The following is a 57671-nucleotide window of genomic DNA, read 5'->3' as shown; positions in this document are numbered from 1 at the left end:
CTGCAACCTGGAACTGGATTTGAGCTCCCATCATTTTCCGGATTTTCCTCTGCCGGCCGGCGAAACCCTGGCCAGTGTCTTCAGCCGGGCCGCCCGCCAGGGCCTGGAAAAGCGGCTACGCGAAATCCGCCAGCGCGACGGGCTGACCCCCGAGCAGGAAGAGGTTTACCGCCAGCGGCTGGAGCATGAGATCGATGTTATCATCAAGATGGGCTTTCCCGGCTACTTTCTGATCGTGGCCGATTTCATCAACTGGGCCAAGGACCGCGATATCCCGGTGGGCCCGGGCCGGGGCAGCGGGGCCGGCAGCCTGGTGGCCTACGCACTGCGAATCACCGATATCGACCCCATCCCCTACGGCCTGATCTTCGAACGCTTTCTCAACATCGAACGCAAGTCGATGCCCGACTTCGACGTCGACTTCTGCCAGGAGCGACGGGGCGAGGTGATTGAGTATGTCCAGCAGAAGTACGGCGGTTCCGAGCACGTGGCCCAGATCGTCACCTACGGATCGATGAAGGCCCGGGCGGTGATCCGGGACGTGGGCCGGGCCCTGGGGATGAGCTATGGCGACGTGGACCGGATCGCCAAGCTGATCCCGGAAGAGTTGGGCATTACCCTGGACAAGGCCATCGAAAAGGAGCCGCGGCTCCAGGACCTGATGAAGCGGGAGCCGGCCGTGGCCGAACTGCTCACCGCCGCCCGGACCCTGGAGGGCCTCAATCGCCACACCTCGATCCACGCCGCCGGGGTGGTGATCTCGCCCAAGCCGATGGTGGAGTATCTCCCCCTCTGCCGCGGCCCCAAGGGCGAGGTGCTGACCCAGTATGACATGAAGTACACCGAGATGACCGGGCTGATCAAGTTCGACTTCCTCGGCTTGAAAACCCTGACCGTCATCGACCGGGCCCTCAAGCTGATCAAGGGTGATCTCGGCCAGGAGATCGACATCGCCGCCATTCCCATGGATGACCCCAAAACCTACGACCTGCTCTGCAAGGGAGACGCCCTGGGGGTTTTCCAGCTGGAAAGCTCGGGCATGCGCAGCCTGCTGATGAAGATGAAGCCGGAGGTCTTTTCCGACCTCATCGCCCTGGTCGCCCTTTATCGCCCCGGCCCCCTGGAATCGGGGATGGTGGACGACTTTGTCAACACCAAGCACGGCCGGATGGTCGCCAAGTATCCCCTGCCCCAGTTGGAGCCGATCCTCGAGGAAACTTACGGGGTTATCGTCTACCAGGAGCAGGTGATGAAGATCGCCAACGTCCTGGCCGGCTACTCGTTGGGGGATGCCGACAACCTGCGCCGGGCGATGGGCAAGAAAATCGCCGCGGTGATGGAAGCCGAAAAGGGCAAATTCCTGGCCGGCTGCGAAAAAAACCGGATCGACCCCAAGAAGGCCGAGCACATCTTCGACCTGATGGCCAAATTCGCCGGCTACGGCTTCAACAAGAGCCACAGCGCCGCCTACGCCCTGGTGGCCTACCAGACCGCCTGGCTCAAGGCCCACTATCCGGCCCAGTTCATGGCCGCCCTGCTCTCCTGCGACATGGGCAACACCGACAAGGTGGTGCGCTATATCAACGAGTGCAAGGAACATGAAATCGAGGTTTTGCCCCCCGATATCAACGAGTCGTTCCGCGATTTCACGGTTATCAACGACCGCATCCGCTTCGGCCTGGCGGCGGTGAAGAACGTCGGCGGCGCCGCCCTGGAGTCGATCCTCGAGGTCCGGGAAGCCGACGGCCCCTACAAGTCGCTGGAGGATTTCTGCCTGCGGGTGGATGGCCGCAAGGTCAACCGGCGGGTGGTGGAAAGCCTGATCAAGGCCGGGGCCTTCGACTCCCTGGGAGCCCGGCGCTCCCAGCTTTTCGCCATCCTCGATCAGGCCGTCGACCAGGCCCAGGCGGCCCAGCGCGATCGCTTGAGCGGCCAGATCTCCCTTTTTGCCGCGATGCCCAAGGCGGATGCGGAGCGGGCGGTGAGCATCGAGTTGCCGGAGCTGCCGGAATGGTCGGAAAAGGAAAAACTGGCCCTGGAAAAGGAAACCGTGGGTTTTTATCTCACCGGGCATCCCCTGGATAAACATCGACGCGAACTGGCGGCCCTGGTGGATACCGATCTCCACGGACTCAAGGAGTGGCCGGAAAACCAGCCGGCCCGGGTCGGCGGCCTGATCCGCCAATTCAAGCACCACCGGAGCAAGAGAGGGGCAGCGATGGCCTTCCTCACCCTGGAGGACACTGTGGATTCCACCGAGGTGGTGATTTTCCCCGAGGCCTTCGCCACCTGTTCCCACCTGCTGAGCGGCGACGAGCCCATCGTGATCCAGGGCAAGGTGCAGAAAGAGGAAAGCGGGGTCAAAATGATCGCCGAAACGGTGGACAGCCTGGCCGAAGCCCAGGTCAAATACACCGACCGGGTGGTAATCCGCCTGCGGGCCGACCGCCTGGACCGGCCCCGGATTGAAGCGGTCAAGCACGCGGTCCAACGCTTCCACGGCCCCTGCCGGGTGGCCCTAAACCTCCTGTTTCCCGACCGGGGCGAGGTGGAAATCACCGCCTCGGAGGATCTGACCGTACGCCCCTGCCGGGAATTCAGCGCCGAGGTTGAAAAGCAGTTGGGCTATGCCGCCCTGAGCTACCGCAAAAAGGCCACCGAGGACAACGGCAAGGGTCGCGCCAACGGCCAGCATGGGGGCCGGCCCAGCCGCCGCGGGATGGGCAGCGCCGGTTCTTAAAGCCGCCGGCCGCGGCCGGTGGCGGGATCTGCCGGCGGCCGGGGTCATCACACCAGGCTCCCGGGCCGGGCCCCACAGCAGGGGATGGCGTTATCCCTTCTCATCCCCCGCTAAATAGGGTATATAATAAGTTCTCCCAGCCAGTGATTTTTCCCTCTCCTCTTTTACCCAAGGTTACCATGACTAGCACCGACACCCCCCGTTTCGACCAGTTGCCGCTGGCCCCGGCCATCCAGCAGGTGGTTGACGAAATCGGCTTTGAAACTCCGACTCCGATCCAGCTCGAGAGCATCCCGCCCCTTTTGGCCGGGCGCGATCTGCTGGGCCAGGCCCAGACCGGCACCGGCAAAACCGCCGCTTTTGCCCTGCCCCTGCTCAGCCGTCTCAATGTCAGCCAAAAATTTCCCCAGCTCCTGGTACTTGCCCCGACCCGCGAACTGGCCCTGCAGGTCGCTGAGGCCATGCAGACCTTTGCCCGCCACCTCCCCGGCTTCCAGGTGCTGCCCCTTTACGGCGGCCAGAACATGGCCCTGCAACTGCGCCAGCTCCAGCGCGGGGTTCAGGCCGTGGTCGGCACCCCCGGCCGCATCCAGGATCACCTGCGCCGGGGCACCCTCAAACTGGACCGGCTGACCGCAGTGGTGGTGGACGAGGCCGACGAGATGCTGAAAATGGGGTTCATCGACGCTGTCGAGGATATCCTCAAGCACGCCCCGCCGGAGCGCCAGGTCGCGCTGTTCTCCGCCACCATGCCGCCGGAGGTGCTGCGGGTGGCCCGGCGCCAGCTGAAAAACCCGGTGGAAATCAAAATTAAAACCCCGACTTCCACCGTAGACACCATTGACCAGCGGTACTGGCAGGTCAAGGGCTTGCACAAGCTCGACGCCCTGACCCGGATTCTCGAGGCCGAGGAAATCGAAGCGATGCTGGTCTTCGTCCGCACCAAGCTGGCCACCGTGGAGCTGGCGGAAAAGCTGGAAGCCCGGGGTTTTGCCAGCGCCGCCCTCAACGGCGACATGACCCAGCAGATGCGGGAAAAAACCATCGAACAACTGAAGAGCGGGGCCCTCGATATCGTGGTGGCCACCGATGTCGCCGCCCGGGGCCTGGATGTCCAGCGGATCAGCCACGTGGTCAACTACGACGTGCCCTACGATACCGAGTCCTACGTGCACCGCATCGGCCGCACCGGCCGGGCCGGGCGCCTGGGCAAGGCGATCATTTTCATCGCTCCCCGGGAGCGGCGGCTGCTGGCGGCCATCGAGCAGGCCACCCGGCAAGCCATCGCCCCGATGCGGCTGCCCAGCCGCCAGGATATCACCGACCGGCGGATCACCTTATTCAAGGAACAGATCAGCGCAACCATGGCGGAGCAGGAACTGGAATTTTTCGAGGAGCTGGTCGACAATTTTCAGGAAGAATACGACGTCGCCCCCCGCCGGATCGCCGCGGCCCTGGCTTACCTGCACCAGAAGGAACGCCCCCTCCAGGCCGAAGAAGGACCGGAACCCGACACCCGGGAAGATATCTACGAGCCCCCCCGCCGGGAAGAACGGTGGTCCCGCCAGGAACCGGGTTTCACCCCGCCCCGGCGGCCGGAACGGGAGCACCCCAAGGCACGGGAAGGCCGGACGGAATGGCGGCGTTATCGCATCGAAGTGGGGCGCCAGCATGGCGTGGAGCCGGGCAATATCGTCGGGGCCATCACCAACGAAGCCAATCTCAACAGCCGGGATATCGGGGCGATCAAGATCTACGACAGCTTCAGCCTGGTCGACCTGCCCCCCGACCTGCCGCCGCCTTTGGTGGAGCACCTGGAAACGGTCTGGGTCTGCAGCCGCCAGTTGCAGCTCCGCCCGGACGGCGAAGCCCCCCCGCCCCGGCAAAGCCGGGCGGCCAAACCGGCCCGCCCCCGCACCGGGGTAAAGAGATATCCCCGTGGCAGCGCGGCCCGGGCCGGCACGGAGCGGCGCAAAGTCAGCGGCCCCCGCAAACGGTAGCAGCCGGCCCAAGAGCGGGTTTGGCCAAGGTTAACCGGCCGCCGTGCCGACTTGCGCCCATGGCGGCCGGTTAACTTTGGCCGGACGTCCCCTCAGTCGAGCTCTGTCAGCAACTTGCGCGGATCAGCCACCTTTTCCCCGCTGGCCATCAGGGCGGTAAGGCGATTGAAGTCGCCGCTGGCGCCCAGGAGAATGCAGCCCGCCACCCGGTTTTGGTCCAGGACGATCTTGCGGTAGGTTGCCGCCGTCTCCTCGACCACCGCCGCCAGCCTGCCTTCGGCGTCGATATTGCCGGCGGCCGCCAGATCGATGCCGGCCACCTTGAGCCTGGTGGCCAGGGTGGTCCCCTGGTAGAGACTTTCCCGCCCCGCCATATTGGCCCCGGCGATCCGGCCCTGCTGAAAGGCCGCGGGCCAGATGCCGGCGGGCGGCCCTTGCCACTGGGCGGCATCACCGGCGGCGTAAATCTCCGGCTCACTGGTCCGCATCCGCTCATCCACCTTGATCCCCAGATCACACTCAAGCCCCAAGGCGCGGGCCAGATCCAGCTCGGCCCGGACTCCGGCCGAAATAAGCACCAGGTCCGCGGCCAGCTCGCGCCCGTCGCCCAGAACCACCGTCAGGGCCGAGCCCTCGCCGCCACCGACAATTTCCCTGGTCCCCTGGCCCAGCACAAAACCGAAGCCCCGGGCCTGGAGCAGGCCCTGGAGCCGGGCCGCCCCCTTTTCATCCAGTTGGCGGGGCAGCAGGCGGGGCAGAAACTCGACCACGGTTACGGCCAGTCCCAGCTTGCCCAGGGCATGGCCGCTTTCCAGGCCCAGCAGGCCGCCACCGATCAGGACCGCCCGCCGCGCCCGGCGAGCATATTCCTTGATGGCCTTGGCGTCGGCCAGACTCCGCAGGGTAAAAACCCCGGCCTGGCCGGCCCCGGCTATGGGGGGCCGGAACGAACGGCTGCCGGTGGCCAGCAACAGGCGGTCATAGGCGAACTCGCGGCTGTCGGCGGTCCGGATAAGCCGCCGGGCCGGATCACCGCTCACCGCCCGGCAGCCGTAGACCACCTCGATCCCCCGCTCGGCGTACCAGGCCGGCGGACGCACCGTCAATTCCTCTTCCGCCAACTCACCGGCGATGAATTCATTGAGCCGGGTCCGCTGATAAAAGGGAAATTCCTCCGCCGCCAGCACGGTGATCCGGGCGGCGGCATCATGGCGCCGCACGGTTTCCGCCGCGGTTATGCCCGCCGCTCCGTTGCCGATCAGGAGATAATCCATATTGCTTATTCCTCGTCACCCTTGGCCGCAGCGGCCGGCATGCGCCGAACCAAGCCGCATTTAACCCGGCACCGGGGAAAAATATTTCAATCCCCTAGCAAAAAATGATAACATTTAGATTGTAAAACGATTCCGCCGGCAGGTTCCGGCCGGAACGCCGCCGAATCTCAAGGCCTCGGCCTTGCCGACCAGCTTAAATTCTTTGGGACCCAGCCGCCATGAAAATCATTAAATTTATCCTGCTGTTCACCGTTGCCCTGATGCTGCTGCTGATCGTCGGCCTGGTGGCGGCGGCCAACCTGATCGATCTCAATCGCCATAAGGACCGGATCGCGCAAATGGTTTACGACCGGACTGGCCGCGAACTCCAGCTAACCGGCGACCTGGACTGGGGCTTCTGGCCCAGCCTTTATCTCGCCGGCGGCCCCCTTACCCTGGGCAACGCCCCGGGCTTCGGCCCGGAACCATTCCTCAGCCTGGAAGATTTTCACCTGGCCGTGGCCACCCGGCCCCTTTGGCGCTCGGAGGTGATCATGGACACCGTCCAAGTGGCCGGCCTGCGCCTTAACCTGGCCCGCGACCAGGCTGGAGTCGGCAACTGGGAAGACCTGACCGGCCCCCCGGCCCCGGCTGAACCCCACCGCAAGCCTGAGAAACCGCCCGGGCCGCCCTTCGCCGCCCTGGCTCTGGGCGGGGTCAATATCACCGATACGGGCATCAGCTGGCAGGATGGGGTCAGCGGCCAGGAAGCCGAAATCCGGGATCTCAGCCTGCGCATCGGGGCACTCTCCTTCGGCGATCCCATTGAGCTGGAGCTTGACTTCGGCGCCACCAGCAAGCAGCCGCAAATGGATGTGGTTGCCGCCGTGCAGGGCACCATGGTTTACGATCTCAGGGCCGAGCGCTACGCCCTGCAGCCCCTGGAGGCCCGCGCCACCTTCAGCGGTCCCACCGTCCCCGGCGGCCAGGCCGAGCTGAACCTCCACACCCTGCTTGATTTCGACAGCCGCCAGGGTCGGGCCCAGCTTGACGAGTTCCGTCTCGAGGGGCTTGGGGCCCAGATTACCGCCCGGATGGAAATGCACGATCTCAACGAAGCGCTCCCCGGCTGCCGGGGGGAATTAACGGCGGAGATCGCCGACCTGGTCCGCCTGCTCAATATCTTTGAGCTGCCCCTGGGCCAACAACTGGCCGGCGTGCGCGAAAGAGCCGTTTCCCTGCAGACGGAATTCGCCATTGATCCCGGTCGGGGCCAGGCCCTGGTACCCCGGCTCGAGGCCCGGCTGCTGGGAACCACCATCAGCGGCAACCTGGAAGCCGCCAATATCCAGTCCGCCCAACCCGATGTGCAAGGCGCCATCAAGGCCGAGGGACCGGATCTACCCGCCCTGCTGGCCGTGGCCGCCCGCCTTCGTCCCGGAACCGACCGGGAGGCAGTTGACCGGGCCCTCACCGGCCTGCGCAACCGGGGCCTGCTGGCTGAGGTGGTTTTTGCCAGCGAAGGCCCGGATATCGTCATCCCCCATTTACGCCTCCAGGCCCTTAACAGCAGCCTGGCCAGCGACTGGCGCCTCAGCAACCTGCAGGCTGACAAGCCCAGCCTGCAGGGAAAATTCAGGCTCGAAGGCGGCGACCTGCCCATGCTGCTCCGGGTGGGGGCGGCCTTTGCCGGCCAGCCGGATGGTCCGGCCGGCCAGGAGACCGGCGTCCACCAGGAATTATGGGCCCTGGCCGACCGCGTCGCCACCGCCCGGCAAAATTCTTTCGAGCTGGCTGCAGCTCTCACTGCCGATCTGGCCCAAGGACAACTAAGGATAAGTGATTTTAGCGGCCGGGCCTTGGGTTTGGCGGCCACCGCCGAACTGGCGGCCCAGGACATTTTCATCAGCCCAGTTTTCACCCTGGACCTGGAACTGCCGCCTTTCAATGCCCGAGCCGTTATGCCCCTGCTCGATGTGGCCGTGCCGGAAACCGCCGACCATAACGCCCTGACCCGGATGGCCCTTAAGACCAGGATCAGCGGCAGCCCGGCCAAATTCACCATCGCCCCCCTGGATCTGCGCCTGGATGATAGCCTGATCCGGGGCCAAATGGTGGTCAACGATCTGGATAGCCTTGATCTGGCATTCAATCTCGAAATAGATCAAATCGATCTTGATCGCTACCTGCCCCCGGAAAGTGAAAAGCAGCCGGTCCCCCCCGACGCGGCACTCGCCGGGGCCGCCCTGCTGCCGGTGGAACTGCTGCGGGAGTTGCGGCTTGACGGCGACCTGCGAGCGGCAAAACTGAAAATTTCCGGTCTGCAACTGGAAAATTTCAGTCTGGGGATCAAGGCCAGGGATGGCCGCATCAGCCTGCAGCCTCTGGACGCCGCCCTTTACGGGGGCCGGATGAACGCCAAGGTCAGCCTGGACGCCGCCGGCGAACAGCCGACGATCAAGACCGAGAACAGCTTGAGCGGCATTCAGGCCGGCCCCCTGCTGCGGGACCTGACCGGCGACCGGGAACGGATTCGGGGCCGGGCCGATATCAGTTACAATCTGGAAACCGCCGGGGCCAAAATCGAGGCCCTGAAGGCCAACCTCAATGGGGAAACCCGGTTCAGTTTCAGCGACGGTGCGGTGGTCGGAGTCAATATCGGCCGCATGCTGCGCCAGACCAGCGCCCTGATCCAGGGGCGAACCCTGGCGGTTGAGGAGCGGGAAGCGGTTACCGATTTTACCGCCCTCACCGGCAGCGCCCAGATCAAGAACGGCCTGGTCAGCAACCGGGATCTGAACCTGATGTCGCCCCTACTGCGGGCCACCGGCGCGGGTACGGCCGATCTAGTCAGCGAGCAGGTCGACTATCTGCTGACCACCACGGTGGTAGCCACTCCCGAAGGGCAGGAAGGCCGGGAGCTCGCCCAATTGCGCGGGATCGCGGTTCCCATCAGAATCAGCGGCACTTTCGCGGAACTGAGCTACCGTCCCGACCTGAGCGGCGCCGGCCTGGAGCAACTCCAGCAGAACCTGCGCCAGCTTGAGCAACAGTTGCGCCAGGAGGGCCTGCGGGGTCTGGAAGGACTTTTCAACGGGCGACCGGCGGCCCCGGCTGATCCGGAAGCCGCCCCCGAAGAAGCGCCGGCTCCGCAGCCGGAAGAAAAACTGCAAGAAGAGCTGCGCCGGCTCTTCCGGTTTTAGGCCAAACTTCGGCAAGCCCGGGTTCCGGCCTGGTTCGCGTTACCGATCCGGGGCCTGCCGGTTGGCATCCAGAACCCGGCGGACCAGGCGGGCGATTTGCTCCATGCGGAAGGGCTTCATGATATAGCCCTGAATGCCCTGGCCGATTGCCTGCTCCTCGGTCATCCGGGGGCTGAAGCCGGTACAGATGATCAGGGGCAGATCGGGACGAATCTTCCGCAGGGCCCGCACCAGTTCATCGCCGCTCAGGCCGGGCATGGTCTGGTCGCTGATCACCAGATCAAAGGCCCGGGGCTGGCGGGCGAAAAGGTCCAGGGCCGCCCGGCTGTCGGTTCGCCCTACCACCTTATAGCCGAGATGGTTGAGCAATCTGGTCAAAAGATCGACGATCTTTTCCTCATCATCGACCACCAGAACGCGCTCATCACCCCGGGGCAAATCTTGGTTCTTCACCGCCGGGAGTGATCCCGGCTCAGCGGAGGGCCTCGCAGCCAACGGCAAATAAACCCGGAAAGTCGTGCCCCGGCCCGGCTCGCTGTGGACCGTGACCTGGCCGCCGTGGCTCTTGACGATGCCATGCACCAGAGCCAAGCCCAAGCCGGTCCCCTTGCCCTGCTCCTTGGTGGTGAAATAAGGCTCGAAAATCCTTTCCTGGATGGCCGCATCCATCCCGCTGCCGGTATCTTTGACCGTCAAGCAGGCATAGGCGCCCGCCAGCGGCAGTCCCTTGCCCTCCTCTTTCAGGGCGATTTCCACCCGGCGCAAACTCACTTCCAGCACCCCGCCCTTATCTTCCATGGCCTGGGCGGCGTTGGTGCAGAGATTGATAATAACCTGCTGGATCTGGGTAAGATCGACCAGAACCGGGCCACAGTCGGGATCCAGTTGCTGGCGGATTGCGATATTGGCGGGCAGGCTGGCCCGGAGCAGCTTGAGGTTTTCCCCGATAATGGGCTGCAGTTCCAAGACCCTGCGCTGCTGGTCCTCACGACGGCTGAAGGTCAGAATCTGCCGCACCAGATCCCGGGCCCGCATGACCGCCTTGAGAATTTCATCGATCTGCAGCTTTTCCTGTTCCGCCGGCGACATTTCCAGCTTGGCCAGCTCACAGTAGCCAATGATCGGAGTCAGGATATTGTTGAAATCGTGGGCAATGCCTCCGGCCAGGGTGCCCACGGCCTCCATTTTCTGGGCCTGGCGCAACTGGACGGCCATTTTTTCCCGCTGGGCGCTTTCCATCAGCAGGGCCTGGCGCATTTCGTTGATGGACTCCGCCACCCGACCGATTTCATCGTGCTTGGAGCCGCCAAAGGGCCGGTCGGGCAGGACCAGGGGGCGATCCAGGCGGCTGAAATTCAGGGAACGGGCGTAATCGGCCATGATTACCAGGGGCCGCCCGACCAGAAAATGAAAGATGAAGAAAATAAAAGCGGCAATAAAAAAGATTTGCATACCCTGGGTGGCCATGATGACCAGTACCCGGTCCCAGAGGCGGGAGTAAACTTCATCCAGACCCACCACGACATAAAGACTGCCCAGGGGGATTTCCCGGCCCCTGTGCTGGTATTGCAGAGGGAATTCACGGGCAAAGCTTCGCCCGCTGACCAGCTGGCCGACCCTGAGCGGCGGCTCCGCAGTCCGACGGATCTCCAGATAGCGCATGGCGGGCAATTCGAGAATGCCCAGCAACTGAACCTGGAGCATCCGCTCGTTGAATGACCAGATCCCCTCGCTGAGGCTGTTTAAATAACCCGTTTCGATCTCGCGCAGATTGCTCTCGATCGCCATAATTTCCCGGCGATATTCGACATAAAGCTGAATCCCGGTGGCAAGCACGAGCATCCCCGAGCTGAACAGTAGAATATAGGTGATCAGGCGCCGGCCAATACTTTGCCAACCGGGAACGGTAGGGGTGGTCATCAGGGCATATGCTCCTCGGGATTAAACTCTTCAAAGGCACCCAGGGCTTGGCGCCGAATGCGCTCGTAGCTGCCGTCCTCCTTCATCCGTCGCAGCTCTCGGTCAATCTCCGGCAACAGCTGCTGATGGCTTTCATGCAGATAAAGATACCAATTGCCGCTCAGCAGGGGGGGAGCCAGAATCTTGATCCCTTGGATTTCCAGGCGGTCAATGATCTCCTGACCCAAAAACCGGTCGATCAGGACAAGATCCAACCGATCATGATCCAGCATCCGAAAAAGCTGTTCGGTTTGATCCAGCTCGACCCGCCGGGGATGGAGGGCGGTCACGTCTTCGAGTATTTTCCAGCCCCGGAGAATCCCCAGTTCATAGGGCAGCAGGCTTGCCGCTCCGTCCACCACAAAATCAGGCCAGCGGCTGAAAACCACCATCTGGAAGTCCAGCACCGCTTCTCGACTGCGCCGCAGGTTGGGATAGTGGACTTCGAGGCCGGCGATGCGACAGACATCACCGTCATCGAGCCCGGCATTGGCGTTCCACAAGGCCCGCTCGCCGGGCAGCAGTTGAATTTCAAAGCTCAGGTCCAGGCGGCGGAACAGTTCGGCATAGAGCAGATCGAGAAAGCCGTCCTGCTCGGGCGTGGTGAGCGGGGCGGAAAAAGGGCTGTTGAGTACCAGATGGGGCCGGGGAACGGAGTTTGCGGACGTTGCCGGACCGGATGACGGCGGCGGAGCCCCGACAGCGGAAGCTGCCAGTGCCGCCAGGAGCAGCAACAAAGAAAGGAAAACAGCCTTGCCCACCCACCCCCCCCGAAATTTGCCTGAAAGCCGGGGACGTTCTTAAAAAGATAACTGGCCTGACAACTTATTTCGTCGGCCAATAAACCAAATGGCCAGTTAACTTTATAAGAACACCCCCTCAGCTCACTCCCTGACCCAGAGCCGGCGCCCGAGAGCCGCCACCTGTTCGGCGTAAAAGCAAAAAAGCATCCCCAGTACCACCGAGCCGGTGGTGATCCAGAACAGGACTAAATGTAAAGTATGATGGCGATGATAATAAAGATCAAGCACGAAAAGAATCAGGCCCAGATGGACCAGCGAGGAGCCCAGGCGGACCCAGTAGTTCTTGGTTTCGAAGTTGAGGACCGCGCTGCCCGCCAGGGCCAGAACCAGCACCACCGCCTGGAGGGCCAGGGAGGCGAAAAGCACCAGCAGCAGGCCGGCATGCAGCCCGGCCAGCAAGATGGTCAGCCCCGCCGCCAGCAACAAGCCGCCGGTAAAGCGATGCAGCCAAGCGGTGGGCAACAGCCGTTTGGGCACGCAAATCCCCAGCAGCAGGATCAGGGCCACGATGAAGGGCGCGACGATACCGTTCATCATGTTCTGGTAGGCCCACCGGGCGGTCGGCTCCAACTCGTGAATAGCCGCCATCTTGAAATAGAACATGGCCGAGACGCAGATCACCGAAATGATCCCCAGCACCACCGTGGTGGCTACGATCAGTTTGTAGTCGTATGAGCTCTTGCGTTCCGTCATCCTGCCACCTTGTTACAAAAATGAATGCTCGCCGGGGAAGATATAGGAGGCGACGAAGGTGAAAATCATCGCCAGAAAACAGAGCAGCCCCAAAGCGGCGGAAAAATACCACATCCCCTTGCGGTTGGCATAAAGCCGGGTGTGGAGATAGGTGCTGAAAATGGCCCAGAGCATGATGGAACTGCTGACCTTGGGATCCCACCACCAGTTCGGCCCCCAGGCTTTCAGGGCCCAGGGGTAACCGAGCAGCATCCCCAGGGTCAACAGAAAGTAGCCGAACTTGGCGTAATTATACCCCACCACCTCCACCGCCAACTCCCTCTTGAGCAGCATCAACAGTGAAACCGCGAAAAAAATGGTGATGCAGGCATAGGAAATGAAGAGCAGGGGCGGGTGCATCCACATGTAGGAGGCATTGTAGTAAAACTCCAGCCGCGGATAGAGCTGCATAAAGAGTCCCAGTTGCTCCCAGCCCGACCGTGAATCAAACCAGGGCGCTATTTCGGCCAGGAAGCGGGGCAGGGGGTTGCGGAAGGGATCGGCCAGGAAATAGAGCACCCCCAGCTGGATTGCCAGCAGCAGATAGAGAACGGCCCGGAAACGGCGATGTTCCAGGCGGCGGTGGACCAACAGGGCCATCAGGGCGAAGCAGAAAAACCAGAAATAGTAACGCTGGTATTCAATCCAGGGCGGAATGGCATAGCGGGGCGGAGCGGCGGGGTCATAGAGGGGCAAACCGTAGGTTGCCCCCTGGTTCATCGCCGCCAGCTGGCTGTTGAGCCAGGGGACCACCTGCTCCGGCAGTTCGAGGACGGCATGCTGATAGATCTGCCAGTGAAACCAACCGATCAGGCAAAAACCGAGCAGCAGCAAAGCGGCGCTGAAGCTCAGCAAATGGCCGGAAAAGCGGGGCCATAATGGTCGAGGGCCCAGGTTGACCAGGCCGCTGACCGCCAGCAAGGCGGCGCAGGCCAGCAACATGGGCATCAGCAGGGACCCGCCCCGGCTGAAAGTGGCGACGGCGACCATAAGATTGTCCATAACCCAACCTTTCCCCAACAAGCGGAGGAAACCGCCCCCGCGCCATAGTTAATCTCTTGAAGCCGGGCGAGATTATGACTCACTGCCGGCAATAATTGTGCTAGAATTGACCAAGCGGCAACCGGTATCCAGCCAAAGCTGGTTACTTCTCAAGTTGCGCCGCGGCCCCCGGCAAGCGAGCCTTATTGCCAAGCCGATAAAGGGAGCCGACCGCCAATGTCCGGTCAAGAGTAATCCATCGACTTTTTCATCGCAACCTAGTAGGAGCAAGAAATGAAAATAGGCATGATCGGCCTGGGACGAATGGGGATGAACATGGGACGCCGCCTCTTGGAGGGCGGCCACGAAGTGGTAGCTTACAACCGGACTCCGGCCAAAACCGAGGAGATCGCCCGCGAAGGGGCGACCCCAACCTACAGCCTGGCGGAACTCACCGCCAGGCTCGATCCGCCGAAGGTGGTCTGGCTGATGCTGCCCGCCGGCGAAACCGTGGACCAGCACCTGGCAGAACTGGCGGAGCTGCTGGGCCCCGGCGACATCGTGGTCGAAGGAGGCAACTCCTTTTTCAAGGATGACCTGCGCCGGGCGGCCAGCTTGCAGGAAAAGGGCATCCATTACCTGGACGCCGGGGTCAGCGGCGGCATCTGGGGCCTGAAGGTCGGCTACTGTACCATGATCGGCGGTGAAGAGAAGCCTTTCCGGCAAATCGAGCCCCTGCTCGAAACCCTGGCCCCCCCCGAGGGCTACATGCACTGCGGGCCCCACGGCGCCGGCCACTTCGTCAAAATGGTCCATAACGGCATCGAATACGCGATGATGCAGGCCTACGGCGAAGGTTTCGCCCTGCTGGAGGCCTCCCCGTATGGGCCGGGGCTGGATTATGCCGCCGTGGCCAAGCTCTGGAACCGGGGCAGCGTGATCCGCTCCTGGCTGCTTGAACTGCTGGAGCCGGCCTTTGCCAGCGACCCGCGCCTGACCACGATCACCGGCCATGTCGACGACTCCGGCGAAGGCCGCTGGACCGTGCAGCAGGCGGTGGAATACGGGGTGGCCGCCCCAACCATCGCCATCTCCCTGTTCCAGCGCTTCCAATCCCGCAATCCCGACGCCTTCGAAAACCGGGTGCTGGCGGCCCTGCGGCGGGAGTTCGGCGGTCATCCGGTTAAAAAAGCCGACCAGCAATAGCTAAACGGACCCACCATGAGCCAGGACCACCAAAACAACGAACGACGGCAACAAGACCGGGGCGCCTGTTTCCTGTTCGGCGGCCAGTCCCTGCCGGCTTTTTCCCTGGTTATCTTTGGGGGCTCGGGGGACCTCACCGCCCGCAAACTGGTGCCCGCCCTTTACAATCTTTTTCGCCACCACTGCCTGCCGGGGCGCTTCAACATTGTCGGCTGCGGCCGCAGTGTCATGACCCACGCGGAGTTTCGCCGCAGCCTGGCGGAATTCGACCGTGAAACCCGGGGCGCGACGGCAGAGGCCGACGAGTCCTGGGAGCACTTTGCCGCCAGCATCTTCTACCAGGAGCTGAGCTACGATGACCCTCAAGCCTACCAGCGCCTGGCCGAACTGCTCAACCAGCTCGACCGGGAGCGCCACACCGCTCCCAACCGGATCTTTTACCTGGCCGTGCCCCCCGCCCTTTATCCGGTGATCGCCACCCAGTTGGGCCCGGCCGGACTGGCGGCCCAGACCGCCACCAACTGGGCCCGGATCGTGGTGGAAAAACCCTTTGGCCACGACCTGCCTTCCGCCACCGCCCTCGATAAAACCCTCCATGCCGGTTTCCGGGAAGAGCAGATTTTCCGGATCGACCACTACCTGGCCAAGGAAACGGTTCAGAATATCCTGATGCTGCGCTTCGCCAACGCCATTTTCGAGCCCATCTGGAACCGCGGCTTTATCGATTACGTGGGGATCATCAGCGCCGAAAAACTTGGCGTCGAGCACCGGGCCGGCTTTTACGAACAGGCCGGGGTGCTGCGGGACATGTTCCAGAACCATATGCTGCAACTGCTGGCCCTGACCGCCATGGAGCCGCCTTCCCGCTTCGAGGCGGCCCAGGTCCAGGATGAGAAAGTCAAGGTCTTCCGGGCCCTGAAACCCCTGAACCAGGCCAACCTGGGCGAAAACCTGGTCCTGGGCCAGTACGGCCCCGGCACCGTCGATGGCCGGGAGGTCCCGGGCTACCGCCGGGAAACGGGGGTGGCCACAGATTCGCTTACCCCGACTTTTGCCGCCATGAAGGTGGGGATCGACAACTGGCGCTGGCGGGGGGTTCCCTTCTACCTGGTTTCGGGCAAGAGGATGCCGGCCAAGGAAACCCGGATTATCATCCAGTTCAAGGAAGTGCCCCATTCCATGTTCCGGCGCGAACTGGCGGACAGCATCCTGGCCAACCGCCTGATTCTGGGCATCTATCCCGAGGAAAAAATCTCCCTCAACTTCCAGGCCAAGTCCCCCGGCACCAAGGAGTACCTCCATCCCGCGACCATGAGTTTCAACTACGAGCGGCGCCAGGGGAGCCCGGGCCAGCACTACGACGCCTATGAAATGGTGCTGCTCGACTGCATCATCGGCGACCACATGCTGTTCTGGCGCCAGGACGGGGTGGAGTTGAGCTGGTCCTTCCTCACCCCGATTCTGCAGGAGTGTGAAAGCTGTCCCGAAACCGTGCGCAAGCTGCTGCAAACCTACCCGGCCGGCACCCCCGGCCCCGAGGCCGCCCATCCCTGGATGAAGCTATTGGGCAAGTAGGGAAATAGGCCTGGAGGCTGGAACGGGGTGAAGAACAAAGAACCAGCCCCCCTTTGTTGTTTTTGCAACCCCAAAGCCCGCTGTACCACCAAATTTACCCCGGACACCCCCGGTTGTTCATGGATATCGCCGGATGAAGCCGGCCAAAGAAAAACCCGCCATCCGTTGCCGGATGCGGGTTTGTTGGATCTTCTCGGGCTGCCCTGAATTGCTATGTGGTGCCGAAGGCGAGACTCGAACTCGCACGGGTTGCCCCACTACCCCCTCAAGATAGCGTGTCTACCAGTTCCACCACTTCGGCTTTTTTACTGCTCCTGCCCGGGGAAGGTCCGGGGTACACCCTCACCGGCTCCCGGCAGGGGAATGGTCATCGGCTCGTCGGTTTGCGGCGCCGGTTCCTCAATGGCCGCCGGGGTCCGAACCCTTTCCATCACCGAGCCGTCGCCGGCCCGGCTGGAGTACCAGGCCAGGGATACCGAGGTGGCCATGAAAACCACGGCGGCGGCGGTGGTAATCTTGTTCATCATCGGCAACGGTCCTTCGGTGCCGAAAACCGTCTGGCTGGAGCCACCAAAGGTGGCGCCGATGGATGCTCCCTTGCCGTGCTGGAGGAGCACAATCACCACCAGGAAGAGGCAGACCAGCACATGGATGACGATCAAAATGGTTTGCATTATAAACTGTCTCTACTCTTAACTTCCTCAGATACTGCAAAAAAACGCTCGATAATGGCCCAGTTGGGACGCAAGCCGTTCCGGCGATTATAGCAGCGCTATATCGCCGGGTCTTGGTTGGCGCCAGGTTCTGGCATCCTGAGCGTTTACGACAATAAAAACAGCGCCCATCCGCAAGATCAGGCGAAGCGGATAACGCGCTCGAAAGATTCGGCCGACAATGATGCGCCGCCGACCAGGGCGCCGTCAATATCCGCCTGAGCCATGAGTTCATCAACGTTGGCGGGATTAACGCTGCCACCATACAGTATTCTGATACCTGCGGCAATATTTTTCTCATAGAGAGCGGCCAGCAGGCGGCGGACAAAGACATGGGCCTCCTGGGCCTGGTCGGTGCCGGCGGTCTTGCCGGTGCCGATGGCCCAGACCGGCTCATAGGCGATAACCAGCCGGGCCGGATCGCTGAGACTGACCTGATCCAGGCCCTCCCGGACTTGTTGATCCAGCACCTCCATGGTTTTGGCCGAATCACGTTCGGCCAGGGTCTCGCCGATACAGAGGATGGGGATCAGGCCCTGCCGCAGGGCGCCGCGCAGCCGCCGGTTGATCATCCGGTTGTCTTCATGGAAAATATGGCGCCGCTCGGAATGGCCGACAATCACCATCCGGCACCCCAACTCCCGCAGCATCAGGGGCGAAATTTCCCCGGTAAAGGCCCCCTTCTCCTCCCAGCAGACGTTCTGGCCGGCCAGGATCAGGCGTTCGCCGGCCACCTCCCGCACTGCCGCCAAAGCGGTATAGGGCGGGGCGATCATCACTTCCCGGTCGGGGCAGGCTGCGGCCACTCCGGCCACCGCCGCCGCCAGAGCCCGGGCCTCGGCCAGGCTGAGGTGCATTTTCCAGTTGCCGGCAATCAGGGGGGTTCGCATATCAGCTCCAGATTATCCAGATTCAGGGTCCCGGGTGCCAGGACCAGCTTCAGCCCTTTGCCGAGCCCGGCCGCAGGCGCTTGGCCGGAGACGACCCCAAGTCGTCGACCTGCCGCCCAAACTTCGTTCTGGCCCCGTATTAAACCAGGGCCTCGACGCCGGGCAACTGCTTGCCTTCCATCAGCATCAGGAAGGCGCCGCCACCGGTGGAGACATAGGAAATACTGTCGAATTCTCCGGCCCGGTGGATGGCCACGTCGGTATCACCGCCGCCGACGATGGTCAGGGCGTGGGAACGGGCCACCGCCTGGACCATGGCCATGGTCCCGCGGGAAAAAGCGTCGATTTCAAACACTCCCATGGGGCCGTTCCAGATGATGGTCCGGGCGTCTTCCAGGGCCTCGTTGAAGAGCAGGGTACTGGCCGGACCGATATCCAGGGCCATCCACTGGGCCGGAATCTCCTGGCAGGTGACCCGCTTGGTTTCGGCTTTGGCATCCGCTTCCGGCGCCACGATGCAGTCCACCGGCAGGTAAAACTTGACCCCCTTTTCCCGGGCCTTGACCACCAGTTCGGCGGCGGTGGTCAGCAAATCCTCCTCGACCCGGGAGCGCCCGACGTCGATCCCCTGGCTTTTGAGAAAGGTGTTGGCCATGGCCCCGCCGATGATCATTTTATCCACCCGGTCCATGAGGTTGGTCAGGGCCCCGAGCTTGCTGGACACCTTGGCCCCGCCGATGATGGCCACCAGCGGCCGGGTGGGATCGCTCACCGAACGGTGGAAATAATCCATCTCCTTCTGGAGCAGAAAACCGGCGGCCCGCTCCTTCATAAACCGGGGAATTCCGACCACCGAGGCGTGGGCGCGATGGGCGACGGCAAAGGCGTCGTTGATGTAAACCTCGGCCAGGGCGGCCAACCGGCGGGAAAACTTCTCGTCGTTGGCCTGCTCCTCCGGATGAAAGCGCAGGTTTTCCAGCAGCAAAACATCGCCGGGCTTCAGGGCCGCGGCCAGGCCCTCCACTTCCGGTCCGATGCAGTCGGGGGCCAGTTTGACCTCCTTGGCGATCAGCCGGGAGAGACGCTTGGCCGCCGGAGCGAGGCTGAATTCCGGCTTGCGCTGGCCCTTGGGCCGGCCCAGGTGGGAACAGATGATGATGGCGGCGTTTTCATCCAGGGCATAATTCAGGGTGGGCAAAACCGAGCGAATCCGGATGTCGTCGGTGATATTGCCCTGTTCGTCCAAGGGAACGTTGAAATCCACCCGGATGAGCACCTTCTTGCCGCGAATATCGAGATCCTTGATGTTTTTCACCCACCCTCCTTGACCGGTTCCTGACCTGAACTTTTTGATTTTGCCAAGCCGCCGCCGGCGGAGATAGCTGGCAGGGCCGCTCACCAATGCCGCTTATCCGCGAATGCCCGGCCCATCCAAAGCGGCCGGCCTCTCGCTCACGGCCAACAGGGGGCGGATTTAATCAGACCGGCCCGGCGGTGCTTCTGTTATGCCATTGTTAACCATGACGACCGCATCGTCAAGGGGATCGCGATAATAGCCGGGGCGGCGGGCCAAGGCCTGAAAGCCGCTCTGTTCATAGAGGGCCAGGACCGGGCGGTTGGCGGCCCGGACCTCGAGAAAACAAGTCCGCGCCCCCCGCCGGGCCAACTCCCGCAAGGCCAGGGCCAGCAAATGGCGCCCCACTCCCCGGCGCCGGTGAGCGGCCAATACCGCCAGGCGAAAAATTTCCGCCTCGTCCAGCACCAGGCGGCCGCAAACATAAGCGATCACCGGTCCGGCAGCCCTTTCCCGGCCGACAAAATGCCAACCCGTCGATTCAGCCAGTTGCCCCGCCAACTGAACGGCTGTCCAGGCCCCCGGATTTTCCGCCTCCAGGGCCGCCACCGCCGGCAGGTCGGCCAAAGTCATCGGGGCAACATGCAGTTCCATCCGTCCCGTCCCCAGCCCACCGGTTTCTCAGACAAATTCCGCCACCAGCAAAAATGGCAAACGTGCGGCAGCATTGCAGGTTGCCAGCGACGGGCGCTGACCAGATGCGGTGCTGCCGGACGTTTAGCGGCAAGGAAGGGTGCTGGCGCCGCAGCCCAATGAATTTTTGTGAAATTCGGGATCGGGCGGCACCGGATACTTGCCGTCGAAGCAGGCTTTGCAGAAATAATCCGCCGGAGCCCCGGTGGCCTCCACCAGACCATCAAGACTCAGGTAATAGAGGGTGTCCAGGTCGAGATACTGGCGGATTTCCTCCACGGTTTTCTTGTTGGCAATCAGCTCGCCGCCGGAGGGAAAGTCGATCCCGTAATAGCAGGGATTCCGGGTGGGCGGACAACTGATGACCATATGGATTTCCTTGACCCCGACCCCGCGCAGGGAACGCACCCGGCTGCGGGCCGTGGTGCCCCGGATGATCGAGTCTTCCATGATGATCACCCGCTTGTTTTCAAGAAAGCTGCGGACCGGGTTCAATTTGACCCGGACCGAAAAATCGCGCATCGACTGGGTGGGCTGAATAAAGGTCCGGCCAATGTAGTGGTTGCGGATCACCCCCATCTCGAAGGGAATTCCCGAGGCCTGGGAATAGCCGACGGCGGCGTAATTGCCCGAATCGGGAAAGGGCATTACCAGATCGGCGTCCAGCGGGCATTCCCGGGCGAGAATCTCGCCCATCCGCTTGCGGCTCTGATAGACATTGATCCCGAAGATATCGCTGTCCGGCCGGGCGAAGTAGACATGCTCGAAGATGCAGAAACTGCGGGGCTGATCCTGGCCCAGGGAGAGGGAGCGCAGGCCGTTTTCGTCGATTATCAGCACCTCGCCCGGCTCGACGTCGCGGATGTAATGGGCCTCCACCAGGTCCAGGGCGCAGGTTTCGGAGGCCACGATATAGGCTCCGTTGTTGAGCTTGCCCAGGCAGAGGGGCCGGAAGCCGCCGGGATCACGCACCGCCACCAGCTTGTCCTTGGTCATCAGCAGGATGGAATAGGCGCCCTTGATCTGGCGAAAGGCTTCGACGATGGAGTGTTCGAGATCCTGATCGCGGCAGCGCGCCATCAGGTGAACCACCACCTCGCTGTCCATGGTGGACTGGAAGACCGAGCCCTGTTCTTCCAACTCGTTGCGCAGGGAGCGAATATTGACGAGATTGCCGTTGTGGGCCACGGCCATGGTGGCGCCTCGGTGGGTGGCGACAAAGGGCTGGGCGTTGACGATATTGGAAGCGCCGGTGGTGGAATAGCGGACATGGCCCACCGCCAGCCGCCCCTCCAACTGGCTCAGGTCTTCCTCGCTGAAAACCTCGGGAACCAGCCCCATGCCCTTGTGCTGACGGATCTGCTCGCCGTCGGAAACCACGATGCCGGCGCTCTCCTGCCCCCTATGCTGAAGGGAGTAAAGGCCGAAATAAGTTATTTTAGCCGCGTAGGGGTGGCCAAAGATCCCGCAGACTCCACATTCGTCCTTGGGACGGAAATCGGCGGGCGAGGTGACGAGCGGCAGCCCTGCGGAGTCGCCGGATCCGGCGACCGCAGGACAACCGGGGCAAGAAGCGGAACAATTCGGGAGCATGATGGGTTTATCCCTGTAGCTATGGGGCAAAGGAGGCGCCGGATTTTCGGTGCGCAACCGGATTGGGCGACAACCCGGCGACCTTGCCCTACGGCCTTGACGGCCTGGTGCAAAAAGAGGCAATTATAACAGTTTAACCGTCCCCGGCAAAGATTTTTTTAACCGCCGCCAACGGAAGAGCATGCCTGGGGAGGCTACAGTGTAATACTGTAAGCAGTCATGGAAGTTTGCACAAGCAGGTCCGCTGTTTAAAGCGGAGGGGCAGGTTTATTCGCCCGCAGGTTTCTGGCGGCCCTGGTGATCGAGACCGCGAAAATAATTGACCCAGGAGGAGGTGTTGTTGAGCGACCAGTCGCGGGGCGGCACCAGTCCCTGCCCCGGTTCGTCCTGGCTCCCGGCTCCCTTGAGCCGGTGGTAAGTCCGCACGTAAAGGCAGCGCCGCCGGCCGGGATAAACCTCGCACCACCCGTCGCGACTGCCGCCGCAGGGTCCGTTGAGGATGTACTTGGCGCAGGCGGTTTGGGGGCAGATATAGGCCAGTTCGGCCAAGGTGCAGTCACCGCAGTTCTGGCAACCAAAAGTGAGAAATTTGAGCAAATGTTCGATGTGGACCAGGGTCCAGCCCAGACTGGTGTCGTCCCAGGCCAGACAGAGCCCCTTTAAAGGCCGATAGAGAAGGCCGCCGGGGACAAAACCGGCGTCGTGGGCCAGCTGAGCCAGAGAGTAAGCCAGTTTTTCCCTGGGCGGGGCCGTCAGCGGCGCCTCTTCGGCCAGGTTCAGACCGGTCTGGGGATCCCGGCGGAAAAGATGACAGGAATCCTCGGGCCAGAAAGAGAGTTCCGGCAGCAAGGCCTGCCAGTCCGGAGCCAGTTCTTCGGCCCGGTCCAGCACCAGGCCGATGTCGTCGTAGGAAAGCCCCGGCCCGCCGATATGGGCCCCGGCGTAACCCAGACCCTTGAGGACCGCCAGCAGGGCGGCTGCCCTTAGCAGGCGGGCTTTCTTGCCCTTGTCCGGCGCCCGGGCCTCGCGCCGGATGGCGGCGTAAAGTTCCTCGGTGATCACGCAGCCGGGAATTTCGCCCCGATACATCAGCTCGGCCACCCGCAGGTTGGGAATGAAGACATTGCCCAGGACCGGCACCTGGCCCAGGTTTTGCCGCTGCAGGTAAAGCAGGACTTCGTGAAACTTGCGGGCATCATAACCGATCTGGGTGATGACGAAATCGGCCCCGGCGGCCAGCTTGCGCCGCAGTTTGACGTACTGCATCACCAGTTCCGCCTCGCTGTGCTTGAAGGGCGACAGGGCCACGCCCTTGACGAAGCTGGTGGCATGACCCGGCCGACCAGATGACAAAGCCTCTCCGCCCTCCGCCCCGCCGCCGGGGCCCGCGCCCCGGTTGAGGCCGCTGATCAGGTCCAGGGCCTGGACACTGTCGAGGTCGAAAACCGGCTTGGCCAGCCCGCGGTAGCCCGGCTTGGGGTAATCGCCGGTAATCACCAGCAGGTCGCTGATCCCCAGGCGATCCCAGGCGAAAAGCTGGCTCTCGATCTGGTTGCGGTTCTTGTCCTTGCAGGAGAGATGAACGATAACGTCCAGGCCGAGCTTGCGGATTTCCACCCCCAGCACTTCCGGAGAAAGGGCGACCTGGCCGCCGGCATTCTCGGTGATGCTTACCGCCGTCAAACGGCCATCGGCCACGGCCCGGCGGGCCACCTCGAGGGCCCGGCCGTGGCCGCCGCCCCGCCCGCTCCGGCCGGGAACCAGTTCCAGGGTAAGGGTAAAATGGTCAGGGTCGCTAAGCGTGCGCAAAAAATGAGAGGATGGGGGCTGAACCATCTTACCTGGTCACCAAGGCTAATAAGCGGCGGGTTTTACGAGCCGTATGCGGATCATCAGCAAAGAGGCGGCGGGAGGGGAAAGGCGGCCTTGAACAAAAATTTAGTCCAGCCAGTTGCGCCGTTCCCGAAAAAATTCGGCAACGACCACGGCGCCGCCGGCCACCAGGGCGGCGGTAAAGACCAGGACCGGCAGCCAGTGCCCGCGACCACGGACAGGCGGCAACTCGGGCAGATCACGCTTGCAGCAACGGCAGACCAGGGCCTGACGCTGGATCTTTTCCCGGCAATATGGACATATTCGCGAGGCCATGCTGCCAATCTAAATCGACGGCTCCGCCTTGTCAAGCCGGAGTATGGCATCAAGCTCCCGCCGCCATCATTTCCCTTGTCATTATCCCGGTCAGTCGTTACAATTCCTTTAAAATCAGCCGGTCTCGTGACAAAGAAAAAGGGCTCGAACAAATCTTATAAAAACAGCATATGCTGCGGGGCGACCCGGCGGATCGTCAGCGCCCGGACCGGCCAGGGATGGTTTTTGCAGATTCGCCTGGCCGGGCAGCCGCCCAGCGTGCTTAAATCAACCAGCTTTTACAATATCAGTCGACGGATAATCACCGCAAAAAATCGCAAAGGAGAATGATTATGGCCAGTGAAAACGTCTTACAAACTTCCGATGCCGAATTCGACAACCAGGTACTGAAAAGCGCCGAGCCGGTGCTCGTCGATTTCTGGGCCCCCTGGTGTGGTCCCTGCAAGGCCATTGGTCCGGTAATCGAGGGGCTGGCCAACGAATTCGCCGGCAAGGTCAAGGTCGCCAAAATGAACGTCGATGACAACCCCGCCACCCCCGGCAAGTACGGGATCCGGGCAATTCCCACCCTGATTCTCTTCAAAAACGGCGAGGTGGTGGACCAGATCACCGGCGCGGTCGGCAAACCCCAATTGGTTGCTCTGATCAACAAGGCTCTGTAACAATATGCGTCTCGCTCCCCGTCAATCCAAGGGGCCGGTCCGGCTGGTCGTTGTCCTGCTGCTTCTGGCCCTGGCAACGGCCGCCGGCGGTTGCGCCACCGTAAAGCGCACCTTCGGCTTGGGCGACGGGGATCCCGGCCCCCAGAGCCCCGAATACCTGGCCATGGACGGCATGGAGGCGCTCAATCGCGGCAACTATCGCCAGGCCCTGAAGATTTTCCAGGAAATCAAGGACCGCCACCCCTTCAGTTCCGTGGGGCCCCTGGCCGAGCTGAAGGCGGCGGACGCCACCTACTACCTGCGCCGCTACCAGGAAGCCCATTTTCTCTACCAGGAATTTGAAAACAACCATCCCACCAACGAGGCCATTCCCTATGTCCTTTTCCAGATGGGGATGTGCCACTACCAGCAGATCGACACCATCGACCGCGACCCGGCCCACGCGCTGAACGCCATTGCCGCTTTCAACCGCCTGAACCGGGCCTTCCCCGCCTCGCCCTATCAGGCCGAGGCCCAGGCCCGGGTGCTGGCGGCCCGGGACTTCCTGGCCCGTCACGAGATGTTTGTCGCCGCTTTCTACCTCAAGACCAAGGAGTACGATCAGGCCGAACGACGCCTGGATTATCTCCTGGAAACCTACCCGGAAAGCGAAATCATCCCCCGGGCCGAGGAGTTGCTGGCCGCCATCCAGGACGGCAATCCCCCGACCCGCCGCTGGCGGGACTGGTTGCCCAATGTTTCCATCGGCAGCTGGCGAGGATTTTTCGACGCCGTTTCCCCGATGCCGGGCGGGGTCAGCGAAGGCGGCCCCGCCAACTGATAACGGGCGCTTGCCAATCGGCCAACGTCACGGCAAAATCCTTCTTCACCAGGCCTAAACATTGAGCAGTTTCGCCGGCATGGGCCTGCGAACCGGCGTCCTGGAGTCCAGCCGGGCAATAACCATTTTCCGCCGCGAAAATGGCTGGAAAACCAGGATTTAAAGGCATCAACAGGCAGGGTGGGTCGCGGCAGGAGGTGGTGCCGGGGCAGGTTTACGAGCGATCGTAACGTTCCTGTTCGCTGTAGATGCAGCCGCAGTAAGGTTGGCGATAGAGTTCCAGCCGGCGGGAAAGATCGATCCCCTCTTGCCAGCCCACCCGGAAATCCCGGTAATGGAAGCCGACCCCCTCGCGCCGGGCCGCGGCTTCCCCCACTTCCCGAATCGTCTCATGGAGCTGGTAGCGGCTGTAAAGGAGGGTGGAGCTGAAGGCATCCAGCCCCAGTTCCCGGGTGCGGCGGGCCGCGGCATTGAGGCGCAGCTCGTAACAGATCCGGCAGCGCTGCTCCCGCTGTTCTTCGTGGAAAACCACCCGGCGCAGATAGTCCCGCAGGCCGTAGCGGCGCTCGTAAGCCACCGCCAGATTCTCGCGCTCAGCCAGTTGCTCCAAGGCCTCCAAGCGCCGCTGAAACTCCCGGTAGGGATGAATGTTGGGATTGAAAAACCACCCCTGGATTTCGACCCCTTCGGCCCGCAAAACCTCGAGGGGGTAGCAGGCGCAGGGGCCGCAACAGATGTGGAGCAACAGTTTCATTTTTGGGGGCCGATCCGATAGAGCCGGGGATCGATGGCGTATTTCTTGATCTTATAATTAATGATCCGCAAACTGGTTTCCAGGAGGGCGGCGGCCCGGGTCTGGTTGCCGTCGGTTTTCTTCAGGGCATCGATGATCAGCTCGCGCTCAAAGCTTTCCACCGCCGCGGTGAAGGAACTGGGACTGACCTCCCGCAGGGAATCGGCACTCTGCAGGGTCGGAGGCAGGTGGTAGCTCTTGATGGTGTCCTCGTCGCAGATCAGCACCGCCCGTTCCAGGCAGTTCTGCAGCTCCCGGACATTGCCCGGCCAGTGGTACTGGGTCAGCAGGTCGATGGCCGGGGTGGAAATCCGCCGGATCTGCTTGTCGTTTTCGGCGGCGAATTTTTCCAGAAAGAACTCGGCCAGCAGCAGGATGTCGGTGCGCCGCTCCCGCAAGGGGGGCAGGTAAATGGGGAAGACATTGAGCCGGTAGTAGAGATCCTCGCGGAAACTCCCCTCGGCCACCGCCTTTTCCAGATCCTTGTTGGTGGCGGTGATCAGGCGGACGTCGCATTTCAGCGGGCGGGCGCCGCCGAGCCGCTGAAATTCCCGGTCCTGGACCACGCTGAGCAGCTTGACCTGCACGGCAGTACTCAGCTCCCCGATTTCATCAAGAAAGAGGGTGCCCCCCTCGGCCAGTTCGAAACGGCCCTTGCGGGTTTCGTGGGCCCCGGTGAAGGCCCCCCGTTCGTGGCCGAAAAGCTCGCTTTCCAGCAGGGTCTCCGGCAGGGCCGAGCAGTTGACGGTGACAAAGGGGCCCTGGGCCCGTTTGCTGTTGTGATGAACCGCCTTGGCCACCATGCTCTTGCCGGTGCCCGATTCGCCCCGCAGCAGGACGGTGGCGTTGCTGGCCGCCACCCGGTGGATCATCTCCAGCACCTCCTGCATCCGGCTGGAATTGCTGAGGATGCTGCTGACCCGGTATTTCCCGGAAAGTTCGCGGCGCAACCGGCTGTTTTCCTGCTCGAGGCGCTGCTGTTCCCGGTTGACCGACTGGACCCGCTTGACGGTCTGGGCGATCAGGCCGCTGAGGATGGTTAGAAAACGCAGATCCTGATCGAATTCGGCCCCCTCCCGGTACTCGCGGTCGACACTGAGGGTGCCGATGGTATCGGGCCCCCGGCGAATGGGCACGCAGAGAAAAGAAAGTGATTCCGCTTTTTTGGCCCGGGCGCTGGTCCGGTCGAGGAAGAGCGGCTCCTTGCTGATCTGGGGCACGACGATGGGGGCCCCGGAGGCCACCACCCGACCGGTGATCCCTTCGCCGATCCGGTAGGTGCCGCGCTTGCGGGCCTCCACCGTGATCCCGTGGGCCACCTCGGTTTCAATCTGGCCGGTCAGGGGATTGATGATGGTCACCGCCCCGTTGTTGAGGCCTTTCCGCTCGGAAAGAATGGCCAGGATCTTGGCCAGGCAGACCCGGAGGTCGGCCGCCGAGGCTAACTCCCGGGTGATTTCGTAAAGGCAGGCCAGATCGGCATACTCCCCGGGCAGGGGGTCGAAGCCGGAGTTTTTTGCCGTCGCTAAAGCGTCCATAGCCTCACATCAAGTAGTGATAAAGGACCAGCGCCCTCAAACCGCGATTGCCTGGCTCCGGCTAACCGTAAAAATCGGCAACCACCGGGGGCTGGCAGCCCAGCGGTTCCGGCCGAATCCGCCCCGCCCCAGAACTGGGCCGCCGGATCTGGACTCGGCGGCTCGCCAAGCCGGCCACCTGGCCATTATAACAAAATTGTGCAAAATTACTGTAAAAAGTCTGCTCGCAATTCCGAAAAAGCTTCGCCGGTCGGTGGATTACGGTATTATAGGACTGGCTCGAGCCTGAACCAGGGAAAGGTGGTGACCGCCCAGCGCCGCCACCTCTCCCCCAGCTAACCGGAACCACTGTCAAAATCGCCATCATGCCCAAGCTGCTGCCCGCCAGGTTGACCCTGCCGCTGCTGGTCATCCTTTACAAGCCCCTTTGCCGCCTCTGGCCCTGGCTGGACAAAGACGCCTACGTCCGCCGTACGGTGGAGGTCGGCAACCGCTTTTACGCCCCCCGTTTCCGCCGGATCCCCTTTGCTGAGCGCCTGCTTTTTCTGCCCTACTGCCTGCGGCCCGCCGACTGTCCCACCGAGATCGACCCCGACCAGGGCCTGGCCTGTCCGTCGGACTGTGCCAACTCCTGCCGGCTGCGGGAAATGCGCGACCTGGCCCTGGAGTTGGGCTATCGCAAAGCCTTTATCGTGGTCAGCGGCAAGCTGCACAAAACAGCAGGGGTGCTGCGCAGCCGCAACTTCCTGGTCCGCCGGATTCAGGAGCACCAGCCCAAAGGGGTGATCGGCTGTCTCTGCACCCGCGATTTGCGGGAAAAATACCTGCGCCTGGACAACATCGCCGCCGACGGTACCCTGGGCCGGCACGGCACCCCGGTCATCCCCCAGGTCTGCCTGCTGCAAAACTGCCGCTGCCGCGGCAGCCAAGTTGACTGGCAAAAACTCGAGCTCCTGATTCGCAGCCACGAATAAAGTGTAAAGGCTCAGCAGCACCGCATCTTGCGGCGATCGGCCCGGCTTGCGTACTTGAGGTACGCGGCGCCGAACCGCTTGCCCCAACCTGCGGCACTGCTGAGCCTTTACGGCCCGTACAAATAATAATCCAAGCAACGCGCCTGAAGATGCGCTGCTGTAATATTGCGGCCGGTATAACTAAAGCTTAGCGAAATACCTGGCTGGCTAACCAAAATCACTCAACGGGTAAACGGCCGGCAGGGCAGTAGATTCGGGCAAGCGGACCGGCGCCGCGGTGTCAGAGGACAGAGAGCAGAAAGCAGAAGACAGAAGAGTTGAAGATTGAGAGCCTTCTCGGTTTTTTCTGTCCTCTGTCCTCTGTCCCCTGTCCTCTGGTATGCCGATCGCCCGTGCGGGTACAATCTTCACAGACACCGGCCGGCAACGTGACGGTTAACGGAAAGCAACGAGCTACAAGCGGGGACAGTCGGCGCATGCCGCCGGCCAGATGCGGGGCTGTACTATTGCGGCCGGTATAACTAAAGCTTAGCGAAACATAACTCCTGCTGGCCAACCAAGATCACTCAACGGGTAAACGGCCGGCAAGGCCGCATCTTCGGGCAAGCGGACCGGCGCCGCGTACCTCAAGTACGCAAGCCGGGCCGATCGCCCGAAGATGCGACCTTGCCGGCCGTTTACCCAGTGCTTTGCATGGCGGCGGCAATCCCGTTGACGCTGAGGAACAGGGCGTCGCGCAAAGCCTCGCGTTCCTCCCCTTCCGACTCATGGCAGCGGCGCAGCAGTTCCACCTGCAACAGACTAAGCACGTCAGTATAGGGATTGCGCAGCATGATCGAGCGCTGAATATCCGGGCTGCCGCTGAGCAAATCCTCGTCGCCGCTCATCTGCAGCAGGGCCTGGCGGCCCGCGGCGAAATCCCGGCTGATCAGCTCGTGAAACTTACCTCTTTCTCCATCCTCGGCCAGGGCGGCGTATTCGGCGGCGATTTCCAGCCGGGTCCGGGCCATCTCCCGGCGGGCGTTATCGATCAGCATGCGGAAAAACGACCACTCATGGTACATCCGGCCCAGGGTCTCCCGGGTGGCTGCCTCCCCGCTCAATTCCGCCAGGGCCGCCCCGATTCCGTACCAGCCCGGCACAATGTAGCGGGTCTGGATCCAGGCGAAAACCCAGGGGATGGCTCGGAGGTTGTCGAGGTCGACATCGCCGGCGGCCTGGCGGGAAACCGGCCGCGAGGCGATGGGCAGCCGGCTGATCTGCTCGATGGGAGTAATCCGGGTATACCAGGACCAGAAATCGGGATCCCGCACCAGGCTTCGGTAAGCCTCCATGCTGCGGGCCGCGATCCGGGCCATCAAGGCGGCAAATTCGCCCCGGGCCGCCCCGCCTGAGCCGGTCGGGAAAATACCGGCGTCCAGGTCGGCCGCCTCGCTCCCCGCCGAGCCGGCGGAACCGAGCAGGGCCCGGCCGGTGGTCTGCATCATGGCGTTGACGATTTGTTCCAGGTGGCGATGGGCGAGATCGGCAAAGGCGTAGCGGAAGGAGATCACCTCTCCCTGCTCGGTGAAGCGGATCCGGCCGTTGTGGACCACCTCGGGCATGGCGGCGATGGCCTGGCTGGCCCGACCGCCGCCCCGGCCCACCGTGCCGCCGCGGCCGTGGAAAAGGCGCAGATCGATGCCATATTGGCGACAAATCCGGCCCAGCCGCTCCTGGGCCTGGTGCAGGGCCCAGTTGGCCATCCAGTAGCCACCGTCCTTGTTGCTGTCCGAGTAGCCGAGCATTACTTCCTGAAAATCGTCCCGGGCCGCCAGGTGCCAGCGGTAAACGGGGTTTTGCAGCATGGCGGCCACCAGTTCCTCGGCCAGCTCCAGATCCTCGATGGTTTCAAAGAGGGGAACCAGGTTGAGGCTGCTGCTCACCTTGCCGTCGCGCTGGTGCCAGATGCCGGCCTCCTTGGCCAGCAGCAGAACTTCCAGCATGTCGCTGACCGCATGGGTCATGCTGATGATGTAACCCCCCACCGCCGCCGGATCGCTCTGCTGCATTTCCCCCACCAGGCTTAAGGTCGCCAGCAGTTCCCGGGTTTCGGGGGGCAGATCGCAACCCCGGGGCAACAGGGGCCGGGGATTGGCCAGTTCGGCCTGGAGCAGGGCCAAACGATCGACTTCGGCCAGAGCGCTGTAGTTCTGCTCGACCCCGGCCAGCCGCAGCAGCACCGTCACCGCTTCCTCGTGGACCCGGCTGTGCTGGCGAAAATCCAGGGCCACCAGGTGAAAACCGAAGGTCCGAACCCGGACCAGCAGCCGGCCCAGGCGGCCATAACGGACCAGGCGGGCGAAGCCGCTGGCCCGCAGACTGGCCGCCAGCAGGTTGAGGTCGGCCAGCAAGGCCTGGCAATCATAGCCGCTTGCCGCTTCGGGACCGGTCCGTACCCCGACCTGCTTGAGTACTTTTTCCAGGCGGGCCATGATATAGGTTATTTTCAACCGGTAGGGCTCGTTCTGGTAATGACGCCGCCGCTGTTCGTCGATGCTCAAGGTCCGGGCATCCTCCTCCAGCGACTGGCGCAGGGCCTCGGGAGGCGGAGCCTGGCGGCCGGAAAGGCTCAATTCGCGGCGCAATTCGCAGAGTTCGTCCAGGTAGAGGCGCAGCACCACCCGCCGCTGGTAAAGATAGGTCCGGCGGCTGACTTCGGCGGTGACAAAGGGGTTGCCGTCCCGGTCGCTGCCGATCCAGGAGCGAAAGCGCAGCAGCACCGGCAGGGTGTCTGGACTGGCGCCGTAGTGACGCCAGAGGGCGGCCTGGAGATCGCGGTAGATCCGGGGCACCGTGGTCCAGATGGCGTTGCGGACGAAATAGAGGCCGCTTTCGACCTCGTCGTCCACGGTGGGCCGGGTCTGGCGGATATCATCGGTGGCCAGCAGCAGGCCGATCTGGTTTGAGATCTCGGCCAGCAGTTCTTCCCGCTCCTCGAAGGTGGTCTTTTCGCGCCGCAAACGGCCCAGCAGGGCGGCGACCCGTTTCTGCTTGTAGAGGATGCTGCGGCGGCGGGCCTCGGTGGGATGGGCGGTCAGGGTGGGCTGAATATCGAGACGGCCAAGCACTTCCATAACCTGGTCCAGGCTGCAGCCCCTTTCCTTGAGGGCGCGCACCGCTTCGTCGATGGTTTCCCGCGGGACCTCCCCCTCTTTCCGCTGCAGGGGCGCCTCGGCGCCTTCGCGGGCACAGGCGGCCTCCCGGTAAACCCGGGTGATTTCCATCTGCTCCACCTTGTTGACCAGGTGAAAAAAGGCGGTGTAGGCATGGAGCAGGTGGACGATTTCGCGGCAATCAAGATCGGCGATGCGGTTGGCGGCCTGGCTTCTTAACTCGGGCCGGTTCTCAACGATGGCCCGCTTGCAGAGCAGGCGCAGTTCCTCGACCTGCTCCAGCACCGCCTCGCCCCGCAATTCCAGAATGGTCCGGCCCAGCAGACGCCCCAAAAGCCCGACCTGGCCGGACAGAGAGGCCGCATCGGCCGGCTCCCAGCCTGCCAGGGTTGAGATAAAAACTCCATTTTCCATGATCTTTGCCATCCTTGTGATTGGGTTGATTCAGCAGCAAAGTACCACCGCGCCAAAACCAGCCACGGTTACTTGCGGCCGGCGCAGGGGCCGGGCCTTGGTTTCCGCCACCAGATCGGCGGGCGGGGCGGCGGCGGTATCGATCAGTTTCCGCCAGCGCCGCCCCGAGGGCGGAGGGGGCACGGTGAAAACCCGGGCTGCGGGCGCCGAATTGAGCATCACAAAAAAATCCGGTTCCCCCTCGCCGCCATGCAGCTGAAAGGCCAGCACCCGGGCCTCGGCCGACCAGTCCTGGCGACCGGGGACCAGGGCCTGCCAGGTTATCTCGGCCTGTCCCGGCGGCGGCTCGGCGGCAAAAAAACTCTCGCGGCGGAAAAGGCGGTACTTCTTGCGCAGGGCGATCAGGCCCCGGAAAAAATTGACCAGATCGGGGTTTCGTTCGGCCAGTTCCCAGTCCAGCCAGGAAATTTCATTGTCCTGGCAGTAGGCGTTGTTGTTGCCCTGCTGACTGCGGCCGAATTCATCCCCGGCCAGCAGCATCGGCACCCCCTGGGAAAGCAGGAGGATCACCGCCGCGGTGCGCACCCGGCGCCGGCGCAGGGCGACGACTGCGGGATCGTCGCTGGGCCCTTCCACCCCGCTGTTCCAGGCGATATTGTGGTTATCCCCGTCGCGGTTGTCCTCGCCGTTGGCCTGGTTATGCTTGCGGGAATAGCTGACCAGGTCGGCCAGGGTGAAGCCGTCGTGGCTGGTGATGAAGTTGATGGAATTGCCGGGCTGGCGCCCGTTGTGGCCGTAAAGGTCGGAACTGCCGGCGATCCGGGTGGCCAGGGGGGCGACACTGTTTTGCTGGCCGCAGAGAAAGCGGCGGACATCGTCGCGGAAGCGGCCGTTGAGCTCGGCCCAGCGGTGGTGGGAGGAAAAGCTGCCCACCTGGTAAAGTCCGGCGGCGTCCCAGGCCTCGGCGATGATCTTGGTATGGGCCAGAATCGGGTCCTCGGCGATCTTTTCCACCATCGGCGGGTCGGCCAGGACCTCTCCTTCGGGCCCCCGGCCGAGGATCGAGGCGAGATCGAAGCGAAAGCCGTCCACGTGCATCTCCATCACCCAGTAGCGCAGGCAGTCCATAATGACATGGCGCACCCAGGGATGGTTGCAGTTGACCGTGTTGCCGCAGCCGGAAAAGTTGAGGTATTCCCGGGTAACCGGGTCGAGCAGGTAATAGATCACGTTGTCGATCCCGCGGAAGCTGATGGCCGGGCCGTCGGCCCCGCCCTCGGCGGTGTGGTTGTAAACCACATCGAGAATAACCTCGATCCCGGCGGCGTGCAGGGCCTTGACCAGTTCCTTGAACTCCCGCACCTGGTTGCCGTTGCGGCCGTTGACCGCGTAGGCCGCCTTGGGGGCGAAAAAGGCCAGCGGCGAATAGCCCCAGAAGTTTTTCAGCCGCTCCCCGGTGGCGGGATTGATCCGGGTATTCTCGAGTTCGTTGAATTCAGCCACCGGCAGCAGCTCCACCGCCGTAATCCCCAGTTTCTTGAGGTAGGGAATTTTTTCGATCACTCCCCGGTAGGTGCCGGGGTTTCCCACTCCGGAGGAAGGATGGCAGGTATAGCCCCGCAGGTGCAGCTCATAAATAATGCTCTCTTCCAGGGGGATATTGAGGGGCCGGTCCCCTTCCCAGTCGAAATCGTCCTCGATGTAAAGGCAGCGGCGCTGGAAACTGGCCAAAGGATCGGGCCGGCGCCCCCGGCGGCGGTAAGCCACCCCCCAGTCCGAGCCGCCGCTGAGGGCCTTGGCGTAGGGGTCGAGCATAATCCGGTCGGGCTGGTAAAAATGGCCGGAACCGGAGGGATCGCAGGGCCCCTGCAACCGATAGCCGTAGCGCAGGCGGGGATCGAAATCCTTGATCAGGACATGCCAGACCTCGCCGGTCCGGTTGCGGTAAGGGTCGAGTTCCAGCTCGAATACCGGCTCCTCCTCCTTGGTCCGGAAGAAAACCAGGGAAACGGCCTCGGCATGGCGGGAGAAAAGGGCGAAATTATACCCCTGGGGCGTCCGGCTGACCCCCATGGGCAACGGTGAACCGCAGGCGGTGGTGAAATTTACTTTTTTGCGCGGCATGGTTGTAATTCCAGCTTGAGTTGGCAAATCAACATCTTGGTATACTACTTAAAGCAAAGCAGTTCGGGAAACACAAAATAACGGCGGCCTTAATCGCCCCCATTCTGTTGACCGCACCACCAGCTTTTTTTACCGGCTTGTTAATCACTCTGCTACAATAACCGGAAGATCGGCAAAACCAAACCCCGCTCAACCACGCCGGGCCCGGCGTAAGCAGACCGACCAGACCAAAGGAGCGAACCATGGGTGACAAGGGCGGCAAGAAAAACAAGGACAAGAGCAAGAAACAACAGGCCAAGAAAGACGACCAAAAGGCCCAAAAAAACAAAGACAAGCAACCCAAAAAGGTCGTCTAGCAGGACGGCCGGATTTGCACGGCTCGACTGGCTCAGCGGTTTTGCTCAACCGGCGAAGGAATTGGAAAATGGTTCGGCGTTAAGCGCCTGAACTTGATCGTTACCGTACCGGTTATTTATCGCTGACTGCGGCAATCACCGGCAATCCCCTCCAGGATAATAGAATCTCTGCCAAGTTGGAAGCATGGTTAACGCCCGCCATCCCGCCTCAACCAGCATCTGCCGGGAACCAGGCTGGCCCCGGGCGGCAGGCTATCGTCCGGTGGCTTGGCTGGTTTTTTTGCTGCTCACCTCCCCCTTGGCGGGCCTCTTCCCGGCACCAGCTGTCGCGGCGGTAACCGAGCAGCGGGATGAGTGGATAAATACCATAGCCGGGTCGCCGTTAGCCGCACCGCTTCATGTGGAGTCCTCCGAGTCGCGCAATGCCGTCCAGGGCAGCGTGCATGCCAGCTTGCCCTATTCCTTCGAGACGCTGGCGACCGAATTGCATTCTGTTGCCGCCTGGTGCGAAATCTCCTTCCTGCACCTGAACATCAAAGCCTGCGTGTATGACGGCGATCCCGCCGCTGACTCCTCGATCATGCAGCTCTACGTGGGCCGAAAACGCTACCAGCTTCCCGAGACCGCGGATGTCGTCGAACTGCGCCTCCAGGCGGCCAAGCTGGCTGAGGACCATCTGGCCCTGGAAATCTTTGGTGATCGCGGTCCTCACGGTTCTCGCGATTTCCGCCTCCATCTTCAAATCATTCCCTATAGCGCAGACGAAAGCCTGATTCATCTGCGCTACTCGCTGCGCTTCGGCTTGCCCGCCCGCATCGCCATGCGGATCTACTTCGCCACCGGGGGGCGGAACCGGGTGGGCTTTACCGTTGAGGATTACGACCATGACGGCGAGCCGGTCCATGTGGGCGGCCTGCGGGGAGTGATCGAGCGTAACGTTATGCGATTCTACCTGGCCTTGCAGGCTCATCTGGAAACCCGGGAGATCCCCGGAGATGAGCAGCTCCAGGCCAGACTGCGGCGCTGGTTCGAGTTGACCGAGCGTTACCCGCGTCAACTCCACGAGCTGGACCGGGAAAGCTACCTCAAATACAAGCAACGGGAGTACGCCAATCAGGAGGCCTTACAGAAAGACCCGGTCTCTTTGATACCTGCCAAGCAGGAGCCCGGCGTAGAATAAAGTATCAATGGGTTCTCCCAGTGCCTTCGATCTGCTCCCGATCAACCCCGGGCCCGACCGGCGGATTCTCGCATCTGCCCCATCTTATCCAACTTCGGCTACCGCCAGCCGCCTTTCCCGGGCTAAGTACCGGGCCACATCACCCGCCGGGGGCCTGCTGAGCCGACCATTGTTATTTCAGCGCGCTCATCCCGGATGCTGAGCCTGCAAGCTTCTAAGGGCCTGAAGCGAACCGCCAGAGAAGCAGACCGCCGGTTCAAAAAGAAGGATCGGCCTCTCCCGGAAGGGGTTTGAAAAAAATCTATTCCGGGGAAGAGGTTCGGCCTGGCAATGTGATAAAATGTTTTTTCATAAACCGACCATCCGCCCTTCCCTTGCGATAAAGGCCATGAATGGCGGCACCCTCGAGAGCGGTTGGCTTGAGGATATCAATTTCAGCTCGGCTGATGATCGATTTCCCGGCCTGGCTTTGGCTTTATCGGGAAAAGGGTCAACCGGAGCTGTGCAACTTCACCCAAGAGGGCAAGCTATGAGTAAGACCGGGCAAAACACAATGCAAGCCGTCGCCATGGACCGGTTCGGCGGCGTTGAGACCCTCTCTCTCCGCACGCTGCCCGTGCCCGAGATCGGGCCGGACGAGGTTCTGATCCGCGTAGAGTCGGCCGGCGTGGGGGTTTGGGATCCCTTCGAGCGCGAGGGCGGCTTTGCCAGGATGTTCGGAGTCGAACCGAAGTTTCCCTACGTACTCGGCTCCGATGGAGCGGGCACGATTGCCGCTGTGGGCTCCGAGGTCCGCGGGTTCAGAGAGGGAGACCGCGTTTACGCCTCCAGTTTTCTCAATCCCCCTTGGGGATTCTACGCCGAGTTTGCGGCAGTCAAGGTCTCCGCTTCCGCCATGCCCTGGCCAGCCGCCGTCTCGCTCATTCCCGGGAACCTGACGACCGAGCAGGCGGGAGCGCTGCCGGTTTGCGCGATCACCGCCCTGCGCGGGCTGGACAGTACCTTGGGCCTGCAGCAGGGCGAAGCGGTGATGATCTTCGGGGCCGGCGGCGGCATCGGGCATCTCGCCGTGCAATTGGCCAAGCGGATGGGCGCCCGGGTTTTCGCGGTGGCCTCAGGGGATGACGGCGTGGCCCTGGCCAAGCGCCTCGGAGCCGATGCGGCGGTCAACGGACGCCGGGATGACGTGGTGGCCGCCGCCCGGGAATTTGCCCCCGGCGGCCTTGATGCCGCGCTGCTTACCGCGGGTGGCGAAACGACCCAGCATGCCCTGGCGGCAATCCGCACCGGTGGCCGCCTTGCCTATCCCCATGGCGTCGAGCCCGAACCCCAGGGTCGTGCGGGGATAGTCGTCAAGAGTTACGACGGCATGCCCGACCCGGAGTTGATCGCGAAACTCAACCGGTTGATCGAGTCCGGTCCGTTCGAGGTTCACATCGCCAGAGTATTCCCCTTGGGCGAAGCCGCTGCCGCTCATCGCGCCCTCGCCACTCACTACCTCGGCAAACTCGCTCTAAGGCCGGCCACCGGGGGGCAACGGTGAGCGGGAACCGGGGCCGGCCCTTGTTGCGCGCAAACGCCGGCAGAACAATTCCTGGCCAAGGAACTGGCTGGGCCAAGCAACGGGAGCAGAGATATGGGTGAATTCAGGATGTGCCCAAGCTGCAGCTATCAGCGGGGTTTTCATGTCTATTTTCGCGAGCCTGAGGGGGGCGGAGTGGTGGTGGGCCTGATCTGTCCCAACTGCGGGCAGTCCTATGACCTGGCCTGGCGGCCAGGGGATCTGGTCGCCCCGCTAACCATCCAGCCCGGCGAGGTCTTCCCCGCCAAATGAAAAGCGCCGGGGAATAAGTGACCAGATGAACTGACTGTTTTTCGCAGCAACCGGGAGAAAACCATGCCCGCACCCAAGTATGCGCCGGGGCGCAACATTGCCATTAAAGTTCCTCCACATGAATTCGACCAAACCGTTGCCTTCTATCGTGATGTCCTGGGGTTCCCCGAGTTGGAGGATCCAGCTTCCGGCAGCACCGAATCCGTGCGGTTCCGGTTTGGCGACAAGGTTCTGTGGATCGATCGAGCGCCCGCCATGAGTCAGGCAGAAATCTGGCTGGAGATCGAAACCGCTGATATCACGGCGGCCGCGGCCCACCTGGGGCAAAACCAGATAGTCCGTTGCGACGCCATCGAGCCCTTGCCCGCTTCGTTCAAGGGATTCTGGCTGACCAGTCCCGCCAACATCGTGCATTTGCTTTCGGCAGCAAAGCTTACTTGACAGGAGGTCCGTTATGAACAAAGTGGTGCATTTCGAATTACCCTCGGAGGATCGGGAACGAGCCAAGCAATTCTACCAGTCGGTATTCGGATGGCGGGTGGAAGACATGCCGTTTCAGGACGACGTGTACACCTTCGCCATTACCACCCCGGTCGACGACCAGTTTATGTATACGGAAAAAGGCGGGATCAACGGTGGCATCTTTCGAAAGGAAGGAGCCCTGCAAAACCCGGTCGTGACCATCGAAGTCCCCTCCATAGATCAGCATATCAAGCTGATCGAGGCCGCCGGCGGCCAGCTCGTCGCCCCCAAGGGCGAGGTCCCGGCCATGGGCTACTATGCTTACTTCCGCGACCCGGAGGGAAACATCATGGGTTTATGGGAAAATATGAAGAAATCTTAAGCACGGCAAGCCCGGACGGGAGAGGGACAGATCATGATCACCATGCAGCCCATCGGAATCATCCATACACCCTTCAGGCAACTGGCGGAGATGCCGATCCAGCCCGCCGGAGCGGTCGGAGTGCAAGGCACCGTCGAGATTTTTGAGCCGTTTTGGGCCGGCCTGAAAGACCTCGACGGATTCTCGCATATAATATTGCTCTACCTGTTCCATGGCAGCCAGGGATTCAGCCTGGAAGTCGTCCCCTTCCTGGACACCCAGCCTCGCGGCCTTTTTGCCACCCGGGCCCCGCGCCGACCCAACCCCATCGGCCTCTCGACCGTCCGGCTCGACCGGATTGAGAACGGCAACCTCCAAGTCCGCAATGTGGACATCCTGGATAAAACCCCATTGCTCGACATCAAGCCCTACGTGCCTGAATTCGACGCTCAGACCGAGGTTCGCAGCGGCTGGCTGGAACAAGCCCGGAAAACCGTAGCCCGCCGGAAGTCGGACAACCGCTTCGGATCAAGCCAGGAATCATAAAAAGGATCAGGCCAGGGGCAGGAAGATGTTCTTCAGGCCGGTAGTGATGAACTCCACGGCGATGGCCGCCAGGATCAGGCCCATGATCCGGGTAATGATGTTGATCCCGGTTTTGCCCAGCTTTCTGGCAATAAAGGGGGCGGCCAGCAGGCAAAGAAAGATGGAGAGGCCGATGATGAGAATGCCCGCGCTGGTAATCAGATAGGCCATGGGCTCCTTGGCCTTGTCGGCATAAACGATTACCGCGCTGATGGCCCCCGGCCCCGAGAGCAGAGGAATAGCCAGCGGCACCACGGCGATGGTCTCGCGATCGGCGGTTTCCTCGGCCTCATCGCTGGTATGGGCGACGCGGCTGGTCCTGGCCTGGAGCATGGAGAGGGCCATGAGCAGCAGGAGGATGCCGCCGCCGACCTGGAAGGAGTCGATGGAGATCCCGAAAAAACGGAGGATCAACTCGCCGCTGAGCAGGGTAACCAGCAGAATGGCCACCACGGCAACGGACGTTAACAGGATGATCCTGGCCCGCTCTTGCGGCCGGTAGCCGTGGGTGAGGCTGATGTAGATGGGAAGAGCGCCAATGGGATTGACAATGGCCAGCAGGGAGATGATAAACTTGAGGTTGTCGGAAAAATCGAGCATGGCGCTGAACCCCGGACGGCATGAGTGGGCGGGCTGATCCGGCAACGAAACCGGGAACCGTTTGCCCCATTGTATAGGGAAAGGCCGCCCAGTACAAACCCCGCCTGTCCGCTGACCATTGCGGGCCAGGGCCCGACAACCTCTGACAAGGACAAGGAGACCTGAGCAGATGAAAATATCCGACTGGCTGGACCAGCAGGAGGCGGCCAAGGTTGATGTATCGCAAATCGAATTGCCCCGAGATCTGGCTTTTGAGCAAGATCCCGATGAAACCATTTATTTCCAGGAAATCAAGCCTTGCAGCATGGTCTGTAAAAAAAACCACCCCTTTGCCACGGTCGAACGCTTCGACCACTGGTATCGGGCCCGGGGCCAGGACAAGAAGGCGGGGATTCATTCCAGCAAAATGAGGTGGCAGCTTTTTACCAGGAACAAAGATCTTGCCCTTAAGACGGCCAAGGCCCGCATTGAATAATACCAGGGCAAGCAGGCCAAAAGGCGGGAGGGGTGATATGGCGGAAAAGCGCGTGGTGCTGGTGACCGGCGCCGCCCGGGGCATCGGTTTCGGCATCACCGAACGACTGGTGCGGGATGGCTGGCAGGTGGTCGGGGCGGATATCGACGCCCGGGTGGGTCGAGCCGCCACGGCCCGGCTGGGCACGGCGGCAGACTTCATCAAACTTGACGTCAGCGATGAAGCCGACGTGACGGCGGCCATCGAAGCAATCCGGATAACCCATGGCCGGCTCGACGCCCTGGTCAACAATGCCGGGCTGCGTAACCCGGCAAGCGGCCCGGTGGAGGAATTAAGCCTGGAGGCCTGGCACCGCTGGCTGGGCGTCAATCTTACCGGGCCTTTCCTGCTGAGCAAGCACTCCCTGCCCCTGCTGCGCCGCCAAGGCGGAGCCATCGTCAACATCGCCTCCACCCGGGCCCTGCAGTCTGAGGCCGACACCGAGGCCTATACCGCCAGCAAGGGTGGCCTGGTCGCCCTCACCCATGCCCTGGCGGTGAGCGCCGGGCCCAAGGTGCGGGTCAACTGCATCAGCCCCGGCTGGATTGATACTCGTACCGCCGAGCAGCAGCACCAGAAACCGCTGCGGCAGATCGACCATGCCCAGCATCCGGCCGGGCGGGTCGGAGAACCGGCCGATGTCGCGGCCCTGACCGCCTTCCTGCTGAGTGACCAAGCCGGTTTCATCACCGGGCAAAACTGGACCATCGACGGCGGGATGGTCCGCAAGATGATCTATGCCGAGTGAGTTTGGTGGGGTCTTGCTTGTTGAGGAGCAAATTTTTCCGTTTCGCCGGCAACGATAATGGCCATTAGTCATCACCGCCCTCAGACCAAGGAGGACGGTTTTTTTACCCAAAAGGGCAGGTAAAAGTTGGGTTCGGGATGATATCCGGGTACGTTGCCACCTTGTTCCCGGGCTGCTTAGGCTCGGCCCTGCCCGGATCGGCTCTTGCCTTTAGCCGGTATTTTTTTATATATCTGAGGACATAGAAGGGCTCCAGAGACAAAGGGGGTCCGTCCCAATATAATCGCTAGCCGCGACGCAATCGCCGCCGGGCCACTTGGCCAGTTAGGCGGTGGACTGTAAGCACCCAGAACCGAATGACCCCCACAACCCAACCGGAAGGAGACCACATGAACAACCTTGATAAAGATTATGCGGCGGGACTCTTTGACCATTGCGACCCCCCGTGTCTTTCACTCTACCAGCCGACTCATCGGTACCATCCCAACAACCAGCAAGACCCGATCCGGTTCGGGAATCTCGTGAAAGCGCTGGAGGAGTCTCTCCTGCAACAATTCACCAAGGACGAGGCCCGGGTCTTGCTGGAACCCTTTCGGGCGTTGGCGGACGATCGCGACTTCTGGAACAACAGTCTTGACGGCCTGGCGGTGCTGGCCGCTCAAGGCCTTTTTCGCGTTTACAGACTCCAGCGGCCGGTCGCCGAATTGGCGGTAGTCGCGGATAGTTTTCACACCAAACCCCTGCTGCGCATCCTGCAGTCCGCCGACCGTTATCAAATTCTCGGCTTGAACCGCCAGGCGATCCGGCTTTTCGAAGGCAACCGTGACGCCTTGCACGAGATCGAACCGGCCCCGGAGGTCCCTCGCACGATAAACATGGCGCTGGGCGATCAGTTGACTGAGCCGCACCGAACCGTCGCCTCATACGGTGGCGTAAGCGGCGGACACTCGGCCATGCACCACGGCCACGGCAGTAAAGAGTCCGAAACTGACCTAGATGCGGAGCGCTTTTTCCGCGCCATCGACCGGGGGATCCTGGAATTTCATTCACGGCCGGCAGGACTGCCGCTGATCCTGGCGGCACTGCCGGAGTACCATCATCTTTTTCACCAAGTCAGCCACAACCCTTTCCTGGTCGAGGAAAGTATCGATATCCACCCGGATGATCTGTCGTCCGTCGACGAACTCCGCCAGCGGGCCTGGGTGCTGCTCGAGCCTCGCTATCTGGCCCGCCTGGCCGCCCTGGTCGAGGAATTCGGCAACGCCCGGTCCAATGGGCTCGGTGACGACGAACTGGCCAAGGTCGCCAAGGCCATCGTGGGCGGGCGGGTAGCCACCCTGCTGATCGAAGACCACCGCGAGATTCCCGGCCGAATCAATACCGCCACCGGCGACATCGTGTCTGGTGACTTGACCGACCCGATGGTTGATGATGTGCTCGACGACCTGGGGGAGTTGGCCTTGAAAATGGGGGCCAGGGTGGTCATCGTTCCCGCCGAGCGGATGCCGACCAGGACGGGAATAGCAGCGATCTACCGTTATTAGAGCAGAATACGCGGTGACCACCGCAAGGCCGGGGCGAAGCCCCGAAAATTCATGGTCGCGGCTGAAAAAGGAAGCTGACGCCAACCAGCACAGCCCCTTTCCTTGATAAAGGTGGTCGGAACTTCGGCGTCCAAGCCCGTCCTAACAACGACCTTTCAGCTCCAGGATCCACTCATCATGAAACAACCGGCCGGGCCCGGCAGCACGCTCTCCATTGTTGATGCGGTGGTCATCGTCATCGGTATCGTGGTCGGCGCAGGCATCTTCAAAACCCCGTCGCTGGTCGCGGCCAGTACCGGCAGCGAGAGCATCTTTCTGCTGGTCTGGTTTGCCGGCGGCCTGGCTACACTAATCGGAGCGCTTTGCTATGCCGAACTTGCATCCGCCTATCCCGATGCCGGGGGAGATTATCACTTTCTCACCCGGGCCTTCGGCAGAGGTCCAGGGTTTCTTTTTGCCTGGGCCCGCATGACCGTCATCCAGACCGGCTCCATCGCCATGCTCGCCTTTCTCGTCGGCGACTATCTCTCCCAGGTGCGGACCCTGGGGGCTTACTCCTCCTCGTTGTACGCCGCGGCGGTGGTCATTATGCTGACCGCCGCCAACATCGCCGGCATCCGACAGGGCAACGGCCTGCAAAGACTTTTCACCTCCGCCATCGTTCTGGGCCTGCTTTTCATCATCGCCGCCGGTTTCTCCGCCGATCCGGCCGCCGGCGCTCAGCCGGGCGCTGTTTTGGCGGAAAATCCGGCCTTCGGCATGGCCATGATCTTCGTCCTGCTGACCTATGGCGGCTGGAACGAGGCGGCCTATCTGTCGGGAGAGGTCCGCAATCCGGGCCGCAACATGGTCCGGATCCTGCTTTACAGCATCATGGCCATCACCCTCCTCTACCTGGTAACCAACTTCGTCCTGCTCAAGACTTTGGGTCTCGCCGCCATGGCCGATTCGGAAGTGGTCGCCGCCGATTTGATGCGGTCGGTTCTCGGCGAAAACGGCGCTCTGTTTATCAGCATTCTGATCGCCCTGACGGCCCTGAGTACCATGAACGGTTCGATTATTACCGGCGCCCGGACCAATTACGCCGTGGGCCGCGATCTGCCCCGGTTCTCCTTCCTCGGGCAATGGCAGAGCAAGCGGGGAACGCCGATCAACGCCCTGCTGCTCCAGGCCGGGATTGCCCTGCTGCTGATTGCCCTGGGAACCGGAGCGCACAGCGGCTTTGTTACGATGGTCGAGTACACCGCCCCGATTTTCTGGCTTTTCTTTCTGTTGGCCGGGATTTCGCTTTTCATCCTCCGGCGGCTGGATCCCGGTCGGCCCCGCCCTTTTCGGGTGCCGGCCTACCCCCTGACTCCATTTTTATTCTGCGCCATCTGTTTGTATATGCTCATTGCGAGCGTTCTTTATACCGGCAGCGGGGCCCTGGTGGGCCTGGCCGTACTGGCCGCCGGGCTGCCGCTGCTATGGCGGAAAACACCAACCAATGAGGGAAAATGATCATGATTGTCCAGCAATTACGGCTGCCGCTGCTGGTACGATGCCTGGGGCTGAGTGCCGTCGCGTGGTGGTTGGGGGCCGGCCTGGGCCTGGCCTCCGATGTGCCTTATGTACCAACCCACCAGTCAACGGTGGTGGAAATGCTGACCCTGGCCGAAGTGGGAGAGGGAGACGTGGTCTATGATCTCGGCAGCGGTGACGGCCGTTTCGTCATCACCGCCGCCCAAATGGGCGCCCGGGGCATAGGGATCGAAATCGATCCGGAGCGGATCCGGGAAAGCAAGGCCAACGCGACGGCGGCCGGGGTTGGCGACCGGGTGCGTTTTATCGAGCAGGATCTGTTCGAGGCCAACATTTCAGAGGCCACCGTGGTCACCATGTACCTGCTGCCCGAGGTCAACATCCGGTTGCGGCCCAAGCTGCTGGCAGAACTGCGGCCCGGCACCCGGGTGGTCTCCAATTACTTCAGCATGGGGGCGTGGCAGCCCGACCGGGAGATCAGAAATGGCCGGACCATCTATTTCTGGATCATTCCGGCCAACCTGACCGGCACCTGGATATGGTCCGGGACCGACGGCACCCGTTACACCATGGAGGTAACCCAGGACTTCCAAAAGATAAGCGGCCATATCAGCAGCGGCCCAAGCACCATGGAGATCAGCGAAGGCAAGGTAACCGGAGACCAGGTCACCATAATCGCGGAGCGGCGGCGAACCGGGACCGGCGAAAAAATCACCTTCCGGGGGCGCATCGACGGAGAAACGATCACCGGCAGCGCGGAACGCGCCGAGGGCAGCTTCTCCTGGCAGGCTACGCGGGAACAAGGAACGCAAAGACGGCTCGATGACGGCAGCAGAGTCGTCCTCCACCGCCAATTTCACTAATCAGGGAGGAAAGCCATGAACACAGTCAAGATCGCGGGTCTGGTTCTAATCATCGCCGGGGTGCTGGGCTTGGTGTACGGCAGTTTCACTTACACCAGGGACACGCATGAAGCGACCCTGGGGCCGATCGAGTTGGCGGTCAAGGAGAAGGAGACGGTCAACGTCCCGGTTTGGGCCGGGGTGGGAGCTATCGCGGTCGGCAGCTTGCTGCTGCTGGTAGGCCAGGGCAGGCGGAAGGGTTGAACCCGGCAGCGGCGAGGCAGGGAGAGCATGCAGCATGAATACTGAGCAGCTGATCGTTTTTGGCGTCCTCGGGGCGACCCTGGCCCTCTTCATCTGGGGACGCTGGCGCTACGACATCGTGGCCCTGATCGCCCTGCTGGCCATGGTCATCAGTGGCCTGGTGCCCTCCGAACGGGCCTTTGCCGGTTTCGGCCATCCGGCCGTGGTGACCGTAGCGGCGGTTCTGGTCCTGAGCCGCGGGTTGCTCAATGCCGGGGTGGTGGACAGTATCGCCCGTTATATGGGCCGGGTCGGGGTGAACCCGACGATGCAGGTGGCCGCACTGACCGGGCTGGTCGCCCTCTGTTCGGCCTTTATGAACAACGTGGGCGCCCTGGCGCTGCTGATGCCGGTGGCGATCTGGATGTCGCGGCAGGCCGGGCGCTCGCCGTCCCTGCTGCTGATGCCGCTGGCCTTCGGTTCGCTGCTGGGCGGGACGGTTACCCTGATCGGAACCCCTCCCAATATCATCATTGCCGCCTACCGGGCCGAAACCGGAGTCCAACCCTTCGGCATGTTCGACTTCCTGCCGGTGGGAGCGGGAATAACGATAGCCGGCCTGATTTTCATCACCCTGGTCGGCTGGCGCTTGACGCCCCGGCGGCAGGAGAACTCGGTCTCCAAGGATGAGTTGTTCAAAATCAGCGACTACATCATCGAGGTGCGGGTCCCGGCCGAATCCAAGTTTGCGGGCGGCACTCTGCACGACCTGCAGGTTGCCGCGGCGGCCGACGACGTCGAAATGATCGTGATCGGACTGGTCCGGGGCAAAAAGCGCCAGCAGATCCCCTCCTCCTACGAAGTGCTGCGCCAGGACGATATTCTGCTGATCAAGGCCGATACCGAGAGCCTGGAAAGGATTATCGACCTCGCCGGCCTTGAACTGGCCAGCAAGGTCAACGAGGACGAACACCGGGAAAAGGTCGCAGAGGGGGAAATCAACATCATCGAAGCGGTGGTGGCGCCCGAGTCGCTGCTGATCGGTAAAACGGCGATCGGCCTCAGCCTGCGCGACCGCTACGGCATCAACGTTCTCGCCGTGGCCCGCCAGGGGCAGCGGCTGCGGGAACGGCTGGGCCGCATTCCCTTTGTGGTTGGCGATATCCTCCTCATCCAGGGCCAGGAGGAGACCCTGGCCGGGGCCTTGGCCGAACTGGGGTGCCTGCCCTTGGCCGAACGCGAGATGCGCGTCGGCAAGCCCCGCCGGATCCTCCTGGCCACCGGGATCTTCGGGGCGGCAATCGCGGCGGCGGCTCTCAATCTGCTGCCGGCGGCGACGGCCCTGGTCTGCGGGGCGATCGTGATGGTTATGGCGGGCCTGCTTTCCTCCACCGAGGCCTACAAGAACATCGAATGGTCAATTATCGTGCTGCTGGCCGCCATGATCCCCATCGGCCAGGCCCTGGAGACCAGCGGCGGGGCGCAACTGATCGCCGACGGGCTGCTGGGGGCGGCCGGATCAGTCTCTCCCGCCCTGACCATCGCCATCCTGACGACCGCCACCATGTTGCTGTCCAATGTGATCAACAACGCCGCGGCCGCCATCCTGGTGGCGCCCATCGCCCTCAGCCTGGCCCGGGGGATGGAGGCTTCCGCCGACCCCTTCCTGATGGCGGTGGCCATCGGCGCTTCCTGCGCCTTTCTTACTCCCATCGGCCATCAATCCAACACCCTGGTGATGGCCCCGGGGGGCTACAGATTCAGCGATTACTGGAAAATGGGCCTCCCGTTGTCTTTAATGGTGGTGGCCACGGCCGTGCCTTTAATCATGTGGTTCTGGCCGCTATAAAGGGCAACGGGACTTCGTCGCCGGGAGTGGGGAAATAGGCCGGCAGATAAAAAACCTTTATAGCCAAAATCTCGGAGAGAGGATGCTGATGGATTTCGGGCAGGATATTTTTGCAAAGATTGTCGACAATCTCCATGACGGCCTCTATTTCGTCGACACCAACCGAGTTGTAACTTTCTGGAACAAGGCCGCCGAACGTATTTCCGGCTTCACCGCCCGGGAGGTGGTCGGCAAATCATGCGCCGACAATGTCCTCACCCACATCGACGATGAGGGTAATCTCCTCTGCCGGGGAATGTGCCCGCTGGCCGCGACCATTGCCGACGGTAAATTTCGCGAGGCCGAAGTTTACCTCCATCACAAGAACGGCCATAGAGTGCCGGTTGCTGTTCGTACCACCACCTTGACCGACGCCGAGGGCAGGATTATCGGCGGCATCGAACTCTTCAGCGATATCAGCCACAAAACCGACAACCAATTAAGAATAAATGAACTGGAAAGGCTGGCCCTGCTCGACCACCTGACCCAACTGGCCAACCGCAGCTATCTGGAAAAAGAACTCCGGGTCTGTTTTGAGGAGAGCAAAAGATTCGGCCTGTCGTTTGGGCTTTTGTTTATCGACATCGACCACTTCAAAAAGTTCAACGATACCTACGGCCATGATATCGGCGATGCGGTGCTGAAATTTGTCGCTGATACCTTCAAGGCCAACACCCGGCCCTTTGACCTTTATGGCCGCTGGGGGGGCGAAGAGTTTCTCGGCATCATGCGCCATATCAACGAAAAGGATCTCGCCGGCACCGGCAACAGGATGTGCCGGTTGATCGAAAATTCATACATAGTTCACCAAAACGACAGAATAGGGGTAACAATCTCCATCGGAGCCACCATGGCCAAGGCCCATGACAACATCGACCAGCTGCTCAAAAGAGCCGACCACCTGCTCTATAAGAGCAAAACGTCGGGCAGAAACTGTCTGAGCATCGGTTGAGCGGCCGGGCCAGGCGGTTGCGGTAAACCAGGGAGCCTGTTCGGGCGCAGATTGCGCGGGGCCAAACAGCAGAGAGGAGTAAGGATGACGGAGGGCAAGAAACATCAGCATGGCCATGACCAGCAGCACGCCTCGTCGCACCGGGCGGCCGATGCCACCGAGTCCCGCCCCAAGGACGGGGCCGGCGCAGAGGAAACAGCCGACCACGCGGGCCACCAGCGGAAAGCCGGGCACCCGCCCGCCCACCAGCACCATGAATCACCTGCCGGCCATGATCATGCCGCCGGGCAGGAGCAACACGCCGGTCACGATAAACACGCCGGCCACAACGTCGAGATGTTTCGCAACCGGTTCTGGGTCTGCCTGGCCCTGACCATTCCCGCTCTGATCTGGGAACCGATGCTCCAGGAATGGTTCGGCTACCGGGCCCCGGTTTTCGCCGGCTCCGAACTGATTCCGGCCATCTTCGGGACCATGGTTTTCATTTACGGCGGCAGGATTTTCCTGCAGGGGGCGGTCCGCGAACTGGCCGATCGCCTGCCGGGGATGATGACCCTGATTTCATTGGCGATCAGCGTCGCTTTTCTCTACAGCGCCGCGGTCACCCTGGGTTTCCCCGGCCACGCCCTCTGGTGGGAACTGGCAACCCTGGTGACGATCATGCTGCTTGGCCACTGGATCGAGATGCGCTCGATTTTCCAGGCCCAGGGAGCCCTGCAGGAACTGGCCCGGCTGCTGCCCGACACGGCGGTGCGCCTGGAGGACGACGACCGGACCGAGGAGGTGCCGGTCAGCTCCTTAAAGGCCGGCGACCTGATTCTGATCCGGCCCGGCGCCGGCATTCCCGCCGACGGGGTGGTTAAAAGCGGCAGCAGCTCCCTGAATGAAGCCATGATCACCGGCGAATCACGGCCGGTGGGCAAAAAAGCGGGGGACAAAGTCATTGCCGGCACCATCAACGGCGAAGGGTCGCTGCGGGTGGAAGTTGTCGGTACCGGCGACCGGACCGCCCTGGCCGGAATCATGCGCCTGGTCGAGCAGGCCCAGCGCTCCCGTTCCCGGGCCCAGGCCCTGGCCGACCGGGCCGCTTTTTTTCTCACGATGGCGGCAATCGGCGCCGGCGGCTTAACCCTGGCGGCCTGGCTGAGCCTGGGCGCCAGCCTGGATTTTACCATTACCAGGATGGTGACGGTGCTGGTCATCGCCTGCCCCCACGCCTTGGGGCTGGCAGTGCCCCTGGTGGTGGCGATCTCCACCACCATTGGCGCGGGCAGCGGCCTGCTGATCCGCAATCAGCGGGGACTCGAGGAGGCCAGAAACCTGGACATCGTGGTCTTCGACAAAACCGGCACCCTGACCCTGGGGGAGCACAGGGTGATCGAAACCGTGGCCGCGCCGGGCACCACCAGCGAGGAAGCCTTGCGGCTGGCGGCGGCGGTGGAACGGGATTCGGAGCACCCGATCTCCCGGGCGCTGCTCAAAAGCGCGGCCGAAATGGGCCTTAAAGTTCCCGAGTCCGAAGATTTCCAAGCCCTTCCCGGTAAGGGAGTCCAGGCTCGGGTTGCCGACCGGGAGTTAAAGGTCGGGGGACCGGCCCTGCTGCGCCAACTGCAGCTCAAACCACCGCCGGAACTGGAGCAGGAGGCGGAGCGCTTCGGAAAAAGCGGCCAGGCCGCCGTTTACCTGGCCGACGCAGAAGGAATCCTGGCGGTGTTTGCCGTCGCCGACGCCATCCGGCCCGAAGCCCGGGAGGCGATTCAACGGCTGCACCGGGCCAAGGTGGAGGTGGCCATGCTCACCGGCGATTCCCAGGCGGTGGCCGCCGGCGTCGCCGCCCAGCTTCAAATCGATACGGTCTTCGCCGAAGTGCTGCCGGAGGACAAGGCCAAAAAAATCCAGGAGCTGCAGCGCCAGGGGAAACGGGTGGCGATGGTCGGCGACGGAGTCAACGACGCCCCCGCTCTGGTAACGGCCGATATCGGGATTGCCATCGGGGCGGGGACCGACGTGGCGGTGGAGGCCGGCGACGTGGTCCTGATCCGCAGCGACCCGCGCGACGTGGCCCGGATCGTGACCCTCAGCCGGGCCACCTATCGCAAGATGGTCCAGAATCTCTGGTGGGCGGCCGGCTACAATATCGTGGCCATTCCCCTGGCGGCGGGAGTGCTGGCCGGGGCCGGCATTCTCCTGGCTCCCGCGGCCGGGGCGGTCCTGATGTCCGCCAGCACGGTGATCGTGGCGATTAACGCCCAACTGTTGCGGCGGGTGGAGCTGTAGAGGGCGCCTGGTCTGCGGCCCGGCGGTCGAGCCCGGGTTCTGCCGCCGGCCCCCGCCCTGATTGGCAGGGGCCGAGGAACTCGCCTCTCTTTAATTAATGGCCGGCCTTAATTAACTTACGGCTTTGCCAGCTATAACGCGGCGGTGAAAGGGCCCAACCGGGTCCTGCCCGCGGGGGGGGGGCGCAAGATGACGACGACAGCGGGTTTGCTGGTTGCGGTGGCCAGCCTGATTCTGGGTTGGTCATGGCTGCTGCAAAGATTCAAGACCAAGCCGGGTTTCAGCTGGGCAAAAGCCCTGATGGCCCTGGGTCTACTGCTCCTGCTGCTCTTTATCGTTTGGTTGGCCATTATGGCCTTGCTGGTCGGACCCGCCATGCGCGGCCGCTAAGCGCATGATCATTGGCGCGGCTTGGCCGAGCGGCTAATCCCGTGGCCAAGCAGTGGTTTGACCAGCCCAGCGCTCCCCCGCTTAACCCGGGCCGACCCGACCGCGGCCGAACTTGCTTCCTGACCGGAGAAAAACGACCATGATCGGTAAATTTGCCCTACCCCGCCTCTACACCGACCTGGCCTGGCTCTGGCCCCTGTGGGGCGATCCCGCCACCGAATACGGCCGTTACTGCGACCAGGTGGTCCGGTTGATCGAACAGCAGGCGGGCCGGCCGGTGAACTCCCTGCTGAACATCGCCTGCGGCGGGGGCAAGAACATCTTCAACCTAAGAAAACGCTACCAGGTAACGGGCCTGGATTTGAGCCCGGCCATGCTCCAACTGGCCCGGAACCTCAACCCCGACTGCGAGTTGCTTGAGGGAGACATGCGCTCCTTTGCCCTCAATCGCACCTTCGACGCGATTCTGCTGGATGATGGGGTATCCTATTTGACCAGCCGCGCCGAGCTGGCGGCGGCCTTCCAGGTCGCCTTCGATCACTTGAACCCCGGGGGAGTCCTGGTGGTGACCCCGGATGTGACCAGCGAAACCTTCCGGCAGAACCGCACCCAAGTTACCCCCGCTATTGCCACCATCAAACCGGCTAACCTCGACGTCGTTTTCATTGAAAACGTTTACGACCCCGACCCCGGCGATCAGCACTACGAAGCAACCATGCTCTACCTGATCCGGGAAAACGGAATTCTGCGGATCGAAACCGACCGGCACCTGCTGGGTATTTTTTCCCTCGAGGCCTGGCAACAGACCCTGGCCGAAGCAGGCTTCGCGATCTACCAGGAAAAACTCAACCTCGACGGGGAACAATACCTTACTTTTGCCGGCACCAGGCCGGCTTGAAAAACAAACCGGGCCCTAGCCGAGATTCGGCCGGGGTCTGCCGGGCCCTGGGGATGGGGTTTGCTTCCTAACGCTTCATTTATTATCATAAGCGAAGTTTTTTTCCAGCAATTACTGGTGGGTTCTGGTCCCCCCTGTGATAGCATGCCGATGCTCTCGCTGAGCAAGATCAGGCCCGGGGACTGCCCCTCAGGCCAAATGACACCAGAGAGGAATTTCATGAACCGTTACCTGGCCCTGGTGTTGCTGGTGCTGCTGGTCCTCGGCCTGCTGCACAGCTTGTATGCCTTTGCCCAGGGCCGCTTCGCCGAGGCTCTGATCATGTATCCCCTGCTGATCGCCTGTTACGTTTTTCTGGTGGCCGGCAAAAAATGGCGCCAACGCTCGGATGATTCCCCGGGCCAAGGAGATCACGGCGATGATGGCCCCCCTGCTCCCCGGCACTGACCGGCCCGGCTGGATCAACCCTGCCGTTGCTAACGCTTAGGGAGCAAGCCGTCCGTGCGCATCCTGCTGACCCTGCTCTCGACCGCCGCCTTGATCTACGTCGGTTTCGGCCTGCTGCTCTTCCTCTACCAGGAGCGCCTGGTTCACCTGCCCGGAGTGCCCGGGCGCGAGCTGATCGCCACCCCGGGTGACCGGGGCCTGCCCTGGCGGGAGATCGAAATTACCAGCCTGGACCAGGTGCGGCTGCACGGCTGGCACATTCCCGCCCAACCCGGCGCTCCCACCTTGCTCTTTTTCCATGGCAACGCCGGCAATATATCCCATCGTATCCCCCCCTGGCCATCTTCCACGATCTCGGCCTGGAGTTGGTGATCTTCGACTACCGGGGTTACGGGCGCAGCGAGGGCCGCCCCCGGGAGGCCGGTCTGCACCGGGATGCCCGCGCCGCCGCGGCCTGGCTCCAGGAGAGTCTGGGCGCCGATCCGACCCGGACGATCTATTTCGGCCGCTCATTGGGGGGAGCTTTGGCCGCCAGTGCCTCCCGTTTCCACCCGCCGGCCCTGCTGATCCTGGAGTCGACCTTCACCTCGGCCCGGGAGGCGGCCGCCGACCTGTACCCGCTTTACCCCGCCCGCTGGCTCACCCGCCTGGAATACAACACCGCGGATTACCTGGACCAAGTGGAGGCACCGGTGCTGATCATCCACAGTCCCGACGATGAAATCATTCCTTTCCACCATGGCCAACGACTGCTGGCCAGGGCCGGCGCGCGGGGGGAAATGCTCCGGATCCGCGGCGACCACAACCGCGGTTATCTGGCCAGCGAAACTCTTTATCGCGCCGGTCTCAAGGCCTTCGTGGCCCGGCACCTGGACTGGACCGGGGAGGGAAATAACCCCAACTATCCCTTGCTCAAGGAGTAAAATTGCATATAATAATCATATGCAGTATCAAACAAAGCACGGTTGCCCACAGGTCAGCCCTGTCAGCATCTTGGCGGCAGGCTTAAGCCGGCCCATAGCGCAACCAAAGGAGGCAGCATGGGACTACGGGAAAAACTGGGGGCCAACGCCCCGGCGGAAATCAGCATTGACTGGGACATGACCCCGGCGGATACCTTCGGCATTTTCGAAAGCTGGGGCGGCAAGATGCGGGTGCGGAGCAAGAAAGAGCGCTACTACTACTTCTACATCGACGCCTGGACGGAGCCAGCCCGCCTGCTCTTCATGGAGCGGGGACTGAAATTCGCCCGGGTCCTGGCCCGGATCATGGCCCCCCAGGCAATGATCGACGCCTGCGTGGCCAGCCAGGGCAAGGGTCTGCTCGACAAAAGCTACGCCATCAACGAGGAATTGCGGCATTGGCTGACCGCCAACGTCCTGGAAGGCGGCGACCCGAAACTGGTGGAGCCCTGCCTGGACGAGGAAGAAGCGGAATCCATGGTTACCGGTCTGCCCGACCGCCAGGCCGCCCGGCCCGACCTGGACCGGGTTGAGTTGCGGCGGGAGCCGGCCTTCCTCGGCGAAGATGAGGTGCCGGCAACTCTGCAGAAGTTCAATTTTTATGACAGCCAGCGCAATCCCGCCGGCGATTTCCAGGCCTACCTGGTGGACAACGGCGACGATCTGACCGTCAGCGAGTTGCGCAGCGGGGTGATGTGGCAGCGCGGCGGCTGCGATATCACCAACCATCGCAACGTTACCGCTTATATCCAGGAGCTCAACGGGCGGAAATTCGCCGGCCACGACGATTGGCGCCTGCCCACCATGGAGGAAGCCCTGGCCCTGCTGGGCCCGGAGCGCAACAGCAAGGGGTTGCTGATCTCGCCGGCCTTTTCCCAGGATCAGCCCTTCATCTTTCTCGCCGACGAACGCAAGCCCGGCGGCTACTGGTTCATCGACTTCAAACAAGGCACGGTATTCTGGGCCTCCGGCACCATTCCGGGGGGGTTCGGCCGCGCCTGCCGCACCGAGGGGTAAAATTGCAGCAGCACCACATCTTCGGGCGATCGGGCCAGCTTGCGTAGACGGGCTACGCGGCGCCGGCCCGCTTGCCCGAATCTGCGGCACTGCTGCAATTTTACCCAGCTGGTTGGTTGGTATAACAGGAGCGCGAAATTTACTTCTTGCCTGAATAACAAGAAACCTGCGGTCCTAATAAAATTTTAACATGATAGCTGCTTTGCGGGCCGGGGCCAGAGTCACCAATATTTTTTGCCCGCTGCCAACCGTAAATGGGCAGTAGTGCCGCAGATTCGGGCAAGCGGGCCGGCGAAGCATAGTTCGCTATGCGAGTCGGACCGATCGCCCGCGCGGGTACAATATTCACAAACACCGGCCGGCGGCGTGACGGTTACCGGAAAGCAACAAAGTTACATGCGGGGACAGTCGGCCCATGCCGCCGACAAGATGCGCTGCTAAGACAATTTTACCCAGCTTGTTGCTTGGCAAACTGGGAGCCAGGGTCACCAGTATTTTTATCCCCACAGCCAACCGTAAACGGGCAGTAGTGCCGCAGGTTAGGGCAAGCGGGCCGGCGAAGCATAGTTTGCTATGCGAGTCGGGCCGATCGCCCGCGCGGGTACAATATTCACAAACACCGGCCGGCGGCGTGACGGTTACCGGAAAGCAACAAAGTTACATGCGGGGACAGTCGGCGCATGCCGCCGACAAGATGCGGTGCTAATGCCCGTTTACAAAAGCCAGGGGATTGTTTGAGGGTGGTAGTGGGCCAGGCCTTCGAGGACGCCGGCGGCGTAGTTGCCGTTCATCCCCAGAAAGCCGCCGCTGGCGCAATAAAGGGTCTCGGCCCGTCCGGTCCGGCGAACCCGGTCCAGGGCTTCGCGGCGCACCTCCGCCGGAGCGTTGGCCACCAGGACGGCGTTGAGTTCGCTGCCCAGGACATCGAGATCGTTGCCGGAATCACCGGCAAAAACGGTATTTGCCGGAACAAAGCCCAGGCGTTTCATTAAAAAACGGATGGCGGCCAACTTGCCGGCCCGGGCCGGCAAGACATCGAGCAGGCCGAGATCGCGTTCCTCATCGATACTCCAGACCAGGGCGGCCCGGATGTCGTGGTCGGCCAGGCGGGCCCGCACCGCGGCCAGCAGCTCTTCCCGGCCGCGGCGGTCGGCCGCGGCCGGGCCAAAACGCGGCGGGGTATAGTAGCTCAGCTTGCAGTGATTCTGTTTTTCCGCCTCCTGCAGCCAGATACCGGGCAGCCCGGCCAGCAGCGGGGCCAGCTCCCAGCTGGTCCTGTTCCCCCAGTCGGAGCTGATCTCCTCCCGCCAGGCGGGCCAGGCTTGCCAGTCTCCGGCCGCGCCCCGATAGATGGTGGTCCCGACATCGCCGATGGCGTAGGCGGGTTGGGGAATTTCGTATTCCTCGATAGCCGCGGCCAGCAGTTCCCGGTGGCGGCCGCTGACATAAGCGATGGTCACCTCCGGCCGCCGGGCCAGGGCTCGCAGCAGGGGCCGCGCGGCCGGCGATTCCGGCTGGGCTCCGTTGGGCAGAATGGTCCGGTCCAGGTCGGAACAAAGCAGCACCGCCCCGGGTCGATCACCGAGCCGGGGGGCCGGGGCCGGGTCGGATCGAGTAACGGTTGTGCCTGACATTTATGGTCCTCCTTTGCTTGGTGGTTGAGGGGCCGGCCGGGATAAAATCTTCCGAATCATAGCACAAGCAAGCCTTGACGTAAAACCGGCGGCGCTACCACCACCGATCCGCGCTTGTGACTCTTAGGGGACGACAGCCGACCAAAATCCTCCATGCCCCCCCTTGCCCCGGCATGCAAGATCGGGGATAATGACAAGCGTTGGCTTCTTCCTGACCCCCCGAAGGGGTGGCCGGGCTGCCATTATGAACAATTACCGCCGTGAGGATAAGATGAGAAAACCGAGTTGGGCGTTGCTGATGATCGCCGTGATGATGCTGACCGGCTTGCTGGCGCCGGTGGCCGCCGCCACCGCCGCCGAGAAGCCTTTTGCCGAATGGCTGGTGGAATTGCGGGCCGAGGCCCTGGAGCGGGGGATCCAGCCCGCAACCCTGGACGCCGCCTTGGCCGGAGTGGAGCCCATCCCCCGGGTGATCGAGCTTGACCGCAGCCAGCCGGAATTCACCCTGACCTTCGCCCAGTACCGGGAACGGGTGGTACCCCGGTCGCGGATCGAAATGGGCCGCCAGCGGCTGGCCGAGCACCGCGAGTTGCTGGAGGAAATCAGCCGGCAGTATGGGGTCCAGCCCCGCTTCATCGTGGCTCTCTGGGGTATCGAGACCGATTTCGGCCGGCTCACCGGCGGCTTTCCGGTTATCGCGTCCCTGGCCACCCTGGCCCACGACGGCCGCCGCAGCAGCTATTTCCGGGGCGAACTCCTCAACGCCCTGCAAATCCTCGACGAAGGCCATATCAGTCCCGAGGAAATGAAAGGCTCCTGGGCCGGAGCCATGGGCCAGAGCCAGTTCATGCCCTCGAGCTTTCTCAACTTCGCGGTGGATTACGACGGCGACGGCCGCCGCGACATCTGGAACTCCCGGGCCGATGTCTTCGCCTCGGCCGCCAATTACCTGGCCCGTTCGGGCTGGCGCGCCGACCAGACCTGGGGCCGGCCGGTGCGGCTGCCCGCCGGCTTCGACCAAAGCCTGGCCGGGCTCGACACCCGCAAGCCCATCGGTCAATGGCAGGCCCTGGGAGTTCGCCGGGCCGACGGCTCCAGCCTGCCCGCCCGCCAACTCTCGGCCTCGATCATCATCCCCGACGAGGGCAACCCGCAAGAGGCCTTCATGGTCTACGAAAATTTCCGCACCACCCTCAAGTGGAACCGCTCCAATTATTTCGCCCTGGCAGTGGGATTGCTCTCCGACGCCATCGCCGAATAGAATAGCGGTATCGTTGCAGGTTGCTCCGGTTGCCGCCTCGGCCCCGGCTCTTTCAGCGCAGGCGGATTCTGCTTCCGTCTTCCAGTTCGCGCGGGGGGTGAACGATGACCCGCTCGCCTTCGGCCAGGCCGGCAAGCAGGTGGACATAACGACCGCCGCGCTGGCCGACTTCCACCGCCCGCAAGCGAGCCCGGCCGTTATCGACGGTGAACACCGCCCAACCCGGCTCGCTTTCCGGGCCGTCGATCCCGGCGGCGGCCCGACTTTTCTGCCGGCGGAAAACCGCACTGCCGGGCAGACGCAGGACATCATCCAATTCCCAGAGGACGAAGCGAGCGTTGACCCGGTAAGCATCGCCCAGGCGCTGCCACTGCTCGCGGGGGGCGACGAAATCGGCGATTACCAGTACCCGTTGTTCCTCGACTCCCAGGGCGGAAATCCGGGTGAAGCCGCCCGGTTCGATGCGGCGCACCCTGCCCTCCACCGGTTCTTCCCGACCCCAACGCTCGAACCAGACCACCATGCCCTCCTCCAGGCGCACCGCGTCGGCGGAGAGCACATCCACTTCCACCTCCAGGGAAACGGTATCGCCGATTTCCAGGATCGGGTCCCCGGCCTGAACCACCCGGGAGCTGGTGAAAAAACGGCGCAAAATCACCCCGTCCACCGGCGCGCGCAGTTCGATGATCCCGCTGGCGGCGGCATCCTGGCGACCGGCATAGGCCAGGGCGCTGCGGGCCGACTCCAACTCGTAACGGGCGGTCTGGACCCGAAAATCGGCCGAACGCTCCAGGGCTTCGTGGCGCCGGGCGTCGGCGGCCATGGTTTCCAGTTCGCTGGGGGAAATCAGTTTTTCCGCCGCCAGGATCCGGCTGCGCTCCAGTTCCGCCGC

At 62.5% G+C, this 57671-nt stretch carries 49 protein-coding genes and 1 tRNA gene (1 of these 50 running past the window's edge); 31 read left to right on the top strand and 19 right to left on the bottom strand.

Annotated features, from left to right (window positions below; genetic code table 11):
• Positions 1-2740: the 3' portion of a DNA polymerase III subunit alpha gene (gene dnaE, locus ACHHTY_RS04400; RefSeq protein WP_395492851.1), read on the top strand. Its footprint begins 851 nt before the window's first position; only the last 2740 of its 3591 coding nucleotides appear in the window; its start codon lies off the left edge, out of view; the stop codon is at positions 2738-2740.
• A gap of 179 nt (positions 2741-2919) precedes the next feature.
• Complete coding sequence (locus ACHHTY_RS04395) at positions 2920-4740, top strand: DEAD/DEAH box helicase (RefSeq protein ID WP_395492850.1); 1821 nt, start codon at positions 2920-2922, stop codon at positions 4738-4740.
• A gap of 92 nt (positions 4741-4832) precedes the next feature.
• Here the strand turns inward: ACHHTY_RS04395 and ACHHTY_RS04390 are convergent, their stop codons facing one another.
• Positions 4833-6014 (bottom strand): NAD(P)/FAD-dependent oxidoreductase, encoded by a 1182-nt coding sequence (locus ACHHTY_RS04390; RefSeq protein ID WP_395492849.1) that lies wholly within the window; start codon positions 6012-6014, stop codon positions 4833-4835.
• A gap of 218 nt (positions 6015-6232) precedes the next feature.
• Here ACHHTY_RS04390 and ACHHTY_RS04385 point away from each other — a divergent pair, with 218 nt between their 5' ends.
• Positions 6233-9196, top strand: coding sequence for an AsmA family protein (locus tag ACHHTY_RS04385; RefSeq protein WP_395492848.1), 2964 nt, complete (start codon positions 6233-6235; stop codon positions 9194-9196).
• 39 nt (positions 9197-9235) lie between these two features.
• Here ACHHTY_RS04385 and ACHHTY_RS04380 read toward each other — a convergent pair whose 3' ends face one another.
• The 4 genes from ACHHTY_RS04380 to ccsA form a co-directional block, all read right to left on the bottom strand.
• On the bottom strand, positions 9236-11116 hold the full coding sequence (locus tag ACHHTY_RS04380) for an ATP-binding protein (protein WP_395492847.1): 1881 nt from the start codon (positions 11114-11116) through the stop codon (positions 9236-9238).
• Positions 11116-11916 carry a substrate-binding periplasmic protein gene (locus ACHHTY_RS04375; protein WP_395492846.1) on the bottom strand — a complete coding sequence of 267 codons (801 nt, stop codon included), beginning with the start codon at positions 11914-11916 and terminating at the stop codon, positions 11116-11118. Before ACHHTY_RS04375 ends, ACHHTY_RS04380 begins: the two co-directional genes overlap by 1 nt.
• A gap of 123 nt (positions 11917-12039) precedes the next feature.
• Positions 12040-12651, bottom strand: coding sequence for a hypothetical protein (locus tag ACHHTY_RS04370; protein WP_395492845.1), 612 nt, complete (start codon positions 12649-12651; stop codon positions 12040-12042).
• Between the two features lie 12 nt (positions 12652-12663).
• Complete coding sequence (gene ccsA, locus ACHHTY_RS04365; protein ID WP_395492844.1) at positions 12664-13692, bottom strand: cytochrome c biogenesis protein CcsA; 1029 nt, start codon at positions 13690-13692, stop codon at positions 12664-12666.
• Positions 13693-13965: 273 nt separating this feature from the next.
• On the opposite strand from ccsA, the gene gnd reads away from it, so the two are divergent.
• Positions 13966-14877 (top strand): phosphogluconate dehydrogenase (NAD(+)-dependent, decarboxylating), encoded by a 912-nt coding sequence (gene gnd / locus ACHHTY_RS04360; RefSeq protein ID WP_395492843.1) that lies wholly within the window; start codon positions 13966-13968, stop codon positions 14875-14877.
• Positions 14878-14892: 15 nt separating this feature from the next.
• Entirely contained in the window at positions 14893-16452 is a 1560-nt protein-coding gene (zwf, locus tag ACHHTY_RS04355; protein ID WP_395492842.1) for a glucose-6-phosphate dehydrogenase, read from the top strand.
• A gap of 216 nt (positions 16453-16668) precedes the next feature.
• Here zwf and ACHHTY_RS04350 read toward each other — a convergent pair.
• The 7 genes from ACHHTY_RS04350 to ACHHTY_RS04320 all read right to left on the bottom strand — a co-directional run bounded on the left by ACHHTY_RS04350 (position 16669) and on the right by ACHHTY_RS04320 (position 23471).
• Positions 16669-16753, bottom strand: a tRNA-Leu gene (locus ACHHTY_RS04350).
• A 4-nt stretch (positions 16754-16757) separates the two neighbouring features.
• Complete coding sequence (gene secG, locus ACHHTY_RS04345; RefSeq protein ID WP_395492841.1) at positions 16758-17126, bottom strand: preprotein translocase subunit SecG; 369 nt, start codon at positions 17124-17126, stop codon at positions 16758-16760.
• A gap of 179 nt (positions 17127-17305) precedes the next feature.
• Positions 17306-18055 (bottom strand): triose-phosphate isomerase, encoded by a 750-nt coding sequence (gene tpiA, locus ACHHTY_RS04340; RefSeq protein WP_395492840.1) that lies wholly within the window; start codon positions 18053-18055, stop codon positions 17306-17308.
• A 139-nt stretch (positions 18056-18194) separates the two neighbouring features.
• A complete protein-coding gene (locus ACHHTY_RS04335) occupies positions 18195-19370 on the bottom strand; it encodes a phosphoglycerate kinase (RefSeq protein ID WP_395492839.1) in 1176 nt (391 codons plus the stop codon).
• 159 nt (positions 19371-19529) lie between these two features.
• Positions 19530-20003, bottom strand: coding sequence for a ribosomal protein S18-alanine N-acetyltransferase (rimI, locus tag ACHHTY_RS04330; protein ID WP_395492838.1), 474 nt, complete (start codon positions 20001-20003; stop codon positions 19530-19532).
• Between the two features lie 123 nt (positions 20004-20126).
• Positions 20127-21635: an amidophosphoribosyltransferase gene (purF, locus tag ACHHTY_RS04325; protein WP_395492837.1), complete on the bottom strand. Its 1509-nt coding sequence runs from the start codon at positions 21633-21635 to the stop codon at positions 20127-20129.
• A 267-nt stretch (positions 21636-21902) separates the two neighbouring features.
• A complete protein-coding gene (locus tag ACHHTY_RS04320; RefSeq protein ID WP_395492836.1) occupies positions 21903-23471 on the bottom strand; it encodes a methylenetetrahydrofolate reductase C-terminal domain-containing protein in 1569 nt (522 codons plus the stop codon).
• 90 nt (positions 23472-23561) lie between these two features.
• Between ACHHTY_RS04320 and ACHHTY_RS04315 the strand changes: the two genes are divergently transcribed.
• From ACHHTY_RS04315 to ACHHTY_RS04305, 3 genes are read left to right on the top strand one after another with little or no spacing between them, the layout of a single operon-like run.
• On the top strand, positions 23562-24113 hold the full coding sequence (locus ACHHTY_RS04315; RefSeq protein WP_395492835.1) for a hypothetical protein: 552 nt from the start codon (positions 23562-23564) through the stop codon (positions 24111-24113).
• 2 nt (positions 24114-24115) lie between these two features.
• Positions 24116-24445 (top strand): thioredoxin, encoded by a 330-nt coding sequence (trxA, locus tag ACHHTY_RS04310; RefSeq protein WP_395492834.1) that lies wholly within the window; start codon positions 24116-24118, stop codon positions 24443-24445.
• Positions 24446-24449: 4 nt separating this feature from the next.
• Positions 24450-25265, top strand: a complete 816-nt coding sequence (locus tag ACHHTY_RS04305) for an outer membrane protein assembly factor BamD (protein WP_395492833.1) — start codon at positions 24450-24452, stop codon at positions 25263-25265.
• 214 nt (positions 25266-25479) lie between these two features.
• Here the strand turns inward: ACHHTY_RS04305 and ACHHTY_RS04300 are convergent, their stop codons facing one another.
• Together ACHHTY_RS04300 and ACHHTY_RS04295 are read right to left on the bottom strand one after the other, a co-directional pair.
• A complete protein-coding gene (locus tag ACHHTY_RS04300) occupies positions 25480-26019 on the bottom strand; it encodes an epoxyqueuosine reductase QueH (RefSeq protein ID WP_395492832.1) in 540 nt (179 codons plus the stop codon).
• Positions 26016-27596 (bottom strand): sigma 54-interacting transcriptional regulator, encoded by a 1581-nt coding sequence (locus tag ACHHTY_RS04295; protein WP_395492831.1) that lies wholly within the window; start codon positions 27594-27596, stop codon positions 26016-26018. The genes ACHHTY_RS04300 and ACHHTY_RS04295 overlap by 4 nt, the downstream gene beginning before the upstream one ends.
• Before the next feature lie 365 nt (positions 27597-27961).
• Here ACHHTY_RS04295 and ACHHTY_RS04290 point away from each other — a divergent pair, with 365 nt between their 5' ends.
• Positions 27962-28570 (top strand): DUF116 domain-containing protein, encoded by a 609-nt coding sequence (locus ACHHTY_RS04290; RefSeq protein ID WP_395492830.1) that lies wholly within the window; start codon positions 27962-27964, stop codon positions 28568-28570.
• Between the two features lie 677 nt (positions 28571-29247).
• Here the strand turns inward: ACHHTY_RS04290 and ppc are convergent.
• Positions 29248-32139, bottom strand: a complete 2892-nt coding sequence (ppc, locus tag ACHHTY_RS04285; protein WP_395492829.1) for a phosphoenolpyruvate carboxylase — start codon at positions 32137-32139, stop codon at positions 29248-29250.
• A 30-nt stretch (positions 32140-32169) separates the two neighbouring features.
• The gene (glgX, locus tag ACHHTY_RS04280) at positions 32170-34263 is read right to left on the bottom strand and encodes a glycogen debranching protein GlgX (protein ID WP_395492828.1); all 2094 of its coding nucleotides are present in this window, start codon (positions 34261-34263) and stop codon (positions 32170-32172) included.
• A 540-nt stretch (positions 34264-34803) separates the two neighbouring features.
• On the opposite strand from glgX, the gene ACHHTY_RS04275 reads away from it, so the two are divergent.
• The 6 genes from ACHHTY_RS04275 to tsaA all read left to right on the top strand — a co-directional run bounded on the left by ACHHTY_RS04275 (position 34804) and on the right by tsaA (position 39002).
• Positions 34804-35799, top strand: a complete 996-nt coding sequence (locus ACHHTY_RS04275) for a hypothetical protein (RefSeq protein WP_395492827.1) — start codon at positions 34804-34806, stop codon at positions 35797-35799.
• A 553-nt stretch (positions 35800-36352) separates the two neighbouring features.
• Positions 36353-37342, top strand: a complete 990-nt coding sequence (locus ACHHTY_RS04270; RefSeq protein ID WP_395492858.1) for an NADP-dependent oxidoreductase — start codon at positions 36353-36355, stop codon at positions 37340-37342.
• A gap of 93 nt (positions 37343-37435) precedes the next feature.
• Positions 37436-37633: a hypothetical protein gene (locus tag ACHHTY_RS04265; protein ID WP_395492826.1), complete on the top strand. Its 198-nt coding sequence runs from the start codon at positions 37436-37438 to the stop codon at positions 37631-37633.
• A gap of 63 nt (positions 37634-37696) precedes the next feature.
• Entirely contained in the window at positions 37697-38074 is a 378-nt protein-coding gene (locus tag ACHHTY_RS04260; protein ID WP_395492825.1) for a VOC family protein, read from the top strand.
• Positions 38075-38087: 13 nt separating this feature from the next.
• The gene (locus tag ACHHTY_RS04255; RefSeq protein WP_395492824.1) at positions 38088-38477 is read left to right on the top strand and encodes a VOC family protein; all 390 of its coding nucleotides are present in this window, start codon (positions 38088-38090) and stop codon (positions 38475-38477) included.
• 33 nt (positions 38478-38510) lie between these two features.
• Positions 38511-39002: a tRNA (N6-threonylcarbamoyladenosine(37)-N6)-methyltransferase TrmO gene (gene tsaA, locus ACHHTY_RS04250; protein WP_395492823.1), complete on the top strand. Its 492-nt coding sequence runs from the start codon at positions 38511-38513 to the stop codon at positions 39000-39002.
• A 6-nt stretch (positions 39003-39008) separates the two neighbouring features.
• On the opposite strand, the gene ACHHTY_RS04245 is transcribed toward tsaA, so the two are convergent.
• Positions 39009-39641 (bottom strand): YchE family NAAT transporter, encoded by a 633-nt coding sequence (locus tag ACHHTY_RS04245; RefSeq protein ID WP_395492822.1) that lies wholly within the window; start codon positions 39639-39641, stop codon positions 39009-39011.
• Between the two features lie 169 nt (positions 39642-39810).
• On the opposite strand from ACHHTY_RS04245, the gene ACHHTY_RS04240 reads away from it, so the two are divergent.
• The 15 genes from ACHHTY_RS04240 to ACHHTY_RS04170 all read left to right on the top strand — a co-directional run bounded on the left by ACHHTY_RS04240 (position 39811) and on the right by ACHHTY_RS04170 (position 53884).
• Positions 39811-40116, top strand: a complete 306-nt coding sequence (locus ACHHTY_RS04240) for a hypothetical protein (RefSeq protein WP_395492821.1) — start codon at positions 39811-39813, stop codon at positions 40114-40116.
• 37 nt (positions 40117-40153) lie between these two features.
• A complete protein-coding gene (locus tag ACHHTY_RS04235; protein ID WP_395492820.1) occupies positions 40154-40903 on the top strand; it encodes an SDR family oxidoreductase in 750 nt (249 codons plus the stop codon).
• Between the two features lie 389 nt (positions 40904-41292).
• Positions 41293-42447 (top strand): baeRF3 domain-containing protein, encoded by a 1155-nt coding sequence (locus ACHHTY_RS04230; RefSeq protein WP_395492819.1) that lies wholly within the window; start codon positions 41293-41295, stop codon positions 42445-42447.
• A 177-nt stretch (positions 42448-42624) separates the two neighbouring features.
• On the top strand, positions 42625-43947 hold the full coding sequence (locus ACHHTY_RS04225; protein WP_395492818.1) for an APC family permease: 1323 nt from the start codon (positions 42625-42627) through the stop codon (positions 43945-43947).
• Positions 43944-44831, top strand: a complete 888-nt coding sequence (locus ACHHTY_RS04220; protein WP_395492817.1) for an SAM-dependent methyltransferase — start codon at positions 43944-43946, stop codon at positions 44829-44831. The genes ACHHTY_RS04225 and ACHHTY_RS04220 overlap by 4 nt, the downstream gene beginning before the upstream one ends.
• A 15-nt stretch (positions 44832-44846) precedes the next feature.
• Positions 44847-45074, top strand: coding sequence for a hypothetical protein (locus tag ACHHTY_RS04215; protein ID WP_395492816.1), 228 nt, complete (start codon positions 44847-44849; stop codon positions 45072-45074).
• Positions 45075-45108: 34 nt separating this feature from the next.
• Entirely contained in the window at positions 45109-46902 is a 1794-nt protein-coding gene (locus tag ACHHTY_RS04210; RefSeq protein ID WP_395492815.1) for an SLC13 family permease, read from the top strand.
• Positions 46903-46984: 82 nt separating this feature from the next.
• Positions 46985-47893 carry a sensor domain-containing diguanylate cyclase gene (locus tag ACHHTY_RS04205; protein WP_395492814.1) on the top strand — a complete coding sequence of 303 codons (909 nt, stop codon included), beginning with the start codon at positions 46985-46987 and terminating at the stop codon, positions 47891-47893.
• Between the two features lie 84 nt (positions 47894-47977).
• Positions 47978-50170: a heavy metal translocating P-type ATPase gene (locus tag ACHHTY_RS04200; protein WP_395492813.1), complete on the top strand. Its 2193-nt coding sequence runs from the start codon at positions 47978-47980 to the stop codon at positions 50168-50170.
• A gap of 189 nt (positions 50171-50359) precedes the next feature.
• The gene (locus ACHHTY_RS04195; RefSeq protein ID WP_395492812.1) at positions 50360-50560 is read left to right on the top strand and encodes a hypothetical protein; all 201 of its coding nucleotides are present in this window, start codon (positions 50360-50362) and stop codon (positions 50558-50560) included.
• A gap of 139 nt (positions 50561-50699) precedes the next feature.
• Positions 50700-51458, top strand: a complete 759-nt coding sequence (locus ACHHTY_RS04190) for a class I SAM-dependent methyltransferase (protein WP_395492811.1) — start codon at positions 50700-50702, stop codon at positions 51456-51458.
• A 219-nt stretch (positions 51459-51677) separates the two neighbouring features.
• A complete protein-coding gene (locus ACHHTY_RS04185; RefSeq protein ID WP_395492810.1) occupies positions 51678-51905 on the top strand; it encodes a hypothetical protein in 228 nt (75 codons plus the stop codon).
• Positions 51906-51959: 54 nt separating this feature from the next.
• The gene (locus tag ACHHTY_RS04180; protein WP_395492809.1) at positions 51960-52277 is read left to right on the top strand and encodes a hypothetical protein; all 318 of its coding nucleotides are present in this window, start codon (positions 51960-51962) and stop codon (positions 52275-52277) included.
• Positions 52274-52828 carry an alpha/beta hydrolase gene (locus tag ACHHTY_RS04175; RefSeq protein ID WP_395492808.1) on the top strand — a complete coding sequence of 185 codons (555 nt, stop codon included), beginning with the start codon at positions 52274-52276 and terminating at the stop codon, positions 52826-52828. Before ACHHTY_RS04180 ends, ACHHTY_RS04175 begins: the two co-directional genes overlap by 4 nt.
• Positions 52829-52945: 117 nt before the next feature.
• A complete protein-coding gene (locus ACHHTY_RS04170; protein ID WP_395492807.1) occupies positions 52946-53884 on the top strand; it encodes an Lcl C-terminal domain-containing protein in 939 nt (312 codons plus the stop codon).
• 713 nt (positions 53885-54597) lie between these two features.
• Here the strand turns inward: ACHHTY_RS04170 and ACHHTY_RS04165 are convergent.
• Positions 54598-55518 (bottom strand): HAD-IIB family hydrolase, encoded by a 921-nt coding sequence (locus ACHHTY_RS04165; RefSeq protein WP_395492806.1) that lies wholly within the window; start codon positions 55516-55518, stop codon positions 54598-54600.
• Between the two features lie 271 nt (positions 55519-55789).
• Here ACHHTY_RS04165 and ACHHTY_RS04160 point away from each other — a divergent pair, with 271 nt between their 5' ends.
• The gene (locus ACHHTY_RS04160) at positions 55790-56779 is read left to right on the top strand and encodes a lytic murein transglycosylase (RefSeq protein ID WP_395492805.1); all 990 of its coding nucleotides are present in this window, start codon (positions 55790-55792) and stop codon (positions 56777-56779) included.
• A gap of 52 nt (positions 56780-56831) precedes the next feature.
• Here ACHHTY_RS04160 and ACHHTY_RS04155 read toward each other — a convergent pair.
• On the bottom strand, positions 56832-57671 hold an 840-nt coding region (locus tag ACHHTY_RS04155; RefSeq protein ID WP_395492804.1), incomplete at its 5' end, for an efflux RND transporter periplasmic adaptor subunit.

This window comes from Desulfurivibrio nitratireducens (assembly GCF_044068515.1).
GTDB lineage: Bacteria > Desulfobacterota > Desulfobulbia > Desulfobulbales > Desulfurivibrionaceae > Desulfurivibrio.
This window is presented reverse-complemented; position numbering and strand designations above follow the sequence as displayed.

What these genes read in the sequence shown, in the direction of transcription:
- ACHHTY_RS04245 (WP_395492822.1), bottom strand. Translation starts at nt 39,641, where the DNA reads ATGCTCGATTTTTCCGACAACCTCAAGTTTATCATCTCCCTGCTGGCC.
- ACHHTY_RS04290 (WP_395492830.1), top strand. Translation starts at nt 27,962, where the DNA reads ATGCCCAAGCTGCTGCCCGCCAGGTTGACCCTGCCGCTGCTGGTCATC.
- secG (WP_395492841.1), bottom strand. Translation starts at nt 17,126, where the DNA reads ATGCAAACCATTTTGATCGTCATCCATGTGCTGGTCTGCCTCTTCCTG.
- gnd (WP_395492843.1), top strand. Translation starts at nt 13,966, where the DNA reads ATGAAAATAGGCATGATCGGCCTGGGACGAATGGGGATGAACATGGGA.
- ACHHTY_RS04190 (WP_395492811.1), top strand. Translation starts at nt 50,700, where the DNA reads ATGATCGGTAAATTTGCCCTACCCCGCCTCTACACCGACCTGGCCTGG.
- ACHHTY_RS04305 (WP_395492833.1), top strand. Translation starts at nt 24,450, where the DNA reads ATGCGTCTCGCTCCCCGTCAATCCAAGGGGCCGGTCCGGCTGGTCGTT.
- ACHHTY_RS04220 (WP_395492817.1), top strand. Translation starts at nt 43,944, where the DNA reads ATGATCATGATTGTCCAGCAATTACGGCTGCCGCTGCTGGTACGATGC.
- ACHHTY_RS04295 (WP_395492831.1), bottom strand. Translation starts at nt 27,596, where the DNA reads ATGGACGCTTTAGCGACGGCAAAAAACTCCGGCTTCGACCCCCTGCCC.
- ACHHTY_RS04390 (WP_395492849.1), bottom strand. Translation starts at nt 6,014, where the DNA reads ATGGATTATCTCCTGATCGGCAACGGAGCGGCGGGCATAACCGCGGCG.
- ACHHTY_RS04210 (WP_395492815.1), top strand. Translation starts at nt 45,109, where the DNA reads ATGAATACTGAGCAGCTGATCGTTTTTGGCGTCCTCGGGGCGACCCTG.
- purF (WP_395492837.1), bottom strand. Translation starts at nt 21,635, where the DNA reads ATGCTCCCGAATTGTTCCGCTTCTTGCCCCGGTTGTCCTGCGGTCGCC.
- trxA (WP_395492834.1), top strand. Translation starts at nt 24,116, where the DNA reads ATGGCCAGTGAAAACGTCTTACAAACTTCCGATGCCGAATTCGACAAC.
- ACHHTY_RS04195 (WP_395492812.1), top strand. Translation starts at nt 50,360, where the DNA reads ATGACGACGACAGCGGGTTTGCTGGTTGCGGTGGCCAGCCTGATTCTG.
- ACHHTY_RS04160 (WP_395492805.1), top strand. Translation starts at nt 55,790, where the DNA reads ATGAGAAAACCGAGTTGGGCGTTGCTGATGATCGCCGTGATGATGCTG.
- ACHHTY_RS04300 (WP_395492832.1), bottom strand. Translation starts at nt 26,019, where the DNA reads ATGAAACTGTTGCTCCACATCTGTTGCGGCCCCTGCGCCTGCTACCCC.
- ACHHTY_RS04265 (WP_395492826.1), top strand. Translation starts at nt 37,436, where the DNA reads ATGGGTGAATTCAGGATGTGCCCAAGCTGCAGCTATCAGCGGGGTTTT.
- ACHHTY_RS04235 (WP_395492820.1), top strand. Translation starts at nt 40,154, where the DNA reads ATGGCGGAAAAGCGCGTGGTGCTGGTGACCGGCGCCGCCCGGGGCATC.
- ACHHTY_RS04170 (WP_395492807.1), top strand. Translation starts at nt 52,946, where the DNA reads ATGGGACTACGGGAAAAACTGGGGGCCAACGCCCCGGCGGAAATCAGC.
- ppc (WP_395492829.1), bottom strand. Translation starts at nt 32,139, where the DNA reads ATGGAAAATGGAGTTTTTATCTCAACCCTGGCAGGCTGGGAGCCGGCC.
- ACHHTY_RS04165 (WP_395492806.1), bottom strand. Translation starts at nt 55,518, where the DNA reads ATGTCAGGCACAACCGTTACTCGATCCGACCCGGCCCCGGCCCCCCGG.
- ACHHTY_RS04380 (WP_395492847.1), bottom strand. Translation starts at nt 11,116, where the DNA reads ATGACCACCCCTACCGTTCCCGGTTGGCAAAGTATTGGCCGGCGCCTG.
- tsaA (WP_395492823.1), top strand. Translation starts at nt 38,511, where the DNA reads ATGATCACCATGCAGCCCATCGGAATCATCCATACACCCTTCAGGCAA.
- rimI (WP_395492838.1), bottom strand. Translation starts at nt 20,003, where the DNA reads ATGGAACTGCATGTTGCCCCGATGACTTTGGCCGACCTGCCGGCGGTG.
- ACHHTY_RS04370 (WP_395492845.1), bottom strand. Translation starts at nt 12,651, where the DNA reads ATGACGGAACGCAAGAGCTCATACGACTACAAACTGATCGTAGCCACC.
- ACHHTY_RS04395 (WP_395492850.1), top strand. Translation starts at nt 2,920, where the DNA reads ATGACTAGCACCGACACCCCCCGTTTCGACCAGTTGCCGCTGGCCCCG.
- ACHHTY_RS04185 (WP_395492810.1), top strand. Translation starts at nt 51,678, where the DNA reads ATGAACCGTTACCTGGCCCTGGTGTTGCTGGTGCTGCTGGTCCTCGGC.
- ACHHTY_RS04215 (WP_395492816.1), top strand. Translation starts at nt 44,847, where the DNA reads ATGAACACAGTCAAGATCGCGGGTCTGGTTCTAATCATCGCCGGGGTG.
- ACHHTY_RS04260 (WP_395492825.1), top strand. Translation starts at nt 37,697, where the DNA reads ATGCCCGCACCCAAGTATGCGCCGGGGCGCAACATTGCCATTAAAGTT.
- ACHHTY_RS04225 (WP_395492818.1), top strand. Translation starts at nt 42,625, where the DNA reads ATGAAACAACCGGCCGGGCCCGGCAGCACGCTCTCCATTGTTGATGCG.
- ACHHTY_RS04320 (WP_395492836.1), bottom strand. Translation starts at nt 23,471, where the DNA reads ATGGTTCAGCCCCCATCCTCTCATTTTTTGCGCACGCTTAGCGACCCT.
- ACHHTY_RS04255 (WP_395492824.1), top strand. Translation starts at nt 38,088, where the DNA reads ATGAACAAAGTGGTGCATTTCGAATTACCCTCGGAGGATCGGGAACGA.
- glgX (WP_395492828.1), bottom strand. Translation starts at nt 34,263, where the DNA reads ATGCCGCGCAAAAAAGTAAATTTCACCACCGCCTGCGGTTCACCGTTG.
- ACHHTY_RS04205 (WP_395492814.1), top strand. Translation starts at nt 46,985, where the DNA reads ATGCTGATGGATTTCGGGCAGGATATTTTTGCAAAGATTGTCGACAAT.
- ACHHTY_RS04200 (WP_395492813.1), top strand. Translation starts at nt 47,978, where the DNA reads ATGACGGAGGGCAAGAAACATCAGCATGGCCATGACCAGCAGCACGCC.
- ACHHTY_RS04385 (WP_395492848.1), top strand. Translation starts at nt 6,233, where the DNA reads ATGAAAATCATTAAATTTATCCTGCTGTTCACCGTTGCCCTGATGCTG.
- tpiA (WP_395492840.1), bottom strand. Translation starts at nt 18,055, where the DNA reads ATGCGAACCCCCCTGATTGCCGGCAACTGGAAAATGCACCTCAGCCTG.
- ACHHTY_RS04270 (WP_395492858.1), top strand. Translation starts at nt 36,353, where the DNA reads ATGCAAGCCGTCGCCATGGACCGGTTCGGCGGCGTTGAGACCCTCTCT.
- zwf (WP_395492842.1), top strand. Translation starts at nt 14,893, where the DNA reads ATGAGCCAGGACCACCAAAACAACGAACGACGGCAACAAGACCGGGGC.
- ccsA (WP_395492844.1), bottom strand. Translation starts at nt 13,692, where the DNA reads ATGGACAATCTTATGGTCGCCGTCGCCACTTTCAGCCGGGGCGGGTCC.
- ACHHTY_RS04275 (WP_395492827.1), top strand. Translation starts at nt 34,804, where the DNA reads ATGGTTAACGCCCGCCATCCCGCCTCAACCAGCATCTGCCGGGAACCA.
- ACHHTY_RS04240 (WP_395492821.1), top strand. Translation starts at nt 39,811, where the DNA reads ATGAAAATATCCGACTGGCTGGACCAGCAGGAGGCGGCCAAGGTTGAT.
- ACHHTY_RS04230 (WP_395492819.1), top strand. Translation starts at nt 41,293, where the DNA reads ATGAACAACCTTGATAAAGATTATGCGGCGGGACTCTTTGACCATTGC.